43 protein-coding genes and 1 pseudogene are annotated in these 49,499 nt (G+C 71.2%); 14 read left to right on the forward strand and 30 right to left on the reverse strand.

Features of this window, described 5'->3' with window-relative positions; genetic code table 11:
• The 13 genes from ACFWBB_RS13095 to ACFWBB_RS13155 form a co-directional block, all read right to left on the reverse strand.
• A partial coding sequence (locus tag ACFWBB_RS13095; protein WP_385270179.1) for a glycoside hydrolase family 64 protein occupies positions 1-1,252 on the reverse strand: 1,252 nt, incomplete at its 3' end.
• A 136-nt stretch (positions 1,253-1,388) separates the two neighbouring features.
• On the reverse strand, positions 1,389-2,144 hold the full coding sequence (locus ACFWBB_RS13100; RefSeq protein WP_385270181.1) for a dienelactone hydrolase family protein: 756 nt from the start codon (positions 2,142-2,144) through the stop codon (positions 1,389-1,391).
• A 153-nt stretch (positions 2,145-2,297) separates the two neighbouring features.
• A complete protein-coding gene (locus ACFWBB_RS13105) occupies positions 2,298-2,918 on the reverse strand; it encodes an L-threonylcarbamoyladenylate synthase (RefSeq protein WP_385270183.1) in 621 nt (206 codons plus the stop codon).
• A 140-nt stretch (positions 2,919-3,058) separates the two neighbouring features.
• On the reverse strand, positions 3,059-4,282 hold the full coding sequence (locus ACFWBB_RS13110; protein WP_385270185.1) for a cytochrome P450: 1,224 nt from the start codon (positions 4,280-4,282) through the stop codon (positions 3,059-3,061).
• Positions 4,279-5,523, reverse strand: a complete 1,245-nt coding sequence (locus ACFWBB_RS13115) for a cytochrome P450 (protein ID WP_385270187.1) — start codon at positions 5,521-5,523, stop codon at positions 4,279-4,281. The genes ACFWBB_RS13110 and ACFWBB_RS13115 overlap by 4 nt, the downstream gene beginning before the upstream one ends.
• Positions 5,520-6,146: an ATP/GTP-binding protein gene (locus ACFWBB_RS13120; protein ID WP_385270189.1), complete on the reverse strand. Its 627-nt coding sequence runs from the start codon at positions 6,144-6,146 to the stop codon at positions 5,520-5,522. The genes ACFWBB_RS13115 and ACFWBB_RS13120 overlap by 4 nt, the downstream gene beginning before the upstream one ends.
• On the reverse strand, positions 6,115-6,480 hold the full coding sequence (locus tag ACFWBB_RS13125) for a DUF742 domain-containing protein (protein ID WP_385270191.1): 366 nt from the start codon (positions 6,478-6,480) through the stop codon (positions 6,115-6,117). The genes ACFWBB_RS13120 and ACFWBB_RS13125 overlap by 32 nt, the downstream gene beginning before the upstream one ends.
• A complete protein-coding gene (locus ACFWBB_RS13130) occupies positions 6,477-6,899 on the reverse strand; it encodes a roadblock/LC7 domain-containing protein (protein ID WP_359123387.1) in 423 nt (140 codons plus the stop codon). Before ACFWBB_RS13130 ends, ACFWBB_RS13125 begins: the two co-directional genes overlap by 4 nt.
• Positions 6,896-8,530: a sensor histidine kinase gene (locus ACFWBB_RS13135; RefSeq protein ID WP_385270194.1), complete on the reverse strand. Its 1,635-nt coding sequence runs from the start codon at positions 8,528-8,530 to the stop codon at positions 6,896-6,898. Before ACFWBB_RS13135 ends, ACFWBB_RS13130 begins: the two co-directional genes overlap by 4 nt.
• Before the next feature lie 449 nt (positions 8,531-8,979).
• Positions 8,980-9,447 (reverse strand): hypothetical protein, encoded by a 468-nt coding sequence (locus ACFWBB_RS13140; RefSeq protein ID WP_385270196.1) that lies wholly within the window; start codon positions 9,445-9,447, stop codon positions 8,980-8,982.
• Between the two features lie 240 nt (positions 9,448-9,687).
• Positions 9,688-10,998 carry a DUF3500 domain-containing protein gene (locus ACFWBB_RS13145; RefSeq protein WP_385270198.1) on the reverse strand — a complete coding sequence of 437 codons (1,311 nt, stop codon included), beginning with the start codon at positions 10,996-10,998 and terminating at the stop codon, positions 9,688-9,690.
• Between the two features lie 12 nt (positions 10,999-11,010).
• Complete coding sequence (locus tag ACFWBB_RS13150; RefSeq protein ID WP_385270199.1) at positions 11,011-11,424, reverse strand: ArsR/SmtB family transcription factor; 414 nt, start codon at positions 11,422-11,424, stop codon at positions 11,011-11,013.
• Between the two features lie 156 nt (positions 11,425-11,580).
• Entirely contained in the window at positions 11,581-11,955 is a 375-nt protein-coding gene (locus ACFWBB_RS13155) for a hypothetical protein (RefSeq protein WP_189918668.1), read from the reverse strand.
• A 337-nt stretch (positions 11,956-12,292) separates the two neighbouring features.
• On the opposite strand from ACFWBB_RS13155, the gene ACFWBB_RS13160 reads away from it, so the two are divergent.
• The gene (locus ACFWBB_RS13160; RefSeq protein ID WP_385270202.1) at positions 12,293-13,192 is read left to right on the forward strand and encodes an alpha/beta hydrolase; all 900 of its coding nucleotides are present in this window, start codon (positions 12,293-12,295) and stop codon (positions 13,190-13,192) included.
• 4 nt (positions 13,193-13,196) lie between these two features.
• On the opposite strand, the gene ACFWBB_RS13165 is transcribed toward ACFWBB_RS13160, so the two are convergent.
• From ACFWBB_RS13165 to ACFWBB_RS13195, 7 genes are all read right to left on the reverse strand, one after another.
• Complete coding sequence (locus tag ACFWBB_RS13165) at positions 13,197-15,002, reverse strand: RICIN domain-containing protein (RefSeq protein ID WP_385270204.1); 1,806 nt, start codon at positions 15,000-15,002, stop codon at positions 13,197-13,199.
• A 66-nt stretch (positions 15,003-15,068) separates the two neighbouring features.
• Positions 15,069-17,204: a beta-galactosidase gene (locus ACFWBB_RS13170; protein ID WP_385270206.1), complete on the reverse strand. Its 2,136-nt coding sequence runs from the start codon at positions 17,202-17,204 to the stop codon at positions 15,069-15,071.
• A 36-nt stretch (positions 17,205-17,240) separates the two neighbouring features.
• Positions 17,241-18,173, reverse strand: coding sequence for a carbohydrate ABC transporter permease (locus tag ACFWBB_RS13175; protein ID WP_385270208.1), 933 nt, complete (start codon positions 18,171-18,173; stop codon positions 17,241-17,243).
• Entirely contained in the window at positions 18,170-19,039 is an 870-nt protein-coding gene (locus ACFWBB_RS13180) for a carbohydrate ABC transporter permease (protein ID WP_385270210.1), read from the reverse strand. Before ACFWBB_RS13180 ends, ACFWBB_RS13175 begins: the two co-directional genes overlap by 4 nt.
• Position 19,040: 1 nt before the next feature.
• Positions 19,041-20,438, reverse strand: a complete 1,398-nt coding sequence (locus ACFWBB_RS13185) for an ABC transporter substrate-binding protein (protein WP_385270211.1) — start codon at positions 20,436-20,438, stop codon at positions 19,041-19,043.
• A 286-nt stretch (positions 20,439-20,724) separates the two neighbouring features.
• The gene (locus ACFWBB_RS13190; RefSeq protein WP_385270213.1) at positions 20,725-21,870 is read right to left on the reverse strand and encodes a LacI family DNA-binding transcriptional regulator; all 1,146 of its coding nucleotides are present in this window, start codon (positions 21,868-21,870) and stop codon (positions 20,725-20,727) included.
• 165 nt (positions 21,871-22,035) lie between these two features.
• A complete protein-coding gene (locus ACFWBB_RS13195; protein ID WP_385270215.1) occupies positions 22,036-22,599 on the reverse strand; it encodes a hypothetical protein in 564 nt (187 codons plus the stop codon).
• Positions 22,600-23,045: 446 nt separating this feature from the next.
• Between ACFWBB_RS13195 and ACFWBB_RS13200 the strand changes: the two genes are divergently transcribed.
• A complete protein-coding gene (locus ACFWBB_RS13200; RefSeq protein ID WP_385270217.1) occupies positions 23,046-23,498 on the forward strand; it encodes a flavodoxin family protein in 453 nt (150 codons plus the stop codon).
• Between the two features lie 505 nt (positions 23,499-24,003).
• Here the strand turns inward: ACFWBB_RS13200 and ACFWBB_RS13205 are convergent.
• Entirely contained in the window at positions 24,004-24,471 is a 468-nt protein-coding gene (locus ACFWBB_RS13205) for a hypothetical protein (protein WP_385270219.1), read from the reverse strand.
• Between the two features lie 510 nt (positions 24,472-24,981).
• Between ACFWBB_RS13205 and ACFWBB_RS13210 the strand changes: the two genes are divergently transcribed.
• Positions 24,982-27,252: a M4 family metallopeptidase gene (locus tag ACFWBB_RS13210; RefSeq protein WP_385270221.1), complete on the forward strand. Its 2,271-nt coding sequence runs from the start codon at positions 24,982-24,984 to the stop codon at positions 27,250-27,252.
• A gap of 290 nt (positions 27,253-27,542) precedes the next feature.
• Here the strand turns inward: ACFWBB_RS13210 and ACFWBB_RS13215 are convergent, their stop codons facing one another.
• Positions 27,543-28,247, reverse strand: coding sequence for a hypothetical protein (locus ACFWBB_RS13215; protein WP_385270223.1), 705 nt, complete (start codon positions 28,245-28,247; stop codon positions 27,543-27,545).
• A 154-nt stretch (positions 28,248-28,401) separates the two neighbouring features.
• On the opposite strand from ACFWBB_RS13215, the gene ACFWBB_RS13220 reads away from it, so the two are divergent.
• Both ACFWBB_RS13220 and ACFWBB_RS13225 read left to right on the forward strand, forming a co-directional pair.
• Entirely contained in the window at positions 28,402-28,674 is a 273-nt protein-coding gene (locus ACFWBB_RS13220; protein WP_385270225.1) for a hypothetical protein, read from the forward strand.
• A 212-nt stretch (positions 28,675-28,886) separates the two neighbouring features.
• Positions 28,887-29,219 (forward strand): hypothetical protein, encoded by a 333-nt coding sequence (locus ACFWBB_RS13225; protein WP_385270227.1) that lies wholly within the window; start codon positions 28,887-28,889, stop codon positions 29,217-29,219.
• Positions 29,220-29,381: 162 nt separating this feature from the next.
• On the opposite strand, the gene ACFWBB_RS13230 is transcribed toward ACFWBB_RS13225, so the two are convergent.
• Positions 29,382-30,347, reverse strand: coding sequence for a hypothetical protein (locus tag ACFWBB_RS13230; RefSeq protein ID WP_385270337.1), 966 nt, complete (start codon positions 30,345-30,347; stop codon positions 29,382-29,384).
• 20 nt (positions 30,348-30,367) lie between these two features.
• Positions 30,368-30,994, reverse strand: a complete 627-nt coding sequence (locus tag ACFWBB_RS13235; protein ID WP_385270229.1) for a PadR family transcriptional regulator — start codon at positions 30,992-30,994, stop codon at positions 30,368-30,370.
• 235 nt (positions 30,995-31,229) lie between these two features.
• Between ACFWBB_RS13235 and ACFWBB_RS13240 the strand changes: the two genes are divergently transcribed.
• Positions 31,230-32,057, forward strand: coding sequence for a chitosanase (locus tag ACFWBB_RS13240; RefSeq protein WP_385270231.1), 828 nt, complete (start codon positions 31,230-31,232; stop codon positions 32,055-32,057).
• On the opposite strand, the pseudogene ACFWBB_RS13245 reads toward ACFWBB_RS13240, so the two are convergent.
• A pseudogene (locus ACFWBB_RS13245) lies at positions 32,042-32,557 on the reverse strand (acyltransferase family protein); the annotation flags it as partial. The gene ACFWBB_RS13240 and the pseudogene ACFWBB_RS13245 overlap by 16 nt on opposite strands.
• Positions 32,558-32,657: 100 nt before the next feature.
• Between ACFWBB_RS13245 and ACFWBB_RS13250 the strand changes: the two are divergent.
• The gene (locus ACFWBB_RS13250; RefSeq protein ID WP_385270233.1) at positions 32,658-33,107 is read left to right on the forward strand and encodes an ATP-binding protein; all 450 of its coding nucleotides are present in this window, start codon (positions 32,658-32,660) and stop codon (positions 33,105-33,107) included.
• Positions 33,108-33,467: 360 nt separating this feature from the next.
• Here ACFWBB_RS13250 and ACFWBB_RS13255 read toward each other — a convergent pair whose 3' ends face one another.
• The gene (locus ACFWBB_RS13255) at positions 33,468-34,793 is read right to left on the reverse strand and encodes an alpha/beta fold hydrolase (RefSeq protein ID WP_385270235.1); all 1,326 of its coding nucleotides are present in this window, start codon (positions 34,791-34,793) and stop codon (positions 33,468-33,470) included.
• A 362-nt stretch (positions 34,794-35,155) separates the two neighbouring features.
• Between ACFWBB_RS13255 and ACFWBB_RS13260 the strand changes: the two genes are divergently transcribed.
• The 3 genes from ACFWBB_RS13260 (at position 35,156) to ACFWBB_RS13270 (ending at position 38,722) form a co-directional block, all read left to right on the forward strand.
• Complete coding sequence (locus ACFWBB_RS13260) at positions 35,156-35,848, forward strand: hypothetical protein (RefSeq protein ID WP_385270237.1); 693 nt, start codon at positions 35,156-35,158, stop codon at positions 35,846-35,848.
• Between the two features lie 49 nt (positions 35,849-35,897).
• Positions 35,898-36,959 (forward strand): AraC family transcriptional regulator, encoded by a 1,062-nt coding sequence (locus tag ACFWBB_RS13265; RefSeq protein ID WP_385270239.1) that lies wholly within the window; start codon positions 35,898-35,900, stop codon positions 36,957-36,959.
• Between the two features lie 278 nt (positions 36,960-37,237).
• Complete coding sequence (locus ACFWBB_RS13270) at positions 37,238-38,722, forward strand: MFS transporter (protein WP_385270241.1); 1,485 nt, start codon at positions 37,238-37,240, stop codon at positions 38,720-38,722.
• Here ACFWBB_RS13270 and ACFWBB_RS13275 read toward each other — a convergent pair.
• Together ACFWBB_RS13275 and ACFWBB_RS13280 are read right to left on the reverse strand one after the other, a co-directional pair.
• Positions 38,688-39,446: a 2-phosphosulfolactate phosphatase gene (locus ACFWBB_RS13275; protein WP_385270243.1), complete on the reverse strand. Its 759-nt coding sequence runs from the start codon at positions 39,444-39,446 to the stop codon at positions 38,688-38,690. The two genes, ACFWBB_RS13270 and ACFWBB_RS13275, sit on opposite strands and share 35 nt — an antisense overlap.
• Before the next feature lie 72 nt (positions 39,447-39,518).
• On the reverse strand, positions 39,519-39,683 hold the full coding sequence (locus ACFWBB_RS13280) for a hypothetical protein (RefSeq protein ID WP_385270245.1): 165 nt from the start codon (positions 39,681-39,683) through the stop codon (positions 39,519-39,521).
• 251 nt (positions 39,684-39,934) lie between these two features.
• Here ACFWBB_RS13280 and ACFWBB_RS13285 point away from each other — a divergent pair, with 251 nt between their 5' ends.
• The 4 genes from ACFWBB_RS13285 to ACFWBB_RS13300 all read left to right on the forward strand — a co-directional run bounded on the left by ACFWBB_RS13285 (position 39,935) and on the right by ACFWBB_RS13300 (position 46,274).
• Complete coding sequence (locus tag ACFWBB_RS13285) at positions 39,935-40,375, forward strand: hypothetical protein (protein ID WP_385270247.1); 441 nt, start codon at positions 39,935-39,937, stop codon at positions 40,373-40,375.
• 303 nt (positions 40,376-40,678) lie between these two features.
• Positions 40,679-43,711 carry a glycosyl hydrolase gene (locus tag ACFWBB_RS13290; RefSeq protein ID WP_385270249.1) on the forward strand — a complete coding sequence of 1,011 codons (3,033 nt, stop codon included), beginning with the start codon at positions 40,679-40,681 and terminating at the stop codon, positions 43,709-43,711.
• A 274-nt stretch (positions 43,712-43,985) separates the two neighbouring features.
• Entirely contained in the window at positions 43,986-45,134 is a 1,149-nt protein-coding gene (locus tag ACFWBB_RS13295) for an abortive phage infection protein (RefSeq protein WP_385270251.1), read from the forward strand.
• Between the two features lie 99 nt (positions 45,135-45,233).
• Positions 45,234-46,274 (forward strand): YihY/virulence factor BrkB family protein, encoded by a 1,041-nt coding sequence (locus ACFWBB_RS13300; RefSeq protein WP_385270252.1) that lies wholly within the window; start codon positions 45,234-45,236, stop codon positions 46,272-46,274.
• Between the two features lie 8 nt (positions 46,275-46,282).
• On the opposite strand, the gene ACFWBB_RS13305 is transcribed toward ACFWBB_RS13300, so the two are convergent.
• On the reverse strand, positions 46,283-47,062 hold the full coding sequence (locus tag ACFWBB_RS13305) for a polysaccharide deacetylase family protein (protein ID WP_385270254.1): 780 nt from the start codon (positions 47,060-47,062) through the stop codon (positions 46,283-46,285).
• A 187-nt stretch (positions 47,063-47,249) separates the two neighbouring features.
• Positions 47,250-49,172 (reverse strand): glycoside hydrolase family 5 protein, encoded by a 1,923-nt coding sequence (locus tag ACFWBB_RS13310; protein ID WP_385270256.1) that lies wholly within the window; start codon positions 49,170-49,172, stop codon positions 47,250-47,252.
• Positions 49,173-49,499 lie beyond the last annotated feature (327 nt).

A 49,499-nucleotide genomic window follows, 5' to 3' on the forward strand; every position in this document is an offset into this window, starting at 1 on the left:
GGTTCATCGGATCGAGCGTCAGGTAGGCCTGGCGCGGCGAGCCGTCGTGGACGAGGGACTCCTGCTGTCCGACGTCGTCGAAGGCGAACGCGTACGCCTTGCCGTCGGCCATCTGCGCGTGGATCCTGCGGGCGTAGTGGTTGGTCACCGCGTCCTGGTAGAAGTCCGCCGTCGTCGTGTCGGGCTGGTTGGGGTCGACCAGGAGCGTGGAGCGGTTGAAACCCGCGCACAGGGTGCGGGAGATCGGCCCGCGCACGGCGTCGTTCGGGGCGTCCAGCAACCTGTGGCAGCCGAAGATGCTGGACGCGTCCGGCTTCTGGAAGCTGGTCACGACCGCTCCGGAGGCGTTGGTGAAGTTCAGCACCCCGCCCGAGACCCGGCCGTAGTACTTCGTGCCCGGCTGGTCGGCGAACGGGGTGACGGTCAGCGTGGTCGTCGCGTACTTCTGCCAGACGCGGTTGACGTAGTCGTCCATGACGTTCGCCGGGAGGGCTCCGGTCTCCACCCCGTAGAGCGGGGCGAGAGCCCGCAGGACGGTGCCGTCGGACCGGGTCTGGACGAGGTTCGCCCAGCCGCCGGGCTGGCCGCGCAGCGCGTTGAGGAACCCGTTGTAGCCGCCCGCTTTGAGATGCCCGGTGCTGACCGTGGACCCGTCGGCACGCTGCACGCCGACCGCGTACGGCGCGGAGAACATGTCGACCTGGGTGCTGTTCAGCCAGAGCCCGGAGTCGTTCAGGGTGTACTCCGACCAGTTGAACAGGATGTTCCGGTTCGGGTCGCCCGGATTCTGCACGGCCGGCTGCACCAGCCCGCCGGTGGTCAGTCTGAAGTCGAGCTTCTGTCCGTAGGAGAAGTAGATCCGGCCCGAGAACCTGGGGATCCGGATGGTGGCTGACCGACCGGCGGCCGGGCCCGCGATGGAGGCGTCGGGCGCCGGCGTGGGCGGGTTGCCGCCGCCGGGCCACGCGTGGAAGGCGCCGTTCGCGTCCGCCCAGCCCTGCTGTCCCGTGGTGAGGAGAGTGCCGAGGTCGTAGACGTACAGGGGTTCGCCGCGCCCCGAGTTGTTGGAGATCTTCAACGGGATGGTGTCGGCGACGGCCGCCTGGGCCGGCGGGCCGAGGGACAACAGCGCGCCGACGAGGGCGACGGCTCCGGCGAGTCCGAGTGCGCGTCTGCGGGCGAGTGTGAGCGTGATCCTGGAAAGCACTCTCCACCTCCGTGCGGGTAGGCCTGTGGGGTTGGTCCGTACCATGTTGAGAGCGCTCTCAAATTGGCACCGGGTTGTGCCCATGTCAACGATTTCGGCAAAAGGAGACGCCCGTGGCCCGTCCGGGCCCCGGGCGTTCACGGCATCGGCAGATGCTCAGAAGGTCCGTGTCGGCAGATGCTCAGAAGGTCCGCTTCAGCAGGTCCAGCAGTGCGGCCCAGTGCCGCTCCGAGCCCTTCTCGTCGTACGCGGCGGTGTCGGCCTGCGTGTAACCGTGCTCGGATCCGGCGTAGACCTCGCAGGTGTGCCGGACTCCCGCCGCGGTGAGGGCCTCCGCGAAGCGCTCGATCTGCTCGGGCGGCAGACCCGGGTCGTTGTCGGCGTGGCCGAAGTACACCTCGGCCGTGATGTGCGCGGCGGCCAGATGGGGGCTGTCCGGCGCGTCGGTCACGAGACGGCTGCCGTGGAAACCGGCCACGGCCGCGATCCGGTCCGGATGCGCACCGGCGGTCGGCAGGGTGAGCCGGGCGCCCATGCAGTATCCGGCCACCGCGACCGGGCCGTCCGCGACCAGCGCGCTCTCCTGCATCCACCGCAGGTAGGCGTCGGAGTCCCGGACGATCAGCTCGGGGGTGAGGGCCAGCACGAGCGGGTACAGCGTCTCGAAGATCTCCGGGCGCGCGGCGGGGTCGATGAACTCGGGCAACTCCATGATCGGAGCGCGCCCGTGACGGTAGAACAGGTTGGGCACCAGCACGCTGTAGCCGGCCCCGGCGAGCCGGTCGGCCATCGCCATCAGGTGCGGACGGAGCCCGAAGGCGTCCTGGTAGAGCAGCACGCCCGGCCGGGGTGTCCCGTCACCGGGATGCGCGAGATAGGCGTCGGCGACGCCGTCCTCGGTGGGTATGTCCACGGCTGTGCCCTGTACGGAGGTCATGGGGGCGCCTCTCTGCGCGGTGCGTTACGGCGAGCGAGCGATCGACCGGCCCCGGCGGGGGTCCGGGCAGCGCCCATCGTTGCATATACCATCCACCCGCCCGCCGGGACCTCCGGCGGGGGGCGTCCCGGTGCGGAACGTGTACGGAAGGCGCTACTCGAACCGGGTGGTGTCGCCCGCCCCGTGCCGCACGATCTCCGCCTCGCCGTCGGAGAAGTCGATGACCGTGGTCGGCTCGGTGCCGCAGTCCCCGGAGTCGAGCACGCCGTCCACCAAGTGGTCGAGCTGGTCCTTGATCTCCCAGCCCTGGGTCATCGGCTCGTCCTCGCCGGGCAGCAGCAGGGTGCTGGACAGCAACGGCTCACCGAGCTCGGCGAGCAGGGCCTGGGTGACGACGTGGTCGGGGATGCGCACACCCACCGTCTTCTTCTTCGGGTGCTGGAGCATGCGCGGCACCTCCTTCGTCGCCGGGAGGATGAAGGTGTAGCTGCCGGGCGTCGACGCCTTGATCGCGCGGAACACGTCCTTGTCCACTCGTACGAACTGGCCGAGTTGCGCGAAGTCCTGGCACACCAGGGTGAAGTGGTGCTTGTCGTCCAGGTTGCGGATGGCCCGGATCCGGTCGATGCCGTCCTTGCTGCCCAGCCGGCAGCCCAGCGCGTAGCAGGAATCCGTCGGGTACGCGATCAGCGCGTCCGCCCGGATGGCGGCCGCGACCTGGGAGATGGTGCGCGGCTGGGGGTTGTCGGGGTGCACGTCGTAGTACTTCGCCATTGGCTGAGCTTATGCCGTGCCGCCGGGCGGGGGCCGCGCAGGACCGCCGCGCGCGCACCGCCCGGCCCGGCGGCTCCGGGCGCAGGCGGACGCTCGACGCGACCGTGGCAAAGGCCCCGCGGGCCGGCATCCGCCACGTCTCAGCCGCGCAGCCGGACCGGGATCTCCTGCCAGCCGCTCGCGATGAACGAAGGCACCTGCCGCAGGTCTCCGGCCCCGGTGTCCAGCCGCAGCTCGGGGAACCGGTCGAACAGCGCGGGCAGCGCCGTCAGCGCCTCCATCCTGGCCAGGGGAGCCCCGATGCACCGGTGCACACCGATGCCGAACGCCAGATGATCGTCCGCAGCGCGCGCCGCGTCGAACACGTCGGCGTCCGCCCCGTAGTGCGCCGGGTCCACGTTCGCCGCCGCGTACGTCGTGATGACGGCGTCCCCGGCCGGGATCGTCACGTCACCCACCGTGATGTCGGCGACGGCGAACCGCAGCGGCAGGGTGGCGATCGGCGGGTGCACGCGCAGCGTCTCGTCGACGACCGCGTCCCAGCCGATCTCGCCCCGGCGGACGGCCGCCAGCTGCTCCGGCCGGCGCAGCAGCGCCACCGCCGCGTTCCCGATGAGATTCACCGTCGTCTCGAAACCGGCGCCGATGACCAGCAGCAGCGTGTACAGCAGCTCCTCGCCGCTGAGCCGGTCGCCCTCCTCGTCGCGCACGCGGATCAGCTCGGTCGTCATGTCGTCGCCCGGGTGCTCGCTCTTGTACGCGATGAGCGCGCCCAGCACCGTACCGATCCGCTCCTGCACGAACGCGGCGTGCTCAGGGGACGGGTCGGTGGTGTCCATGATCGCCGCGACGAGACGGACATGCGCCTCCCGCATGTCCTCCGGCACACCGAACAGTTCACAGACGATCCGCATCGGCAGCGGGTGGGCGAACGTGGCCTTGAGGTCGACCGCGTCGCCGCCCTTCTCCAGCGCGTCGAGCAGCTCCGTGGTGATCGTCTCCACCTGGGTGCGCATCGCCTCGGTACGCCGGTGGGTGAAGCTGGGCGCCACCAGTTTGCGCAGTCGCGCGTGGTCGGTGCCGTAGGTGGAGAGCATGTTGATCACACCGACCCAGCCCAGGATCCAGCCCCAGGAGGGGTGCTCGCCGACTTCCGGCCACTGCCGCCAGTGCTGCCGTGGGTCCTTGCTGACCCGGGGATCCAGGATCAGCGCCTTGAGCGCCTCGTACCCGGTGGGCGCCCAGGCCGGAATGCCGCCGGGCAGCTCCACGGGCACGATCGGGCCGAGGGCGCGCAGCCGGGCGCTCTCGGCGTGCACATCGGCGCCGAACGGGTCGAGGACGATGCGGTCGGTCACGGTCACGGACGGACTCCTGAGGGTTCGGAAGCGGGGGAGCGGGGGCTGAAACGTACGGGCAGCGCCGTCAGCGACCGGTGGAAGGGACCCGGCCGCCAGGTCAGCCGGTCGCGGGACACGACGGGTTCGAGGTCGGGCAGCCACTGGGTGAGCCGCTCGATCGCCTCGGTGACGAGCAGCAGCGTGTGCTGCTTCACCGGGCAGGCGTGCGCTCCCGCCCCCCACGACAGATGCGAGGCGTCGTTCGGATGCCGGCCGCCGGTCACCTCCCGCTCGGCGAAGATCCCGAGCGCCCCGTACGACACCACCACCGGCACCGCCTCGCGCAGCCACACCCCGTGGAACGCCACCGGCCTGCGGACGTAGTAGATGCCGTAGTTGGCCAGCGGCGTCTCGTGGTGCAGCACCTCCACCACGGCGTCCATGACGGGCCGGGCACCGTTGGTGAGGGTGGAGTAGTAGAGCGGGTTGCCCAGGATCCTCGACAGCGTGTTGGAGAGCAGGTTCGCCGTCGGCCCGTATCCGGCGCCGAGGGTGAGGAACACCTGCCAGGTGACCTCCTCCCGGGTCAGCCCGGCCGGATGGTCAAGCAGCCGGCTCGGCAGGTCGTCGCCCCGCCGCTCGGCCTTGGCGGCGATGAGGTCCAGCACGTACTGCGCGTACTCCGCCTCACCCACGGCCGCCCGGTCGCCGCCCTCCATCATCTTGCCCACGCCCGAGTGCAGCCGGTCGCCCTGGCTCTCCGGCAGGCCGAACAGGTCGTTGAGCACCAGCGCCATGAGCGGCTCGGCGAAGTCGCCGACCAGGTCGGCCTCGCCCTTCGGTCCGATCCGGCCGACCAGCAGCCGCACCGCCCGGTGCACACGCCCCCGCAGGTCGTGCGGTTCCACCAGGTCGAAGACGTCGATGAGGGTGGTGCGGTACCGGACGTGCGCGGCGCCGTCGGCGAACAGGGCGTTGGGCCGCCACCGCATCATGCCCAGCACCGGCGAGTCGTCCGGAACGGTCGCCTCCCACGCGCGCGGGTCGTGCGAGAACGTCTCCTCGTCGTGCAGCACGTCCAGCGCGGCGCGGCGGTCGGTGACCACGTACGCCGGCACCCCGGGCGCCAACTCGGCCCAGCCGACGGGACCTTGGGCACGCAGCGCCTGGTAGTACCGGTGCGGATCGGCGGCGAAGCCCTCGTCCCACAGCCGCACCGGTACCGAGCGTGTGAAGTCGTGCCGGTCCGGGGGATGGATGGTCACCGGGCCTCCATGGCGTCGGATCCGATCAGATGGTCGACGAGCGCGAGGAGCGCGTCGATCGAGGAGCCGGGGTCCCGCGCGTCGCACGTCACCATCGGCGTTCCGGGCTCCAGGTCCAGGGCCCGGCGCAACCGTTCCTCACCGTAGTGACGGGGCGCGTCGGGAAAGGCGTTGAAGGCCACCGCGTACGGCAGCCCGCTCTCCTCCACCAGGCCCAGGACGTCGAACGACGCGTCGAGGCGGCGGCTGTCGACGAGGACGAGCGCGCCCAGCGCCCCGTAGGCGATGTCGTCCCACAGCGCGCGGAAGCGCTCCTGCCCGGGCGTGCCGAACAGGTACAGCACGACATCCCCGGCCAGGCTGATCCGGCCGAAGTCGATGGCGACGGTCGTCGTGGACTTGTCCCGCACCCCGGCCAGGTCGTCCACCTCGGCGGACGCCTCGGAGAGGTGTTCCTCGGTGTGCAGCGGGCGGATCTCGGACACCGAGTCGATCAGGGTCGTCTTGCCCACCCCGAACGGTCCCGCGACCAGGATCTTCACCAGGTCGCGGGCGGTGTCGGGCCGGTGCACGGCGCCGGGCGCGCCGGCGTCAGGTGCGGTGTTTGAGGGCGCGGAGGCCATCGGCCACTCTCTTCAGCAGGTCGGGGTCGAACCGTTCGGCGGGCGGGATCGGCGCGCGGGCGAGAACCAGGTCCCGGTCGACGAGGTCGGCCGCCAGTACCCGCACCGCGGAGACCGGCAGTCTGAGCAGCGCGGCCGCCTCCACCACCGCCAGCGAGCCGCCCTCCAGGGTGTCGAGCAGGGCGAGTTCGGCGGCGGGCAGGCCGACCGGCAGCGGCTTCTCGCTACGGGCGAGCACCGACAGCCGTTCCAGGTGGGGACGGCTGGGCAGGGCCACCCCGCCGGTCGACAGATAGGCGGGAACGAGGGGCCGACCGGCCGGGCGGCGGGTCATTCCGGCGCGGTGTCGTCGGCTCCTCGGGACGCGGCCGCCATGGCCTTCTCGCCCAGTCGCGCCACCTGGGAGTGCACCCGGTGCGCCAGCAGGTCCAGCCGGGTCTCACCGTCGCCGTACGCGGCCACGCAGGTGCCGTGGTCGGTCGGCACGATCAGTACGTAACCGAGGTCGGACTCGATGACGATCTGGCGTACGTCGGCCCGCTCCCGGTCGGCGAACGCGGCCGCCGCCGTCCGGCAGGCCCCCTGCACGGTGCTGGTGATGGCGGCCACCCGCTCGGCGGACGGCTGCGAGAGGGCGTCGGTGTAGCCCGTCACGAGTCCGTCCCGGGTCAGCATGACGGCGGCCAGCACGTGCGGCACCTGCAGGATCGGTTCCAGCACCCATGCCGTGTCGCCCGTGTTGCGGCTGGTCATCTGGCCGCTCCCCCCTCGTTGTTGTCGGTGTCGGTGTACTCGGTCTGGCCGGTCCGGCCGGTCCCGTCGCTCCGGCGGGCGTGGCCGGTGTGCTCGGCCGGGTCGGTGCGGCTCGCCTCGCCGGTGTGTTCGACCGGGTTGGTCTGGCTCGCCTCGCCGGTGTCCTCGGCCGAGTCGGTCCGGTCGCTCCGGCCGGGGTGGTCCGTCCGGTCGGCCCGGTCGGTGTGATCCGTCCGGCCAGTGCGGTAGGCCGGGTCGATCGGGTCTGTCCTGGCAGCCGGGATGTTCCCCTGGCCGTCGGCTCTCGTGTTCCCGATGGCGGCGCGGGCCGCGGCCGTGCCGGACTGGAGCGCGCCGAGCGCGGCCGCGGCCTCCTCCGGGCGCCGTACCGCACGTTCCGCCGGGCTCTGTGCGGGTGCGGGTGCGCCGGCCCGGCCGCGGCGACGGCGCTGCGGCAGGCCCTCGGGGTCCCAGGGCTCCTGATGCCCCGGCGGTGCCTCGGGCGTGGCGGGCTCTGTCCCGTACGCGTGGGAGGGGGACGGCCGGTCGGCCGCGGCCCTGCGAGTCGTGCGCGGCGCGCTCGCGGCCGGCGGCCGGTCGGCCGGGTCCAGGTGACTGAGCAGATGGCTGTCGACCCGCAGCACCGCGCGTACCCCGCCGTACGGGGAGGCCGAGGACACGTCGACGCTCAGGTCGAACTGCCTGGTGAGCCGGCCGACGGCGGCCAGCCCCATGCGCGGCGGATCGCCCAGGTCGGTCAGCAGGATGAGGTCGTCGCCGGCCACCAGCCGCTGGGCACGGTCACGTTCGTCCTGGGTCATACCGAGGCCCGCGTCGTCGACGGTCACGCACACGCCGTGGTGGACGTGCTCCAGGCTCACCACGACGTCGGTGTCCGGGGCGGAGTGCCTGAGCGCGTTGTCGAGCAGCTCGGCGACGATGATGGCCACCGGCTCGACGGCGTGCGAGACCAGGGCCGTACCGGTCTCGAGGTGGTTGTGGACCCGGACCCGGTGGTAGCCCGCGAGCCGGGCCTGACCGCCGGTCACCGCGTCCACCAGGTGGGACTCCTCGCGCGCCAGCCCGACCCAGGCCCCGCACACCACGGCGGTGACCTGCGCGCGGCGCAGCGACTGCTCGTTCTCGTGGTCCAGCCGGAACAGCGTCTGCGCCAACTCAGGTTCGTCGTAACGCTGTTGAAGTCCGCGCAGCGCGTCCTGAAGCCGGTACAGGGCCGCCTGGATCTCCCGGGTAGCGCCCCGCATCCCGGCCTGCGCGGCCGCGTCGACCCGGGTGCGCTGGGCGGCCACCTCGGACTGGAGCGCCAGCACCACGTTCTCCAGGGCGGTGCCCAGGGGTGTGCCGGCGGTCAGCGGCTGGAGCGGGCCCGGTTCGGGCAGGTGCGCATGAGCCACCTGGCGGGCGGCGGCGGGCACGCGCCGGTCGGCCAGATGCTCGACCTCTGCCGTGAACGCCCGTATGGATCCGTCGAGTTGGGTACGCAGCGCGGCGATCTCGGCTCGCTGCCGGGTCTGTTGCCGCCGTAGCCGCAGCAGGCCGCCGCCGAGGGCGAGCGCGGACAGTGTGCCGACGGTCAGGCCGCCGACCACGAGGTCCGGTAATTCGATCATCGATTCGGTTCCAGGGAGGGTCGGGCGTCGTCTCGGTGCTCGTAGCAGGGGTGGCCCGGTGTGTTCGGACCGGGCACTCGTTGCACAGTACACACCGTCATTGATCGATCCCGCACGGTTGAGCGAGACTTGCCTCCCGAACTGACCGGTATCTGTTCGCTTCTGCGTCGACTGTCTGAATTGCCGTACGCGGAAGTTGAGTCGGACCGCCGGTAGCCGCTGCCCGACGGGCTCCTCCACGCCGCCCGATGGGCCGTGAGCCCCCGTGCCACGTGCCGATCCGACCCCGGCTCGTCGCGGAACGGGGTGCCGACGGGCGTGCCGTGCCCACCCGTTCGGACGTGCAGGGGGTGTCCGCGGCCCCGCCCGCCGCCTCGGCCACGACGAGGACGGCACGTCCCGCCGATGACGTCCCATCGCCCGCACCTCGGGGTCCTGTCGATGACGCGCTATCGGCCGCACATCGGGGTCAGTACCGCCAGGGTGCCGTTGGCCTGACGCAGGGCCAGCTCCAGAGTGACGGGCCCGTGCAGCGCCCCGGTCCCGTCCGGCGGTACCAGCCACTCCAGGGACCGCGCGGCCCGGTACGGCGGCGGCACCGCCACCCAGGAGCCCCGGCCCGCGCGTCGCAGTCCCGCGCCGATCCACCGGCTGCCGGGATCGGGCGGGAGGAAGAATCCGACCCGGTGGGCCACGGTGTCCACGAGCGTGGGCCCCGGGAAGAGGCGTGGCGCCTGCCAGAGCAGATCCAGCGTGAGCAGGCCCAGCCGGTCGGGCACGCTGAGCACGTCCCAGTAACGGCCCGCCTCCAGCAGGGCGATCCCGTCGCCCTGGTCCCATTCCCGCTTGCACAGTCGCGGGTCCGTCGCGGCGGCGGCGAGCCACTCCACGCCCCGCGTCCACATCGCATCGCTCATGTCGGCTCCGTGTGACGTCCGCCCCCGGCCGCATGCCGATCGGGTATATGCATGCTGGTAGATATTTCTACGTGGCGGAAGGGGTGGCGAACCCTGGCGTTCCGGTGTGTTTCGTTCGATCCCCGAGCCGGTGTTCGACACCGGCCCCGTGCACGCTACGGGGGCCGACACCGGCCGCTCAGGGGCCGGGCGACACGGGACGGTCACGTCGCCCGGGCCCGTCGCATGTCTGCCCGACGCTCAGTGGTCGTTCTCCAGGTGCAGCTTGAGCAGGTCCACGCCGTAGTCGCCGCCGTTGGGGGTGCGGATGACGGTGTGGATGTGCTGCTGGGTCGGGGTTCCGCCCGGCCCGCCCATACCGCCGCCCCCGCTGTCCTTGTTGCCGTAGGCGAGCGGCGACTGGGCGTCGTACTCGATGAGCACGACCGGGCTGTGCACGCGGTAGTAGAAGGCCGAGGAGTCCTTGGTCTCGCCGATCCAGTAGAAGTACGTCCTGTCGATGTGCTCCTCGATCTCCTTCATCCTCACCTCGGCGTGCCCGTCGGCCATGTTGCCGACGTAGACCCGCACCAGGTCCAGGAGTTTGTCCTGCTGGGCGGCGGTGAATCCGGAGGCGGCGAGGCCCTGGTGGGCGAGCTGGAGGTTGTCCTTGCCGGCGCCGGCCTTGAGGTTGTCCCCGGCCTTGGTCTCCGAGGAGATCACCTTCCCGCGCTGCGCGTCGGTGAGAGACCGCAGCAGGGTGAGTCCGGCCGTCGTCTCCTTCTTGAAGAGGGTGATCTTCTCGCCGTCGTAGGTGGCCGAGGTCGGCTCGGAGCCCATGAAGGTGGGCGTCATGACCACCTGGTCGCCGAGCACGAAGTAGTTGATGGCCACGTGGTGACCCTCGTACTGGAAGCCCCACGGCTGGGTGGTCGACGGCGTGCCCATGAAGGTGAAGAAGTAGGCGCCCTCGGTGAGGGTGTCCCGGTTGCCGCCGCTGTAGTCGCCGAGGAAGGCGTTGAGCTTCATGATGTTGCGGGTCTGGGTGAGTCCCTCGGCGGACAGGGCGACTCCGAGCAGCGCGTAGCCGAGGTCGCGCTGCTTCTCGGTCAGGTCGCCCATCCGGGCGCCCTCGCGCTGGTAGCCGTCGACATTGCTCCAGGCCAGCCACTCGTCGTCGTCCACCTCGAAGACGGAGGCCTTGCGTTCCTTGGTGGTCAGCCCGTCCAGGAAGGCCTGGGCCGCCTTGACGACCTTGTCGGTGGAGACGTCCGTGGCGTGGATCGAGTACAGGTCGTCCGCGACCTTGCCGTCGGTGGTGACACCGACGAAGTCCGCGTACTCGACCTCGCTCGCGCCGGGGCCCATTCCGCCGGCGCCGCCGCCGGGCCCTCCGGAGGGCATCCCGCCCGGGCCGCCGTAGGAGGAGGCGGCGCCCGCTGTGTCGGAGGAGCCGGAGGAGCAGCCGGTCATGGTCGCCATCGCGGCGACACCGCCGGCGAGCAGCGCCTTGTTCATGAACCAGCGACGGCTGCGCTCGGCAGCGGGGGTACGTGGTCGGTGTCCGTGCATGCGTCCCAAACTTCAGGACGTACCTGAAGGAAACCTGAAAGCGCTCACACCGGTCCCGTCATGTCCGTGAGGTGCCGCCCGCGGTACCGGAAGCGGCGGATCGGCCTGGCGCAGTTCCGCCAGCAACTCGTTCTGTCCCGCGAGTAGTTCGGTGAGGATGCGGCGGGCGGCCCGCAGCAGCTCGGCCACGTCGCCGCCCGCGAGCGCGTAACTGACCGTCGCGCCCTCCCGGATCGACACCACGATCCCGGAGCGGCGCAACACCGCCAGCTGCTGGGACAGGCTGGACGGTTCGATCTCGATCTCGGCGAGCAGGTCCCGTACGGGGACGGGGCCGCCCTGGAGCAGTTCGAGGACCCTGATGCGTACCGGGTGCCCGAGCATGCGGAAGAACTCGGCCTTGGCCTGGTAGAGGGGAACCTGCATGGTCGATCGCTCGCTCCCTGCCGCGTACGGTGCGTGCTGCGTCACGATCCTGGTGGCTGCGGGCTCCGCACACCCGTGTGATGCGCTGATCTGGATGTGTCGAGATGAAGAAATCTTCAATTCGAGGGTGTGCGAAGCCGCGCGCCGTCCGGTTGTCTATACCTCGAGCTCGGCCTCGATCCGCTTGAGCTGGTGGCGGGCCATGGCCAGGTTGGACCGGCCGCGGTCCAGGACGAGATAGATGAACAGCCCGCTGCCGCCACGGCCCTTGAGCAGCCGGATCAGGTGGTACTGGCTCGCGAGCGTGATCAGGATGTCCTCGATCTCGCCCTTCAGGCCCAGGTGCTCCATGGTGCGGACCTTGGCGCGGATCACGTCGGTGTTGCCGGCCGCGGCCACGTTCAGATCGAGGTCCTTGCCCCCGCCGAGTGTGCCGAGTGCCATGCCGCTGGTGTAGTCCACGACGGCGACCCCCACCGCCCCCTCGATCGCGGTCATCGTCTCCTTCATCGAGATCTCCAGATTCGCCACGGCACTTCTCCTGCCGGTCGCGCGGGCCCGGGCTCCTCCGGCCCCGCTGGTTCCCCGAACGTACGGAGCCCGTCCCCCCACAGGGTGACGCGCTTCGGGACTGGCCCGAGAAAGTTCGGAACAGCAAGATCTCTGAGCCCTTTTGAGCGTGCGCGTAAGGGAGTTGGGCGGATCGGCTCCGCCGACGGGAACGTGTGCTCCCGTCTCCTCGTCCCGGGGTCGAATTTCCGCGGGGTGAGGTGCCGCACAGGGAGTGGCGCGTTCGGCCCTGGCGGTGCAGGATGACCTCCACTATCAGGAATCCTGTTGATTCCGCGTCGCGAGGACGGACCGGACCATGCCTCTCAGCCCCAGATTCCAGGCCAGGGCCATCCAGCTGCTGCTCGGCGCGACCATGGCCCGGGTGCACAAGGACCTCCGGTTCGCCGAGGTCCCCAAACACACCGAGACCCTCCAGGTGGAGACCGGTGCCGGGCCGGTGACCTGCACCGTCTACCGTCCGTCCGGCACTGCCCCCGTCGGCCCGCCCGCCCCCGTCTACGTCAACTTCCACGGCGGAGGGTTCATCGTCGGGCGCCCCGAACAGGACGACCACCTGTGCCGCCGTATAGCCGCCACGGCCGGCTGTGTCGTGATCAACGTCGACTACGCCGTCGCCCCTCAGCGGCCGTTCCCCGCCGCCGTCACCCAGGCCTACGACGTCACCGCGTGGGTCGCCGCGAACGGAGACAAGGGCGGCTGGGACGGCTCCCGGCTCGCCGTGGGCGGACACAGCGCGGGAGCCAACCTGGCTGCCACGGTGTGCCGCACGGCCCGGGACCGCGGCACCTTCTCGCCGCGCCTGCAGATCCTCGACTCCGGCCCCCTCGACATGGTCACCGATCCCGCGGCCAAGCTGTCCCGCACCGAGAAACCGCTGCTCACCCCGCGCCTCATGCGGATCTTCACCGACGCCTATGCGCCGGATCGGGCCGGGCGTGCCGATCCGCTCGTCTCGCCCGGGCTGGCCGACGACCTCGCCGGACTGGCGCCGGCCCTCGTCATCACCGCGGAGAACGACCGCCTGCGCGACGAGGGTGACGCCTACGCCAAGGCCCTGGACGCCGCGGGTGTGCCGGTCACGCACCGCGTCTTCGAGGGCGTCGACCACTACTTCACCCACACGGGCCCGGTGCCGGCCGGAAAGGAGGCCATCACACTGATGGCCTCCACCCTGCGCACGGCACTCGGCGCCTGACCTCCTACTGGACGAGTTCCCAGTCCTGCGAGCCGTCCGTGAGCGGGGTCCGCAGGGCCGGCGGCGCCCCGGCGGACGCACCGGTCAGGTACAGGCCGGTGTTCTTGACGGACTGGAGCCGGTAGAACCCGTCGGCGGTCTTGACGAGGTTCCAGCTGCCGGTGGCGCTGTTGTCGACCCACTGGCCGATCTTCTGGCCGGCCGTGGCGTTGCCGGTCCAGATGGCCGCCGCGCGGCCGCCCGACTTGTTCAGCAGGTTCACGCCGCCGTTCGGCTCGGTCGTCACGTGCCAGTACTGGGTGTCCGTGATCGCTGCCGCGCCCCGGTCCTCCATGACCACGTCGGGCACGTCCGCGTTGCCGAGGTTCGCGTCGTTGGTCTTGTTGCCGGTGCCGATCACCTGGCCGGTCCTGCGGTTCACCAGCTGGTAGTAGGCACCGTCCGAGTCGCCGAGGTCGACCTCGGCGTGGGCGATCGTGGACGTGCCCTGGTTGTTGAGGATCGCGACCCGTCCGGTCCCGTCGACATACTGCAGGTTGCGGCTGTAGCCGGCCGGCGAGGTGGTCTGGTACTCCGTCCACACGCCGTCGCTGCGTCCGCTGTCGTCGACCCAGACGTCGCCGCTGCCGGCCGCGTTGTAGACCAGGCGTCCGTCGGGAAGCGCGATGATCACCGGACTGCCACCGGTCGCGAGAGGCCGGGAACCGGCGACGACCGGCAGCGAGGTGACTCCCATGCCGGTGGCGGAGCCGCGGAAGAACTTCAGCGGGTCGTCCGCGAGCACGTACCTGGTGTTGGCGCCCCCGCCCCAGTACTCGAAGGTCAGCAGCCACCGTCCGTCCGTCGTCCGCACGACGTTCGTCATGCCCGGCCGGCCGCCGCCGATCTCCTTCTTCCCGCCGCCCGTGTCCTGGTCCGACCCGGCGATGTCGACGACGGGATCGCTCCAGTTCTTGCTCTTCCCGTTCCAGGTCCTGTGCACGAGGATCTGACCGTGCGAGTCCGCGGCGGTGTCGTTGGCGGGGTCGAGGGCCGGCACACCGGTGACCGGGTCGAAGCCCGTGTAGTCGTTCTCGTCGGAGTAGTAGGCGACGAGCTTGTTCTTGTAGACCATCAGGTACGGCTCCCAGAGGGGGTCTACCTGCTTGTCCGTGTTGGCCTTGGCGATGTTCTGGCCGACCGCGCCGGCGCTGCCGCCCTGCCAGCCGCCGGTGGCGATGATATTGACGACCTGCCAGGTCCTGCCCTCGTCACCGCTGGAGTACAGGGCGATCGCCAGGTCCTCGCGATCCCCGTCGTTGTCCGGCGTCCAGCCGGGGTCGGCCGCCTTGTGCTCCTTGTAGTAGTGGTCGTCCCCCGACACGACACTGGCCAGGAGCAGCGTGCCCTTCCTGAGGTCGCCGACCCTGTCCGGCAGGACGTAGAGGTACGGGTTGGTCCAGTTGCTCGTGTACTTCGCGTAGCGGGGGTCCTTGGAGAGGTACGCCGGAGCCTTGACCTCCGACAGCGGCTGCCAGGACGTGCCGTCGTCGTCGCTCCTGTAGACCGGCAGGGTCTGCCCGTCGGCGCTGCCCGACGCGGACACGACGGTGGACTTCTCGAACGACGCCACCAGACGTCCGCTCGGCAGCTCCGCCGACTTCGGGTAGACCGCGCAGTTGCCCCGGCCCTTGAGGCACGGCTCGCTGCCGAGCTGGTAGAGGGTTCCGCCCGTCGGGTTGTACGCCTGCGCGCCGGTCATGGGGATCGTCAGCAACGCGGACGCCGCGACGGCGGTTCCCAGCGTCCGGCTCAGTCTTCTGCTCTGCACAGCTTCTCCTCGGGGGACGGTCACGTCGATGTCTGTAGGGGTGAGGGGTGAAGGCGGAGGCCGGGGTCAGGAGACGAGGACGCGTACGTCCCAGGGGCCCAGGTCCAGTGCGGCGCTCGCGGGGACGGCGGCGCCGGTCAGGACGTCGGAGAGGTCCGTGGGGGCGACGACGCTCACCGGCTCCCAGCTCCAGTTGTGGACGATGTGCACGCGGCGCCCGTCGGGTGCGGTTGCGGTCGTCGCGGTGACGGAGGCGGGCAGGTCCCGCCAGGCGTGCCGCGCGGCCGGCGCCAGCCACTCGGCCAGCACCCGGGCGAGGTCGCGCCCGGGCGCGGTGCCGACGTACGTGACCCGGCCCGCGCCGTGCGGGCGACTGGTGACCGCGGGCCAGCGCCCGAAGTGCGGGTGGTCGTACGTGACGAGCACCTCGGCGTCGATGACGGTCAGGCCGTCGGCCCAGCGGGTCGCCGTCGCACCCTCGGGGAGGTCGAGCGGGCCCCCAGACGCCGACCGCACGGGAACTTCCCCGACGAGGTTGCTGAACTCGTCGTACCGGACGCCCGCGACGTCGGTCAGACGGCCGGGAGCCGCCTCGTGCCGGGCCCGCGCCTCGTGGTCGGCGTAACCGGTGCGCGGGCCGAGGACGAGATGGCCGCCGGCCTCGGCGTAGGCCGCGAACCAGTCGAGCGTCGAGTCTGCCGCGAGGTACAACGCCGGTACCACGAGCACGGGATGACGGCGGACGGCCTCCTCGGGCGACAGCCCCTCCCGCTCACCGCGCGGGTCGTGCAGCCGGCGGGCGTGCACGATGCGCACCTGGCGGCCCGCCTCGAACGCGCCCCGGTAGAAGGGGTCGAAGAAGCGGTGGTAGGCGGCCGGGTCCGGTTCGCCGTCCGGCTTGGCCAGCGGTGGGTACTTCTGCATCAGCCACTTGCTCGGCGTCGAGTACACCATCGTGATGTCCGCGTCCGGTTCGAGTCCGGCGACGAGTTCCCCTGCCGTCTCGAACTCCGCGCCCAGACGCGCGAGTTCGGCGTAGGTACGGCCCGGCTGTCCGGTGTGGGGGAGGACACCGCCCCAGTAGGTCTCGGCGCCGAAGTGCAGGGTGTTCCAGTGCCAGTACTCGATCATGCGGGCGCCGCGCGCGACGAGCGCCCAGGCGGCCTGCCGCCACTGACCGTCGTAGGCGGGGCGGTTGTCCCACGGGAAGCCGATGGAGCCGGCGTTGGTCTCGGTGACGAGGAACGGCTCCTGGCGGGAGGAGAACATCCAGTCGGCGGTCTGGTACAGCGCCCAGACACCGGTGGTCTTCCAGATCTGCTCATGGCCGTCGGGCGTCGGGTCCGGCAGCAGCAGACCGTCCTGCATGCCGTAGTACGGGTTACCGGAGGCGATGTCGAGACGATCGGTCAGCTCGTCGTCCTCCACCGCGGGGCGGGTGTAGGAGATGCAGGTCGTGACGAACTGCCCGGGGTCGGCGTACTCGCGCACGACGTCGGCCTGCCAGCCGATGAACTCGGTGACCTGCCGGGCCTGGAACGCCCGCCAGGCCACGTCGTACTGGGGCTGCGCGTTGCCGTCCGGCGTCCACAGATCGGCCCACGTCGACAGGCGGTGCGACCAGTAGACGAGGCCCCACTCGCGGTTGAGGGTCTCGACGTCGCCGTAGGTCTCGCGCAGATGGTCCACGAAGCGCTGGAAGACGCCGTGGTTGTGGAAGAGCTCCAGGCCCGGCTCGTTGTCGACCTGGAAGCCGATGACCGCGGGGTGCTCGGCGTACCGGGCGACGACTGCGCGGATCACCCGCTCGGCGTGGAACCGGAATGCGGGGTGGGTGAAGTCGACCTCCTGACGGGCGCCCCAGCCGATGCGCTCACCGGTCCGCCGCTCGCCCGTGATCTCCGGGTACTGCCGGGCAAGCCACGGCGGGACGGCGTACGTCGGGGTGCCGAGGACCACGGAGATACCACGTTCATGGGCACCGTCGAGCACCGGCTGAAGCCAGTCGAGGTCGAACCGCCCGTTCTCCGGCTCCCAGGTCGACCACACCGACTCGCCGACCCGGATGACGGTGACATGCGCGTCGGCCATCAGGTCGAGGTCGGTCTTGAGGCGCTCCTCGGGCCGTTCGGTGCCGTACGGGGGCCGGTACTCGTGGTAGTACGCGGCGCCGAAGAGGACGCGGGCAGGCAGAGCCGCCATGAAGGAAACCTCCGGGGAAACAAAGGGGGGAAGGGATCACTGCTTGACGCCGCCGGCGGCCAGGCCGCTCTGCCAGTACCGCTGGAGCAGCAGGAACGCCACGACGAGCGGCACGATCGAGAGGAGGGAGCCGGTCACCACCAGGGCGAGCATGTCGCTGCTGGAGCCCGCCCCGCCGTTCTGCGCCTGCGCGGCCCAGGAGGAGAGCCCGACCGTGACGGGGTACAGATCCGGGTCGTTCAGCATGATCAGCGGCAGGAAGTAGTTGTTCCAGGTCGCCACCAGGGTGAACAGCAGGACCGTCACCAGGCCGGGAGCCAGCAGCCGCAGCGCGATCCGGAAGAAGATCCGGGCTTCGCCGGCCCCGTCGATGCGGGCGGCCTCCAGCACGCTGTCCGGGACGGCGTCCTGCGCGTAGACACGCATGAGGTAGAGGCCGAAGGGGTTGACCAGGGAGGGCAGGATGACCGCCCAGGGGGTGTTGACCAGGCCCGCCTTGGCGAAGAGCAGATAGGTCGGGATCGCCAGCGCGGTGGTCGGGACCATGACGGCGCCGAGCACCAGGTTGAAGGCGGTCCGGTCGCCGCGGAAGCGGAACTTCGCGAACCCGTACCCGCCGGCGGCCGCGAGCAGCGCGGCCCCGACCGCGCTGACACCCGCGTACATGACCGTGTTGAGCAGCCAGTGCACGAACACGCCGTCGTCCTGGGTGAAGGTCTCCTTGATGTTCGTCAGCAGCTGCGGGGCGTGCGAGAACCACAGGCCGAAGCTGTTGAACAGGTCCTGGGTGCTCTTGGTCGAGGCGATCAGCAGCCAGAGCAGCGGCAGGAGGAAGTACGCCAGGGCGGCCAGCATGACGATCGTCAGCGGGGTGCTGCGGCGGGCCCCGCGTGGACGGCGACCCGGCGGAGTGGCGGGGGCCGGCCGCACCGGCTCGGCGGTCGTGGCCGTGGGGGTCGTGGTCGTCACGCTGTCCTCCTGCGGTTCGCGGTGAGCAGGACGGCGTAGGAGGCGATCACGATGACGAGGCCGAGGAGGAAGGACACCGTGGCCGCGTAGTTGACCTGCTGTCCGGTGAAGGCGAGCGTGTAGGCGTAGAGGTTGGCGGTGTAGGAGCTGCTGATCACGTCCGGGGCGATGGTCATCAGCAGCTTCGGCTCGTTGAACAGCTGGAAGCTGCCGATCACCGAGAACAGCAGGGTGAGCATCAGCGCCGGGCGCAGGGCCGGCAGTTTGATCGACCAGGCGATCCGCCAGGCGCCGGCTCCGTCCACCGCGGCCGCCTCGTACAGCTCCTCGGGGACGGTGCGCAGGGCGGCGTACAGGATGATCATGTTGTAGCCGACGAACTCCCAGGTCACGATGTTCGCCAGGCTGCCGAGCATCCAGCCGCCGCTGAGGAAGTCCGGGACGGGCAGGCCGAGGCCGCGGCCGAGCTGGGCGAAGGGGCCGAAGTCCGGCCCGTACAGATAGCCCCACATGAGTGCGGCGACCACGCTCGGGACGGCGTACGGGACGAAGATGCCCAGCCGGATGACACGGGCGAGCCGGAGCAGCCCGCTGTCGAGGGCCAGGGCGAACACCAGCGCCAGCAGCAGCATCAGGGGCACCTGGATCACGAAGAACAGTGCGACGCGTCCGATGCCGTGCAGGAACTGCGGATCACTCAGGGCCTGGACGTAGTTGTCGAGCCCGACGAAGGCCGTACCGCCGATGAGCCGTTCCTGGAACAGGCTGAGATAGGCGGCGTAGCCGAGCGGGGCGAGGAGGAGGAGCAGGAACAGCACCATGAACGGTGCGACGAACAGCGGCCCCGCCGCCCGTTGACGGCTCATCTCAACTCCCCTTGACGGTGAAGCCCTGGTTCTTGGCGTACGAGGTGAGCCGTGACTCCCAGGTGCCGAGCGCGCGGAGGGTGTCGGACTTGTCGGCGAGGGACTTGCCGACCGTCTCGGTCCAGTCGGTCGCCGCCTGGTCGAGGAACGGGGGCCACTGGAAAGTGGAGTTGACCGTGGAGCTGATGTCGGCGAAGACCTGGTTGACCTTCTGGCCGCCGTAGAACGAGGGCGCGTCCGAGACGAACTCGGCGTCGGAGAGCAGGGCCTTGGTCGCCGGGAAGAAGAACTGCTCGGTGGCGAACATCTTCGCGCTGGCGGGGTCGGTGTTGAGGAACTGCGCGAACATCGCCGCCGCTATGGGGTTCTTGGTGGAGCGGATGACGGCGGTGGTGGAGCCGCCCCAGTTGCCCGAGCTGGGCCTGGCGGCGTCCCATTGCGGCAGTGGGGCCGCCCGCCACTTGCCCGCGGTGGCCTTGGCGGAGCCGGAGAGGAAGACGGGTCCCCAGGCGGCGGTGATCCAGGTGGCGTACTTGCCCTTGTTGAGGGCCGCGTACCAGGAGTCGGTGAAGTCGGGCTCGACGCCGATGACCCCCTCCTTGGCGAGCCCGCCCCAGTACTCGCCGAGCTTCCTGGAGGTGGCGTCGTCGACGCTGATGGTGATGTCGCTCTTGCCGGAGGTGACGTACGGCTTGGCGCCCGCCTGCCACAACAGGCCGTGCCAGGCGGCGACCTGATTGGCCGCCAAATTTGTCAGATAGACGTCGGGGTCGGCCTTGTGGAGCTTGCGCGCCGCCGCGGCGAACTCGTCCCAGGTCTTGGGTACGTCGATGCCGTGCTCGTCGAAGATGTCCTGGCGGTACAGCATGCCCATCGGGCCGGTGTCCTGGGGGATCGCCCAGACCTCGCCGTCGCCGCCGCCGACCTGGCCCCAGGTCCAGTCCACGAAGGTGGACTTGAGCGCGGAGGCGCCGTACGGCCGCAGGTCGAGCAGGCTGTCGGTGATGGTGAAGGTCGGGATGGCCTGGTACTCGATCTGCACCATGTCCGGGGCGCCGCTGCCGGCCTTCAGCGCCGTACGCAGCTTGGTGTACTGCGGGGTGCCCTGACCCGCGTTGACGACCTTGACCTTGATGGCCGGGTACTTCGCCTCGAACAGTGCGACCTCCTTGTCGATGTTCGGGACCCACGTCCAGAACGTCAGCTCGGTCGGGGTCTTCATCGCCTTGTCGATGTCGGCCTGGCCGACCGGCTCGGAGGACGCGGACGAGCCGCCGGAGTCGCTGCCGCCGCAGGCGGTGAGGGCGGCGCCGAGCGACAGGGCGCCCGTCGTGGTGAGGAACAGCCGGCGGTTCATCGAGGAGCGGCCGGACATGGACGTGAAGGTGTTCTGAGGCATGGCGAACTCCCGCCGGAGGCGATGGTCACGGCACGCCGGACGAGGGCGTGCTCAGGCATGGTGAAGGAGGGTGTGAACGCGACGACCGGGGCTGACTCGCCGATGCGGTCGAGGCGGGGGAGGGGACTGCGACGGTCGGAGACCCGGCTCGGGGCCTGCCGCGATCAGCGGCGGCCCGGTGCGGCTCCGGCAACGGGACGATGGCGAGTGGCACGGACGGTGCAGCGGCTCGTCTTCGGGTCACGCGCGCGGCCAGGAGTGCGGTCGGCCGGCCCGGTCATGCTGTTCAGTGCGGTGTCGAGCGGCCTCCGTTCGCGTGCGGCGGAGTGTGCGCGGCGCCGCGGGACCGGGCGGCGGCGGTGCGCTGCCCACGAGCCGGGGTCGTCCGGTTCTGTGGGGGCGCGGTCGAGGAACGGACGACGAGGTCGACCGGTGGGTCGTTCGCCGGCAAGGGGTCGGCGTCCGGCTTCTCGATGGCGTGCACCAGACGTTTGAGGCCCTCCTGCGCCACGGCGTCGAACGGTTGCGGCACCGTGGTCAGCGGAGGAGTCACATGGGCGGCGACCGGGATGTCGTCGAAGCCGACGACGCTCACGTCCTGAGGCACCCGCCGGCCCGCCTCCGTCAGCGCGTGGATCAGACCGATCGCCATGTCGTCGTTGGCGGCGAACACGGCCGTGACGGCGCCGTCCGCGGCGAGTTCCTGTCCGGCGGCATATCCGGACGCGGCCGACCAGTCGCCCTCGACGACCGGCGGCACGTCCTTGCCGTGGGCGGCCAGCGTCGACCGCCAGCCTTCCAGCCGGTCCCGGGCGGCGTACCAGCGCTGCGGTCCGGCGAGGTGATGAACCGTCATATGACCGAGCTGCAGAAGGTGTTCGGTGGCGATGCGGGCCATCAGGTCGGCTCCGTCGCCCGCGGTCAGCACCGTGGGCGCGGCGACGGGGGACGGCGCGCCGAGGACGAGGACCGGCACGTCGACGCGCAGGCCGACCTCACCGTCGGCTCCCTCTTCGTCGATCGGCTCGGAGATGACGATGCCGTCCACGCCCTGGTCGAGGAGCGAGTCCACCGCGCCTGCGATGCCCGCCGGGTCACCTTCCACCGTGTTGACCACGCGGAGGGCGTATCCCGTGTCCCGCAGGGCGCGCTCGACCCCCATGAGCAGGGAGGCGGGGCCGTACAGGGCCGTGCCCAGCGTCACCACACCGATGGAGCGGGTCCGTCCGGAGGCCAGCGCCCGGGCGGCGTTGTTGCGCCGGTAGCCGAGCTCTTCGGCGGCTTCGAGGACTCGTCGGCGTACATCGGCGGAGACGTACTGCTCGTCGTTGAAGACCCGCGAGACCGTCTTCTGCGAGACACCGGCCAGGCGGGCCACGTCCACGCTGCGTGGCGCGGCGGAGTTCCCGCCCCGCCCTGTTCCTCGCGTCATGGTCTCTCCCGGTGGCCGCACGTCCGAACGATATTGCCAGACGTTCTCCGCATGACTGCGCAGTCATGTCTGCGCTGACATGTCTACGCAGTCATAAGAGGGCCGTCAAGAGGTGGGACCGCATCTGTCACATACGGCGGGCGGGGCGCCGGCCGCTTCGCGAGGTCAGTTCGCCGGCAGCCACTTCTCCAGGGCGCCGATGAGACGGTCGAGCGCGGGCTCGTGGGTGGAACGGTCCGTCGTCACCGTGCGGCCGTCGAACTGAAGCGTGTACTGGAACCGGTCGGCCGCCCCGCCATCCAGGGAGAACGCGGGGACATCGGCCAGCGCCGGATCTCCGAGCAGTGTTCGCAGCGTCGTGAACTGGGCCGTGGTCGTGCGGCGCACTGCGGACCCGCCGCCGTCGGTGGTCCGGACCGTGCCGTCGCCCCGCAGGACCACCTGCCGGTTCACCCCGGCGAAGCCGCCGCTGACCGTCATGGCCACCAGCCTCTGGTCCGGCCCGGTGACGGGCACCGGCGACGGACTCGCCGTGGCCGGAACCGACGCGGAGGGGGAGGCGGAGGGAGCGGACGGGGCGGGCGATGTCGGGGGGTCGGACACGGTCACCGTGACGACGGTCTCGTCCGTCGGTTCCGCCGCCTTCCCGTCGTCCCCGCCCCCGGAGGAGCAGCCGGCCAGCGCCAGCGCCGCGGCCGCGCACACCATCACCGAGCTCCGAGTGAGCACCTCGTCCTCCCTGAGTGTCGTGTGCTTCCGGGTACCCGGCATGTCGGTTCGCCATGCCGCGAGTTCCGGTCACCGGGCTTCGCCCGTTCTGTCACCCTGGCACCCGATCCGGTCTGAAGGCCGTGAAGGCCGTGAAGGCCGTGAAGGCCGTGCGGAACAGGCGTGAACCCGGGTCGCGAACCCGCGGCGCGGCGGCACGCCGTCCGGTGGCGGCGTACGGCGGTCGGCCGAGGCGTGTGGCGACGGGCGGCGACGTGTGGCGGTCGGCGGCGGTGCGTGGTGACAGGTGGCGGCGGATGGCGGTCGGCGGCGGTGCGTGGCAGCGGATGGCGGTCGGCCGAGGCTTGTGGCGACCGATGGCGGCGCGTGGCGACCGGCGGCAGCATGGGCGACCGGCCGCGTCGCCGCTTGCGGCCGGGCCGGGGGAGCGGGCAGTGTTTCGTGCCGTGGCCACTCTGCTGATCGTCCATCACACTCCCTCGCCCCACTGCCAGGCGCTGTTCGAAGCGGTCGTCTCGGGCGCGACGGCGCCGGACATCGAGGGCGTCCGTGTCGAGCGGCGGGCCGCCCTCGCGGCGACCGCCTCCGACGTGCTGGCCGCCGACGCCTACCTGCTGGGCACCCCGGCCAATCTCGGCTACATGTCCGGCGCGCTCAAGCACTTCTTCGACCAGATCTACTACCCCTGCCTCGACACCACCCGAGGCCGGCCCTTCGGCTACTACGTGCACGGCGGCAACGACGTCACCGGCGCGGTACGCGGCATCGAGACCGTCACCACGGGCCTGGACTGGCGGCGGGCGGCAGAGCCGGTCACGGTCACCGGGGAACCCGGCAAGGCGGACCTGGCGGCCTGCTGGGAGCTGGGGGCGACGGTCGCGGCCGGCCTGATGGACTGATCGGGGCCGCGACCGCCTACGTCAGGGCCCGCCCAGCCCGGTGGGCGTGGTTCTCGGCGACCCGCTGGCCCCGGCCGTGGGTGGTGCACGGCGACGGCAACGCCCGGGTGTCCTCGGACGGCGGGCAGAAGCCCCCCGCCGAGCCGGAGGCCGTCGCCGCGCCGGCCGTCCTGGGGCCGCTCGACGGGTCGGCGCACCAGGCCGCGAGGACGAGCAGGGCACCAGGGGGAGCAGGGGGAGCAGGGGGAGCAGGGGGACCAGAACCCGGGCGCCGAGCCGCCACCGTAGCCGTAGCCGTAGCCGTAGCCGTGTCCGTAGCAGTGTCCGTAGCCGTGTCATGCCTCGATCATGTCGGGCGGGTGGGACACGGCGGCGATGTCAGGTGGTCGGGGTGGACGGGGTGGACGGTCCGGGAACCGAGCGGCCGGGAACGAGCGGCTGGGAACGAGCGGTACGAAACAGGAGGCCGGGACCGGGTCGCCGGGGCCCCGCGCCTGGAATCGGCTCAGTTCCAGAGCGGATACGTCACCGCACGCCCGAACTGGTCCGGCCGGTCCCCGAGATACGTAAGGGTGATCCGGCTGTAGTGCTGCACCTGCGGGTGCTTCTTCCACGGCTGCGGCCGGTCCAGCTTCACGACGACGGCGTACGGGTGGAAGTGGCCCGCCGCGCAGTAGGGATCGCAGTCGTTGACGACGTTGACTCCCGTGGCCCGTGCCGAGCCGGCGCCCCAGCTGTCCCAGTGCAGCGAGACCAGCCGGCTGTTGCCGTCGCCGCAGGCCAGGATGAAGTCACCGGGCCGCACCTGAGCGTGCCAGAGGCAGTCGACCAGCACGGGTTTCGTGGTCTGCCGCACCGCGGCCGCGCGCGCCGTGGCCGGTGACGCGGCCGGCACGGCCGAGGCCGAGCCGACGGCCGCCGTGAGGCCCAGCGCCGCACAGAGCATGACCGCTGTTCTCGTCGTGTGTCGCATGTCCGCTCCCGCCCGACCGAACCGGGAGCCGTCTGGGTGCCGCGCCCCGGTGGGATTCTCTAACGACGCTACGACGACAACCGGCAGGAGACCACTCGAACGGCTCATGCCGTGCTGCGCGGCCGTGACCAAGGCGGAGGCGCTGTGCCGTGTCCCGGGAAACTCCGCCCGCGCCATGGGGTTCGCGCCCGGATCCCCGCATTCCCCCTTTCGGGCAGGCGGGCCGCCCTCGCGGCTGAAAACGTGCGCCGAGCAGGCCGGATACCCGACCGGGCATGGTCATTTCAAGCCGTTGTTTTGGCATTCCCATGACAAAACTGTGCACGCAGTGCCACGCTGCTGCCGAAGTTCACCATTCCTTCACACCCGCATCATGCGGGGCATCCCCCACTCACCCCCCACCTCCTTCCACCCGCCTCCCGTGCAGCGCTCCGGACCGGCCCCATCCCGTCGGTCCGCCCCCACTTCGGCCCGCACCCCGGGCCGACCGTCGCACAGAAGGAGAACACGTTGCCCCGGCGACACCGCCCCACCCTCCGGCGCAGACGCGCCACCGCCCTCGCGCTGACGACCATCGGAACCCTGCTCGCCCTGGGAGCCCCCGCCGGCACCGCCGGTGCGGCCCCGGCCGACCCCGGTCCGTCCAGGATCACCGCCACGCCCCGCGAGGGAGCCGCCAATACGCCCCTGTCGCCGGCCCGCCGCACCGCACTGATCAAGAGCGCGCAGGCCGCGGCCGGCACCACCGCCAGGCAACTCGCCCTCGGCGGCCAGGAGAAGCTCGTCGTGAAGGACGTCGTCCAGGACGCCGACGGCACCACCCACACCCGCTACGAGCGCACCTACGCCGGGCTGCCCGTCCTCGGCGGCGACATGGTCGTCCACCTCAAGGGCAACCGCACCACCGTCTCCAGGGCGAGCGGGGCGACCCTCACGCTGCCGTCCCTCAGCCCGAAGCTCTCCGCGGCCAACGCCGCCGGCAGGGCTCTCGCGTCCGCGAAGAGCGCCGAAGTGGCCGGCACCGGGACCGTACGAGCGCCCCGCCTCGTCGTCTGGGCCGGCACCGCCAAGCCCGTCCTGGCCTGGGAGACGGTCGTCGAGGGCGTCCAGCGGGACGGCACGCCCAGCGAACTCCAGGTGGTCACCGACGCGGCCACGGGCAAGCAACTCCTCGCCGCCGAGAAGGTCCACACCGGCACCGGCACCGGCCAGTACGTCGGCACGGTTCCCGTCGGCAGCACCCAGTCGGGATCGACGTACCAGCTCACCGACGGCGGCCGCGCCGGGCACAAGACGTACGACCTCAACCAGGGCACGTCCGGCACCGGCACCCTCTTCACGGACGACAACGATGTCTGGGGCGACGGACTGCCGTCCAACCGCCAGACCGCCGGTGTCGACGTGGCCTTCGGCGCCGCCGCCACCTGGGACTACTACAAGGACGTGTACGGCCGCAACGGCATCCGCAACGACGGCGTCGCCGCGTACAGCCGGGCGCACTACGGCAGCGGCTACGTCAACGCCTTCTGGCAGGACAGCTGCTTCTGCATGACCTACGGCGACGGCTCGGGCAACACGCACCCGCTGACCGCCCTCGACGTGGCCGCCCACGAGATGAGCCACGGCGTCACCGCCGCCACCGCCAACCTGACCTACTCGGGCGAGTCTGGCGGTCTCAACGAGGCGACCTCCGACATCTTCGCCGCCGCCGTCGAGTTCCACTCGAACCTCGCCGCCGACCCCGGCGACTACCTCGTCGGCGAGAAGATCGACATCAACGGCAACGGCACCCCGCTGCGATACATGGACAAGCCCTCCAGGGACGGCTCCTCCCGCGACAGCTGGAGCTCCACCCTGGGCAGCGTCGACGTCCACTACTCCTCGGGCCCCGCGAACCACTTCTTCTACCTGCTCTCCGAGGGCAGTGGCGCCAAGACCGTCAACGGCGTCGCCTACGACAGCCCGACCTACGACGGTCAGGCCGTCACCGGCATCGGCATCGAGAACGCCGCCGCCGTCTGGTACCGGGCGCTGACGACTTACATGACCTCGTCGACCGACTACGCCGCCGCCCGCACCGCCACGCTGTCGGCCGCGACCGACCTGTTCGGCGCCTACAGCCCCACCTACCTCGCCGTCGCCGACGCCTGGGCCGCCATCAACGTCGGCAGCCGGATAGCCCTCGGCGTCAACGTCGCCCCGATCGCCGACCAGACCAGCGGCGTCGGCCAGGCGGTCAACCTTCAGGTGGACGCGTACACCACCAACTCCGGCGCGGGCCTGACCTACGAGGCGACCGGGCTGCCCGACGGGCTGACCCTCAGTGCGAGCGGTCTGATCTCCGGGACGCCGACCGCCCTCGGCACCAGTGACGTCGCCGTCAAGGTCACCGACAGCACGGGCGCGTCCGTCACGGACACCTTCACCTGGCGGATCGCGTACGTCTACGCCACCGCCACCCGCGTCGACATCCCCGACAACGGCGTCGCCGTGGAGTCCCCGATCACCATCGCGGGACGCGACGGCAACGCCTCCGCCACCACCTCGGTCTACGTCAACATCGTCCACACCTACCGCGGTGACCTGACGGTCGACCTGGTAGGCCCCGACGGCACCGTCTACTCGCTCCTCAACCGCAGCGGCGGCTCCGCCGACAACGTCGACCAGACCTTCACCGTCGACGCCTCGGCCCAGCCCCTCACCGGCACCTGGAAGCTGCGCGTCCAGGACCGCGCGTCGATCGACGTGGGATACATCCAGCGCTGGCAGCTCACGCCGTGACCGCACCAGACACCGACCGCCCCACCGCCTGACCGCCCCACCGCGTGACCGCACCACCGTGTGACGGCACAACTGCCTGACGGCAGACCGCTCGACACCGCCGCCCGGGTCGCTCCAGACCCGGGCGGCGGCCTGTCCGGGAGGGGATGGCCGAGGGGTCCCCTCGGGAACCGCCGGATGACGGTTCCCGACTACGTGGACCGGGTGGAGAGCCCCCGCCACCCGGCGGCAGTCCCCGTCTCGGCGCCCGACTGCGAAGGGTGGGACAGGACGCCTGAGCCCGGCGGGCCTCAGCCACGTCCGGGCGGGGCGACGATCCCGCCCGCGAGCTGGGTCAAGGACGTGCCGCGCGCCCACAGCAGCAGCCGGGGACCGTCGATCAGATACGTGTGGCCCTCGCGCGAGGCCCACACCTCGTCCCGGTGCGTGAACGTCCCCCGGTGCACGACGAGCCGCAGCGGGGGACCGGCATGCGCCCGTGGACGCGTCCGAGCACGGCAGGAACAGGCCGACTCCTCGTCGGGCAGCGGCTCGGCCACGGGACGGAAGGCCACGTCGAGGAGCTGCCCGCGGCCGTCACGGGCGGCGAGATGGAGGGTGTCGTGGCGCGGTGGCGGCAGCACCCGCCAGCCGTCCCGCCGCAGCATCCGGGCCACGGCGACGACCAGCTCGGGCATGTCCAGCTCCGCCAGCTCCCGGGCGGTGTAGTACCCGCCCCGCCGCCGGGCGGGACGCCGGGACCGACGGCGCAGGACGGCGGCGGCCACCACGGGCGGCACGAGGAACAGCGCACAGACCGGCCCGCCGAACGCGCGGTAGAGCAGCGCGAGTCCCCCGAGTGCGGCGCACACGAGGACGATCGAGGCGGCGAGGGCCGGCAGGACCTCGCGTAACCGGGGGCCGTCGCGGCCCGAGGCACGCAGCTCACGAACGGCCCGGCGTCTGCGGGCACGCGCCGACTCACCGCCCGGCCCCCGTTCCCGCCTGCGTGCCATCAGGGTCGGCCCCCCCCACCCCATACACAACGATGCGTAAGGGGTGGATACCCGTCGGGTCGGCCATCGCCCCCGGATGACGCTTTTTCGCCGGCGTCTTGGCCGAAGACCGCCCAACGGGCCGTTGTCAGTGGTGGGTGACAGGCTGCTGGTCATGGACGAGGCTGAGTTCTTGCGGGGCCGGGTCTACGGCGCCGACCACGACGACGCGGGCCCCCGCCCTGAGCGCGCTTACGCGCAACTGGTGGGGGGCCCGCTGGACGGACTGCTGCTCGACGTCACGGACCGGTCCGATCACGAACTGCGCGAGGTGGCACTGATCACGGAGATAGGCCGGTACGGACCCGGCGGCCGTGCCCTGTACGGGCCACGCGGCGCCGACGGCCGCCGGTTCGACTGGCGGGGCGACGCCCCGGGCGCTCCCTGAACCAGCCGCGGTCCGTACGCGGTGCTGCTTCAGATACGGCCCGTCGACGCCGACCTTTCCGGGCCGGCTTCCTGAGCGAACCTGCGCACGGAAGAGCCAGGGACATGACATCTCCGCACAAGGGATCGGCGGAGGGGCGGAGGTGTGCGATCACCCGCGCCCCAGCGACCGGAACGATGGCTTCCATCCCGGGAGGGTGATCAAATGTGCGAATGTCCACAGGATCCACACCCGCCGCTCGGATGGCGACGGCCGCGCCGACGGTCCGTCATGGCTGGCACAAGCTGCTGTTCGGCCTCTTTCTGCTGGGCCGCGCGACCCGCATCCCGGCCGCGTTCGACGGCACGACGGGGGCGACCCCGTCGGGCTGGTGGAACGTGCTCTGGGAGGTGCTTCTCCTGGTGCTGGCCGCCTTCGCCGTCAGTGAGTGGGAGATCCTCAACGCGGCCTCCTGGCGCATGCCCGTGTCGCAGTGGATCTACATGGTCATCTTCCATATCGGCCTCATCGGATTCCTGACGACCCTCATGCTCCGGCTGCTCTAGCGTCTCGCCGTTCGCGCGGCGGCGGAGCACGGTGTGCAGCATGTCGTCGGTGAGGACCGGGGGCCGACCTCCGTGGGGTGCCGGGATGCTCCGGGAGAGGGCCGTTCGCGAGAGTGCGGGGTTGGCAGCCCGGGGACAGCCTGCCCCCACTCATCGTTCCCTTCAGACACTGAAGCGTTCGACGAGCATCCTCATGGTGTCGAAGGAGGGCTTGGGGGAGTAGTCATCGGTGGTGAGCCCGAATCGATGGAACAGTCCCGTTCGGGCGCTGTCGGCATCTCGCAGCGCGAAATGCGTGTAGCCGCTCAGATGGAGTTCCTCCGATTGGGCGGCGATCACATTTACCACCGTCTCGACGACGTCGGCCTGCCGGTGCGGGTGGCGTTCGGGTCCGGTGGGCCAACCGTGCTCGGTGATGTGCAGCGGTAGGTGTCCCAGGCCGGCGGGTGCCAGCACCGAGTCACGGTGATGCCGTAGCAGTCCCTCGACAGCGTGCGCGAGGTCGGACGCGTCGACGGGTTGGAAGACGTCGGGGAAGAAGTCCAGGCCCACGTAGTCCAGATCGGCGATGAAGTCTCCTCCCCCGAGGCTGGTCAGGTCGGTGACGAAGGAGGTTGCCGGCCCGAAGAGAGGAGTGGTGTTGAATCCGACCCGTAGGGCTGTGTACCCGAGTTCACGTGCTCGCGCTTTGACGACGGAAACCCCACGGACGAGCGCCTCGCGCACCGCCGGGTAGTAGCCGTCCAGCGTCGGGTTCGACGTGACGTTGGGCTCTTCCGTCACTTGCAACGTGCTCGTGACCGCGCCGTACTGCTCGACCAGCTCACACAGGAAGGCGCAGTAGCCGTCGACGTCCGCGGCCGCGGACCGGTACTGCGCCACCAGGTCCAAGCGGCGCCCCCGGACGGCGTATTGGGCTGCGGCGGCCGGCGCCGCGGTCGCGTGTGGCTCGCCGAGACGGGTGGCGTCGTCGAAGCCTATGTAGGCGCGTACCAGGAACGGACGGCCTGACCGGCCCTGGAGGCGGTCGAGTGCACTCGACACGAGGGCCGGGTCATCGGGCACACCGCCGGCCAGGCCCCCGGTGTCATCACCGGCGACTCCGCCCGGGTAGATCCCGAAGAGCATGCCGTCGTGCGCTGTCGGTGTCACGCGTTCGATTCCCTTCGGTTCGGAGTTACCGGGGAGGTGGGGGTTGTCGCCGAATCGGTCGGCCACGTCAGTGCGCCGGCGCGGAGGTCGCCGATGACCGAGTCGATCCATGCCATCTCGGCGCGAGCGAGGCACAACGCGTATTCGGCTTCGATGACGTGCAGGCGGGGTACGCCGGCCGCCAGGGCCTCCGCGAGGCGTTCTTCGTCGGCGGCCGTGCGTTGCCGGAGGCGTTGGGCGCGCTCGACCAGGGCCTCCACGGCGCCGCTCACCCCGAGGGCGCCGAGATAGGTGACCGCGCCCAGGAACTGCGAGAACTCGCGCTCCGGGTTGCGGATCTGGAAGTCCAGCCGTCGTACGAGTTCGTCGCGCCCCTCTTCCGCGAGGGCGTAGACGGTCCTCTCCGGACGGTTTCCCAAGCGCTGCCGGCCTTGTGAGGCAATCCATCCCGCTTCGGTCAGGGCGGCAACGGTGTTGTAGAGCGTGCCCCGCGTGATCGCGGCCGCGTGGTTGTCGCTGCGTTTCCGCAGCTCGGCAAGCATCTGGTGCGGGTGTGAGGGCTGTTCGAGCAAGAGACCCAGCACTGCCAGAACGAACGGGTTGTCGAGAGCGCGACGGGGCATAGTCGAACTCTATCAGTCTAAATAAACTATAGGGACTCCTGCAGGAACTGGATTCGCGTCGGAGGGCTCACAGGCCTGTAGGCCGCCGCCCTTGCCGCGTCCGTTTGTTCGATCGTACGAACATGGCTCCGATGGGGTTACTTCTGGCGTTCGAGCTTGATAGGAAACTTTCCTGTCAGTTGCAGTGCAGAGCCATTCCACCCCCCACTCCCCATCTGGAGCCACTGTGGTGCACATGTCCCGGCCGGTCGACGGCCCCGCCCCCACCTCCCGTCGCCTCTTCCTCGCCCTCACCGGCGCCCTGGCGGTCGCGCCGCTCCTCGACGCCCACCGGGCGGCCGCGGCCACCGCCGCGACGGGTCTCGACGACCCGGCGAAGAAGGAGATCGCCATGAAGCTGGTGTCGAGCGCGGAGAACTCCTCGCTCGACTGGAAGGCCCAGTACCAGTACATCGAGGACATCGGCGACGGCCGCGGCTACACCGCCGGCATCATCGGATTCTGCTCCGGCACCCACGACATGCTCGACCTCGTACAGCTCTACAGCGACCGCAAGCCCGGCAACGTCCTCGCCAGGTACCTGCCCGCCCTGCGCGCGGTCGACGGCTCCGACTCGCATGCCGGTCTCGACCCGAACTACCCGAAGGACTGGCGCAAGGCCGCCCAGGACACGGCGTTCCAGCAGGCCCAGAACGACGAGCGCGACCGCGTCTACTTCGACCCCGCCGTCAAACAGGGCAAGACGGACGGCCTGCGCGCCCTCGGGCAGTTCGCCTACTACGACGCCATCGTCATGCACGGCGACGGAACCGACCCCACCAGCTTCCGCAACATCCGCAAGCGTGCGCTGACCAAGGCGAAGCCGCCGGCCCAGGGCGGCGACGAGACGACGTATCTGAACGCCTTCCTCGACGCCCGGGTCTGGGCCATGAAGCAGGAGGAGGCACACAGCGACACCAGCCGGGTCGACACCGCCCAGCGGGTGTTCCTGCGCAAGGGAAACCTCGACCTCGAGCCGCCCCTGAACTGGAAGGTGTACGGCGACAGTTACCACATCGGCTGAGTGCCCCTCGGCGATCCCTGCCGGACGCGGCGCGCCGGCCTGCGGCCCCATGCCCGACCCGGTACCTCGACGTACCGATGGGTCAGCGCGCACAGCGGCAGCAGCACGGCGAAGAACGCCACTTCCAGCGCGGGATCGTCGCGTAGCCCCCGGCCGACCGTGCCGTCGGTCACCGCCAGCAGCACCGGATGGACCAGGTAGACCGAGTAGCTGATCGTTCCCAGCGCGGTCAGCGCGCGCGGTACGCGCCGGTGGTGGCGCGACGCAAGCCCGGCGCCGAAGGTGAGCACGGCCATCAGGAAGGCCAGGATCCAGCCGCGCCGGGTGAAGTGGGAGCCGTCGCCGTGCCCGTACGCGCTGCCCAGCCCGCAGACGAGCACGACGGCGGCCACACCGGCCACGCGGCACCAGCTGCTCCGGCCGTTCTCGGCCCGGTGGACGGCGGTGCCGAGGAACATCACGGCGAGGATCACCAGGCCCTCCCACGCCCTTGCCGCGCCGGCCGGTGCCGTGCTGAAGGGTGAGTGGTACGGCTGGGGCGTACGGGGTCGGTTCGTGGGTAGTCGCGCCGATATGAACGGGGTAGCGAAGGCGGTCCGGATGACACCTGTCCCGCCCGGTGAGGGTTCCTCCGTCCCCGGCGGGGACCCTGCCGGGACGATGGTGGCGCTGGATGGGAAAGACGGCTGTATCGCCCGGGCGCGCCGGCTCACCGGCGACTTCCTGGGCCGTGTGCGGAGCCGGGACGGTCTGGCCGTGTCGGCGCGGGCGATGGATCTGTCCCAGCTCGTGGTGAGCGAGCTGGTCACCAACGCGCTCAGATACGCTCCCGGGCCGGTCCTGCTTCAGCTGCGCATCGTCGGGGCCGCGGTGGAGATCATCGTCTGGGACAGCGATCCGGTGCTGCCGGTGCCACGCGCACCGGATCCGACGCGGGTGGGCCAGCACGGCCTGGAGATCGTGCGGGCCGTCGCGGACGACCTCGAAGTGGCACGGGAACCGGTCGGCAAACGGATCGTCGCCCGCCTGAGGCTGTCCGAAGGACCGTGAACCGGCCCGGGTGTCCGGTGACCGCTCACCGTTCCTGGCCCCCGACGGGAAACCCGTCGACGACGTGAGAAGGTCCTGGTGGGCCGGGGGGCCGTAGTGGCGGTCGCCGACCGGCCCGAGGCCGGGGTGCGCCCCGACCTGCGGTACGAGTGCGTGTCCGGCCGCCCGACGGCCCGGCCGCGGGCCGCCCGGCGGGCCGGTGCGACGCCGGCACCGGCAGGCCCGGCACCTCGACGTGGCCCGCACCGTGAACTGCGAGCCGAACACTGCGTCATGCGCCTGGTCCGGGCCCCAGGCCGGGGCACGGCGGTGGCCGGTACGCCGGGACTGCGCGTACCGGCCACCGCCTGTTGACTCGTGTCAGGGCCGCAGCGGAAGAGTGGCGCAGTTGGACGTGGCAGGCCTGCCGTCGAGCCGGTCGGTCAGCCAGGAGATCGCGTCGCCCTGGTCGACGAGCAAGGGTGTGACGTGGTTGAGCAGGGACCGGCCGAGGCCCGGCAGGATCACCGGCTTGTAGGTGACGTCGACGCCCTTGGCGCACCACGCGACGGCGAGGGCACGTGCCTGAGCGTGCGGCACCAGGTCGTCGGCGGTGCCGGTCGCCACCCGCACCGGGGACGTCGGTTCGAGGGTGCCGATGCGCTGGTCGGCCAGGAACGCCTTGAGAGCCGGTTCGGACTGGATGATGTCGCTGAGGGAACGCCCGTCCGTGGTCCAGGCGGTGCTGTTCGCCGAGTTGTAGGAGAGCAGGGCGTCGCCCACGCACATCGTCGAGAGGTCCTTGAGCGCGGCGCGGCCGACCGCGTTCAGGTGGGCTTCGGCGATCGGCGCGAGGGCGGGATCGGACTCCAGGAAGCCGTTGACCGACCAGCCGAGCGCGCCGGCCAGGTCGCTGCCGTCGATGGCCTTGGTGACGGCGACCAGGTCGGCCGGCGGGGCCCCGGCGTAGGTCCCGGCGAGGGCGACGTCGGGGGCGTACGAGGGCTGGAGTTCGGCGGCGGCCGCCGTGGCCCCGCCGCCCTGGCTGTAGCCGTACAGCGCCACCCGGGACCCGGCCGTCAGCGACGCGGTGTCGAGGGAACGGGCGGCGCGTACGGCGTCCAGGACGGCGTGCGCCTCGTCGATCCGGTTGACGTAGGTGTGCAGCCGGTCGGTCGCGCCCAGTCCGGTGTAGTCGGTGACCACGACGGCGATGCCCCGGGCGAGGAGCCGGTAGATCGCCAGGTCCTCGTAACCCACGGACAGCGTCTGGCTGTTGACGGAGAGCGGGTGTTCGAGGCCGAGGGAGGCGGCGCACTGGTCGCCCTGGCCCATCGTGCCGGGGGCCACGGCGACCAGCGGACGCGGTCCGCTGCCCGTCCAGCGGGCCGTCGGTTCGATGTACGCGCCGGTGACCGCCATGGGGCGGTCGGCCGAGTCCGTGGACTTGTACATCAGGCGGGTCGCCGTGCCGGGCAGCGGTCCCTGGAGGCCCGGCAGGCTCAGCGCCAGAGGCAGCGGTTCGGAGCGGATCAGGGCGCCGTCGGCCGCGGGAAGGGGGGCGGGCGGGTTGTAGAACGTGGGTATGGTGACGCCGCGCGAGACGACGGCGTCGGACTGCACGGTCGCGTCGGCGGGTACCGCGGTGACGCCGAGACAGGCGGCAGCGGTGACGGCTGCGGCCAGCAGGCGGGTGGGGGCGGGCATGGCGGACCTCCGGAAAGGTGGGAGGCCGAGCCTTCGTCTGCGGCTCGGGTGGCGGACGGCCCGGTGGGGTTGCGGACCGTGACGACCGAGCGGCGCGGGGCCTCGGTCGTCCACCGCTGCCCCGCACCGCTCTTAGACGAACTGTCAGGACCGTAGCGAGGGTTGGGTTACCTCGGGTAGCGGCCGGTAGGTTACGTTTCAGTAATATGACTGCCCAGTAGTAAGGCGGTAGCAATCCGAAGTCTTCACTTCGTTCACACCGGTGATCAGACGCACCACAGCGAACGCCCGTAAGTGATCCTTTGGCGGCAATCTCTGACAAAACAAGACCGCGGAGTTGCCTGTCGCTAGCGTCCCGAGCCATGAACACCGACCGCACGCGCGGAGCCCGACTCGGCGACCAAGGCTCCCGCGACCAAGGCTCCCGCGACGACGACTCCCGCGACCACGGCTCCCGCGACGACGCCTCCGTGCCGCCCCCGCCCGGCACCCACCACTCCTCGAACCAGACGGCGACCGCGAGCGGCAGCGCCAGGATCACCCAGAAGAACACCCAGTTGAAGTTCTCGATCCCGGTGATCGGGCCCCTGATCAGCATGGCGTACGCCCATCCGCTGATCGCCGCGGTCACCGCCGTGGCGGTGGTCGGGGGAGGCGGCGCGGCGGTCAGTGCGGCTCTGCCCGACTCGACGTCCTCGCCCTCGACCACCCTGCTGCGCGGCTTCGTCATGGAGCGGTCGGAGGGTCAGAAAGCCCCCAAGGGCTACGACTTCACCCCCACACCGCCCGTGGTCGCCGATGCCGGCACCGACGCCCTCTACCTCCAGGGCGGCTTTCTGATGTCCACCAACGGCAAACTGGCCACCTGGGGTTCGTCCGGGGTGCCCACGGCGGAGGGCTGCCGGAAGGCAGTCGCCGAGAGCCCGGTACGGGAGGCGGCGGTCTCCGTCGGTTACGCCATGTGCTACCTCGACCGCAACGGCGATCCCGGCTACATCACCGTCACCGCCTCCGAGACCGACTCCGTCACCGTCGACACCGCCCACCTGGGCTGACCCGACCGCTGCCCACAGGGCTGTGGTACCGGTGTGGTTGACTACGTCCGTGTTGCACGAGTCGGTCTTCCGCACCACGGACCTGCCGGTGGGCGCCCGGTTCGAGGCGTGGGCGGAGCGCATGGGCCGCACCCACGCGCCCATGCAGCTGGCCAGCGACCACATCGCCGACTACCACGGCCACCAGCGGGTGATCGAACTCGGTGACGTCGTGATGTGGTCGGCGACCTTCGACCACCTGGTCTTCCGCCGCACACCGAAACTCATCCGCCAGTCCGACCCCGAGAGTTACCACCTGTCCCTCCTGCTGAAGGGCGAGGGAGCGGCCGACTGGGGCAGACACCGGGCGGCCTACCGGATCAACGACTTCCACACCAACTCCTCCTCCCGGTCCTACGAGATCGTCACCGGCCCCGACCCGGTCACCCTCGTCGCCGTCGAGCTCCCGCGATCCCTGGTGGCAGTGCCCGGACACCGCGCCGACCAGGTCATCGGGCGCCGCGTATCGGGCCGCGAGGGCGTCGGCGCACTGCTGGCGCAGTTCCTCCTCCAACTCGTCGCGGACACCGCCTCCTACCAGCCCTCGGACGGGCCCCGGCTGGGCACGGTCGCCACGGACCTGGTCACGGCCGTCTTCGGACACGCCGTGGACGCCGACCTCCGGCTCCCGCCCGAGACCCGCGACCGAACCCTCACCCTCCACATCAAGACGTTCGTCCGCCGTCACCTGGCCGACCCGGACCTGACGCCCGCCGCGATCGCCGCCGCGCACCACGTCTCCCGCAGCTACCTGTACCGCCTCTTCCAGGCCGAAGGCCTCACCGTCGCCTCCTACATCCGCGAACAGCGACTGACGAACGCCCATCGCGACCTCGCCGACCCCCGGCTGCGCGACCTGCCCATCCACGCCGTCGGCGCCCGCTGGGGCTTCCCCCGCGCCGCCGAGTTCACCCGGGCGTTCCGCACCGCCTACGGCCATCCGCCCAGCGCACTGCGCGAACAGGCGCTGGCGCGGAACGTCTCCTCCCCGGCCGCGTCGGTGGACGCATCGCCAAGCAGATGTGGACCGTCCGCCAACGACACGCCGTCCTCCGCTCCCGCATCCTGGTGATCACCGCGGCGCACAGCCGCGACGCCCGGGGCCGTGCCAGGACGACGGGGGAGTCCTGGCACGGCACGGTCATCCGCCGCCGCGCACCGGCCCGCACTGCTCGAGTGGTGACGGTCCGGCCACGGGCGTAGCGTCTAACGGTGGACCCGACAGTGGACGCCTCGTCCACTGACCTCTCCCAGGGCCCGCTCCCGAGCGGGCGACACGTCATGAGCAGCCTTCCGCAGCCGACCTCAGCGCCCCGAACCACCGCCCGACAGGATGGTGGGAACAAGGCCATGGCGCTGTTGGTCATCGCGTCGTGCCAACTGATGGTGGTCCTGGACATCACCATCGTGAACATCGCGCTGCCGGACATCCAGCGCTCCCTGGACTTCTCCACCACCAGCCTGGCGTGGGTGGTCAACGCCTACACCCTCACCTTCGGCGGCCTTCTGCTGCTCGGCGGCCGGGTCGGCGACATCCTCGGCAGACGGCGGGTGTTCGTCTTCGGAGTGCTGCTCTTCGTGCTCGCCTCCCTGCTCGGCGGACTCGCCCAGAACGAGGCCCAACTCCTCGCCGCACGCGCCCTGCAGGGCGTCGGCGGCGCCATCGCGTCCCCGACCGCCCTCTCCCTGGTCAGCACCACGTTCCGGGAAGGGCCCGAGCGCAACCGGGCGTTCGGCGTCTTCGCCGCCGTCTCGGCGGGCGGCGGGGCCATCGGTCTGCTCGCGGGCGGCATCCTCGTCGAGTACCTGAACTGGCGATGGGTGCTGTTCGTCAACGTTCCCATCGGACTGCTCATCGCCCTCGCCACGCCCCGCTTCATCCAGGAATCCGAACGCCACCCCGGCCACTTCGACATCGCCGGCGCGCTGACCTCGACCGTGGGCATGGTGCTGCTGGTGTACGGGTTCATCAGAGCCGCGCAGGAAGGGTGGCGGGACACGCTCACCATCGCCTCGTTCGTCGCGGCCGTCGTCGTCCTCGCGGTGTTCATCATGGTCGAGCGGCGCTCCCGGCAACCGATCACGCCGCTGCACATGTTCGCCGACCGCAACCGGGCGGGCACGTACGGCATCATGCTGTGTCTGGCCGCGGCGATCTTCGGCATGTTCTTCTTCCTCACGCTCTTCGTGCAGAACGTGCTCGGCTTCAGCCCGCTCGCGGCCGGCTTCGCCTTTCTGCCGGTCAGCGCGGTCATCGCGGTCGGCGCCGGACTGGCCTCACGGTTCCTTCCCACGTTCGGCCCCAAGCCCTTCATGGTGGTGGGCGCGCTCCTCGCGGCGGGCGGGCTGTCCTGGCTGACCCTGACCGACGTGGACTCCACCTACGCGGGCAGTGTCCTCGGCCCGATGCTCGTCTTCAGCCTGGGTATGGGCATGGAGTTCGTCTCCCTCACGCTGATGGCGCTCTCCAACGTGTCCCCGCTGGAGACCGGCGCGGCCTCCGGACTCCTCAACGCCACCCAGCAGGTGGGTGGTTCGCTCGGGCTGTCCATCCTGGTCACGATGTACGGCACGGCCAGCCGCAACGAGGCGGCCAAGCAGGTCCCCGACTTCCTGGCCCAGGCGACCCCCGTCGAACGCCTGCGCTTCCAGCGAACCGGCCAACTTCCCGCCCCGTGGTCCGACGAGGTGCTCACCGCCGGTGTCTCGGCATCCTTCGTCATGGCGGCGATCTTCACCGTCCTGGCTGCCCTGATCGCGATCGTGGTGATCCAGGTCCGCCCCTCGGACCTGGAACGCCTCAAGGGCGGCTCGGTCCCGGGTGGCGGCGTCTGACACACGCCCGAGCGATGGTCACACATGATGCGGCCGGAGGAGCATGTGCTCCGGTTTCTCCGGCTCCTCCTCCGGCTCCTCCTCCGGCTCCTCCTCCGGCTCCTCCTCCGGCTCCTCCTCCGGCTCCTCCGGGGCTGGCCGGAGTGGCTCTCATGGCGAACGGGAATCGGTCGGCTTCCAGGCAGAGCGGGACGTCGTCCGGGTGGAGGCCCGGGTACCCGTGCCGCAGGCCCTCGGTCATCTCGGCGGCACGGGCCGGACGGGCCGCGCGCCGGAGGCAGCGCTCGGCGTCGGGAGCCGAACCGGCGGCCAGACCGGCGATGTACTGGGCACAGGCCAGGTCCTCCTCGGCCAGCCCTTCGTCACCGGTGATCACGAAGGTCACCCGCCGCACTCGGTGTGCCGCGAGCGCGCGGGCGGTCGCCGCGGCCACGGTGAAGCCGGCGCACAGCACCAGCGGGGCGTTCCGGGCGGCCAGGGCCCCGGCCGTGCCGTTCGTGGTCTTCAGCAGCAGGGTGCGGCCGGAGGTCGAGTGAGCGCAGGCGGCCGGGGGAGCTGACCGTGTCGAAGCCGGGCGCGGGCGGGCCGTCTTCACCGACACCCAGTCGGGGTGACGGGCCTTCAGAGCGAGGGCGCCCGCCAACGACCTGGCCGGCACGACCTGTTGGGCGCCCCGGGCGAAAGCCCAGGCAGTCGTGGTGAAAGCCCGCACCACATCGATCACGACGACGGCGGAGGGACCTTCCGGCAGCCCGGTCGGTCCGCCCGGTCCGCCCGGTCCGCCCGGTCCGCCCGGTCAGCCCGGTTCGCCCGGATCGGCCGGATCGGCCAGTGCGGCCAGTGCGGCCAGTTCGGCGATGCCGAGGAAGGAGGTCTCCACCCCGCCGTGATCGCGCTTCCGCCGCCCGGGCAGCCGGGCCGCCCGCTGTCGCACCCGTCCGGGCCGACCGGTTGACGGCACGGGCAGAGGCCGGCCGCCGGCATGGCGCTGGGAGCGGGAGATGCCTGAGTCGCCCGGGCCTGCCAAGGAGTGGGCGTACCTCCCGTGTTCGCCGAGGCGGCCGCGGAGACGTTCGGACGATGGGAGGCGCACAAGGACGACCCGACCGTGACCGGTGGGCAATTGATCGCCGATCTCGTTCAGAGGGCTCATTCGTCCACGTTGCCCGGCCGAACGGGTTTGCCGTCGCGGTGAGCGGCAACGCGTTGTCCATGAGTGAACCGAACAGGAAGACGAATGAAGAGTCCGCAGCCGAGCGGGTGACCGCGTCCAAGGCCCGGCACACCGCGGACAAGGCGACCGCTCCGGCGGCCCGGGCGGCGAAGAACGCCGCGACGAAGACGGACGGCGCCGCCTCGGCCACCAGGGCCGGCGTCCAGCGCTCGGCCGAGGTGACGACCGGTGCCGTGCAGAGTGCCGCGCAGAGCGCCTCGCGGGGCGTCGAGGCGAGCCGCCAGGCGATCGTCGCGACGTCGGGCCAGGTCGCCGCGACCGCCAAGACGGCTTGGACGGTCATCGCGAACCGGAAGCTGATCGCCGCCGGTGTGGGTGCCGGGGTGTCCGCGCTGACCGCCGCCTCGTACGCCGTGGGCCGTCGGTCCGCCCGGCAGGCGCACGGTCCTCTCACCCGGCTCACGGGCGGCCGGATCTGACCCTTCCAGGTCGCGGTCAGCAGGTCGGCCCCCGGTGTGTGAACGCACCGGGGGCCGGGCCGTTTCAGGACCGCTGATCGCTTCCGTGACCACCGCGATCCACCGTGATCCCCCGCCCGTCGTCGGACGCGGGGCCGAGAACCGCGGTTGCGCGGGATCGGCTTGACCCTGCCTCACCATCCATTTCCTTCACCCGACTTGATCCGTCCGACATCTTGACCTTGCTCCGGCCCGAGGCTTAGCGTTCCCGCGTCGAGTTGCATTGAAACGATTCAGACCGAGAACGATCACCTGGGAGCGCTCATGCGGGAACCGGTCGAGCAGGCCGACGGAATGTCACGACGGGCGGTCCTCGCCGCGGGGGCGACGGTGGGCATCACGGCCGGGATCGGTGTGGCCCTGGGGTCCGGGACGCCCGCCGCGGCGGCGCCGTCCGCCGCCGGCGTACTGGGAGCCACCGCCGACTGGTTCGCCGTTCCCGCCCGCCAGGTGCGACCCAGGTTCCGCTGGTGGTGGCCGGACGGTCTGGTGAACGCCGACGAGATCGCACGCGAGATCGACCAGATCGCGGACGCGGGATTCGGCGGAGCCGAGATCGCCGCCGTCCACCACAGCGTGAAGGACAAGTCGGTCCTGGACACCGCGCACCACGGCTGGGGCAGCAGACCGTGGCGCGACGGCGTCGAGGCCGCGCTGCGCCGCGCCGCGAGACGGGGTCTCACCATCGACCTCACCCTCGGCCCGAGCTGGCCCGTCGCGGTACCCGGCGTCACCCCCGACGACGAGGCGGCAGCCAAGGAACTCGTCCACGGCCGCGCCTCGTTGACCGGCGGAGCCACCTTCCGGGGACCGGTGCCACCGCCCGTGCACGCGCCCGCCGCAGGGGTGACCCGGCAGCGGCTCCTCGCCGTGCAGGCCGCCCGCGTCGAGCCCGCGTACGCCACGCGCAAGGAGACCGGCCTCGATCCGGCCAGCGTCCTCGACCTCACCTCCACCGTCACCGAGGACGGCACCCTGACCTGGACGGCGCCCGAGGCAGGGGAGTGGGTGTTGATCTCCTACTGGACGCGTGGCAGCGGTCAACAGCCCGAGTCGGGGCCGCACTCGGCGCCCGCCGCCTACGTGGTCGACCACCTCGACCCGGCGGGCACCGCGGCCGTCACCGAACTCTGGGAGCGGCAGCTGCTGACCCCCACCCTGCGCAGCCTCTTGAAGGCGGCGGGCGGCGCCTTCTTCGAGGACTCCGTGGAACTCGAGACGGACGGCCTGACCTGGACACCCACCCTGCCGGACGCCTTCGCCAAGCACACCGGCCGGCCCCTGCTGCCCTACCTGCCGGCCCTGATCCTGAGCGGCGGCAACCAGGTGTTCGCCTTCGAGGCGCAGCTGACCCGGCAGATCAGACACGACTTCTGGGAGACCTTCTCGGAACTGTTCAACCGTCACCACGTAAGCGCGCTGCGGGACTGGGCCCACTCCCTCGGCATGAGTCTGCGTGCCCAGCCCTACGGCCTCCAGACCGACGCGATCGAGTCCGCGGCGCTCCTCGACCTCCCCGAGGGCGAATCCCTGGGCTTCAAGAACCTCGACGACTTCCGCTGCCTCGCCGGCGGCCGTGACATGGCGGGCCACAGGGTGCTGTCCTGTGAGGCGGGCGCCTACAACGGCAGCGCGTACAGCACCACCTGGGACCGTTTCCTGCGCACCATGGGCGGCGCCTACGCGGCGGGCGTCAACCAGACCGTCGTCCACGGCTTCTCCTACGCCACCGCACCCGGCGTGAGCTGGCCCGGCTTCGCCGCCTTCAGCCCCTACAACGGCGGCCCGGGGTACGGCGAGTCGTGGGGACCCCGGCAGCCCAGCTGGCAGCACGTGGCGGACATCGCCACCTACCTCGGCCGTGTGCACGGCGTGCTGCAGGCCGGTACCGCCCGCGCCGACGTCGCCGTCTTCCGGCAGACCGGTTACGCCGCCACCGGGATCGGCGCGTCCTGGTTCACCGCGACCGGCGTGCCGCTCGGCTGGTCCCACCAGTTCCTCAGCGGTCCGCTGCTCGATCTGCCGAACGCCACCGTCTCGGGCGGCCGGCTCGCCCCGAACGGACCGGCCTACAAGGCCCTGTTCGTCGAGGGGGACTTCTTCTACTCCTCCACCCCCACTCTCGCCACGGCCGACGCCCGCCGGCTGCTGACCCTGGCCGAGGCGGGGCTGCCGGTCGTCCTGCTGGGCGCCTTCGACCAGCCGCTCACCCCGGGCGTCCCCGACGACGGCGAGACCGACCGGCTGCGCGAGCTCCTCACCCGTCTGCTCGCCCTGCCCCACGTCACCCGGATCACCGACAAGGCCGCCGTGGGCGACGCCCTCACCGGGCTGGGAATCACCCCGGACGTACGCCACGCCACCGCCTCCACCCTCCTGAACGCCCACCGCGTCACCCACGACGCCGACTTCTACTACCTCTGCAACGGCAAGCACGCGGAGACGGTCAAACCGGCCGTGGCCGCCATCGACCACGAGGTGACGCTGCGCCACACCCGCCGGAGCCGGGGCGGGACGACGATCCCCTATCTGCTGGACCCGTGGACGGGCGAGGCCACCCGGATCGCCCGGTACACCGAGGAGGACGGCGAGGTCACCCTGCGGGTCGCCCTTCGGCCCGGTCAGGTGATGATCGTCGCCCTGGGGCGTCCGGGCCTCTTCGGCGACCGGAACGGCGCGCGGCCGCACGTCGTCGCCACGGAAGCGTCCGAAGTGCTGTTCAGCGGACGGACTCTGACGGTCCGTTCGAACGAGGCGGGCACCTGTACGACACGACTGTCCTCGGGCCGTACGGTCACCACGGTCATCCCGTCCGTACCCGCCCCCATCACCCCGGGCCACTGGCAGCTGGACGTCGACGACTGGCGCCCCGGATCCTCCCCGACCCGGACCGAACACGTGCACCGCACGCTGACCCTCGACGCTCTGCTGCCCTGGTCGCGGATCCCCGAACTGGCGGACTCCGCGGGCATCGGCCGCTACCGGACGGCCGTCGACCTGCCGCCCGACTGGACCTCCTCCCACGGCGCCCACCTGGAACTCGGCCAGGTCTCCGACACCGCCCGCGTCACCGTCAACGGTATCGGCGCCCCGCCGCTCGACCGTCTCCGCCAGGTCGTCGACGTCGGTTCCCTGCTCCGGCGCGGCCGCAACGTGATCGAGGTGGAGGTGGCGATCCCCCTCGTCAACCGACTCCGGGTCGCCCAGCCGGCGGTCTTCGGCGCCGTCGCCCGGCAGGACTACGGTCTCGTGGGTCCGGTACGACTGGTGCCGTACGGGCAGGCCACGGTCGCCTGAATCTGTATCTGATCCTGCGGCTGCGGCTGCGGCTGCGGCTGAGGCTGAGGCTGCGGCTCGGCTGAGGCTGAGGTGGCGGCGGTGGCTGAGGTGGTGGCGGTGGCGGTGGCGACGGGGGCCTGGGCCGGGGCGGGACGTACGATGGGCGATGTCCTTCGGACGCGTGCCCGGCGCCGAAGCGACCGGAGTCACCGCCCCCTTCACCGACCTTCGTCGCGCGGATCCAGACCATCGGCCGACTGCGCCCGCCACCCCGCTCCAGCACGGTGGGGGCATGGAGCAGACGAATCGGATCAGTCGGGCCGGGTTCCTGGCCGGGACGGCGGCGCTCGGCGCCGCGGCCGCGCTCGGGCCGGCGGCACGGGCACACGCCACGGAGCGGCGACGCGGGCTGCGGCGCAGGGGTGTCGTCTACACCGTGGGGGAGGGCGAGAGCCCGGCCACCGGGTGGAACGCCGAGCGGATGCGGGCCGACCTCCGCGCCATCCGCCGCGACCTGCACGCCGACACGGTCGACGTCACGGGCGACGGCGTGGAACGCCTCGCGGCGACCGCGGCCGAGGCAGCCGAACACGGCCTGCACATCTGGCTGCAGCCCACGCTGGGCGACGTCCCGGCACGGGACATCCTCGAGCACCTCGCGGAGACCGGCCGGGTCGCGCAGCGGCTGCGCGGACAGGGCGCGAGCGTCGACTTCAGCGTGGGCTGCGAGTTCTGGCTGTTCGTGCCCGGCATCGTGCCGGGGGAGACGGTCCTGGAGCGGGTACGCAACCTCATGAACGGGACCTACGACCCCGTGGCCATGCAGCGGCGCCTGGACGCCTTCACGGCCCGGGCGGCCAAGACCGGCCGCTCGGTCTTCCACGGCCGGCTGTCCTACGCCGCCGCACAGGACGACCAGGTCGACTGGTCCCTGTTCGACGTCGTCGGCATCGACTACTACTCCTCCTTCCCGCGCCCGGCCGGCCACGTGCAGGAACTGCGCCGCCACCTGCGGTGGGGCAAGCCGCTGGCCATCACCGAGTTCGGCACGTGCGCGTACGTGGGGGCCCCGGACACCGGCGGCATGGGATGGGACGTCGTCGACCACGACAAGGACCCCGAGGAGATCAAGGGCCACCTGGTCCGCAGTGAACGCACCCAGGCCGACTACGTCACCGCGCTCCTCGACGCCTTCGAGACGATGGGACTGTACGCGGCGATGGCCTTCGAGTTCGTCACTCCGGATGCCCCGCACCGCGCCGACAACCCCCGCTACGACCTCGACATGGCCTCCTACGCCATCACCAGGACCGTCCAGAATCGCCCCGGTCATCCGGAGTACGGCTGGCACTGGGAACCGAAGGAGGCCTTCCACGCGCTGGCCCGCCGGTACGGCAACCGGCGCACGTGCACCTCACGCCGCGCCGACGCCGACCGCTGATCCGGGCCGTCCCACGTCCGGTGCGTCCGCGCACCACCCCAATTCCGTTTGCCGGCCCGGTCGATGAATGGAGTGGCCCGTCGCGGTTACTCCGGTGTCATGGCAGGAACATCGAAATCTGGCTCCGACGACGCCACGTCGCCGGAGTCCGGGCGTGAGCAGACCGTGGGGCCGGACGAGCGGGTGGAGCGGCGGGCGCCGGACGGGCCGGGGAAGTTGCCGAAGCGGTCCTGGTCGGCCGTGCTGAAGGGCACGCTGCGGGAGTTCAAGGACGACGAGCTGACGGACCGGGCAGCGGCACTGACGTATTACGGCGTGCTGTCGCTGTTCCCGGCTCTCCTGGTGCTGGTGTCGCTCCTGGGGCTGGCCGGGAAGTCGGCGACCGACGAGGTGCTGGACAACCTCCGGAAGGTGGCGCCGGGGTCGGCCCGGGACATCATCAGCGACGCGGTGCAGCAGTTGCAGGGCCGGGGCGGCGTCGGCTCGCTCATGGCGGTCGTCGGTCTCGTGCTGGCGGTGTGGTCGGCCTCCGGTTACACCGCCGCCTTCATCCGCAGTGCCAACGCGGTGTACGACATACCTGAGGGGCGGCCGGTGTGGAAGGTGCTGCCGCTGCGGGTGGGGGTGACGGTGGTGCTTCTGGTACTCGCGGTCGCCAGCGCGCTGATCGTCGTGTTCACCGGCGGTCTGGCCCGTCAGGCCGGCGCCGCGCTGGGTATCGGGGACACGGCGCTGAACGTGTGGTCCATCGCGAAGTGGCCCGTGCTGGTGGTGCTGGTCACGATCATGATCGCCCTGCTGTACTGGGCGACGCCGAACGTCCGGGGCCGCGGCTTGCGGTGGGTCACGCCCGGGAGCGTGCTGGCGCTGGTCATGTGGCTGGTCGCCTCAGCGGGCTTCGCCTTCTACGTGGCCAACTTCGGCTCGTACAACAAGACCTACGGCACGCTCGCGGGAGTGATCGTCTTCCTGGTGTGGCTGTGGATCAGCAACATCGCGATCCTGCTCGGCCTGGAGTTCGACGCCGAGCTGGCCCGGCAGCGCGCCGTCGCCGGCGGGCTGCCCCAGGACGAGGAACCCTACGTCCAGCCCCGGGACACCCGGGCCTGGAGCGACGAGGACAAGCGGCGAGTGGAGTGAACCCGTACTCAGCGCACCGGGAAGCCGAAGGAGTACCCCTGCTGCCGCAGCCACGGCAGCACCTCGCGCAGGGCCGCCACCGTCTGTGAGCGGTCCCCGCCCGCGTCGTGGAAGAGGATCGTCGGGCCGTTGGACACCTCGTTCTTGACGGCGGCGACGATGGCGGCGGTGCCCGGCCGCTCGAAGTCCTTGGTGTCGACGTTCCAGCCCAGCGGCCGCATCCCGTGGGAGGCGGCGAGGTCGCGGCTGTACGGGGTGAAGGCACCGCCCGGGGCCCGGTAGTACTGCGGCCGGACACCCCCGGAGGCCTCGGTGATCATCCGCTCGGCGTCCAGGATCTGCTGGGACTGGTAGGAGTCCGGCTTCTTGTCCATGGTGGTGTCGTGCGAAACCGTGTGGTCGCACAGCCGGTGCCCGTCCGCCACCACCGCCTTGACCAGATCCGGGTGGGCCTTGGCCTGTGTGCCCACCATGCAGAAGGTCGCCTTCACCCCGTTCTCCCGCAGCACCTGAAGGATCTGCGGCGTCCAGGAGGGGTCAGGGCCGTCGTCGATGGTGATGTTGACGCCGCGGGCGCCGTGGTCCGAGGCGTGGGCGATGTCCACCGACACCCGGGCGGGGGCCGAAGCCGCGGCGGAAGGGTGCGCAGGGGCACCCGCTCCCGCCTGCCCTGCGCCGACGGGACCGGCCTGCGCGGTCCATACCGAGGTGACGGCGGCCACCGCCGTCACGCCGACCGCCGCCGCGAGTACCCGGCCGTACCATCCCCGCCCGCCATGCCGCGCCATGTCTGCCCTGTTCTCGTCGTGTCCGTGGATCCCGTGCGTTCGCGGATCCCATGCGACTGTCAGGACGGGAAAAAGACACGATGGGATCCACCTGTTACCGATCACGGACACTTTCGCGCAGGTTCCGGGACGAAAGAGCGTCCGCGTCGGCAACGGAGGGGCGGGAGGGGCCGGTTGGGCGCGGTGTTCAGGGCCGCAGTGGGACGCACAGCAGGGCGGCCGGGCCCGGCGTGCTGCCGATCCGGGTCGTGAAGGCGACGCCGGCGGCGTACTCGTCGGCGGCGCACTGTCCCTTGTACTGGCCCTGGGCGAAGTCGCCGCCGTTGTCGTCGACGGGACGGTTGTCGGACCGGTCGAACCAGACGGTCCGTCCGGTCCGGCCCAGCGAGCTGCGGCCGGGCACGCACAGCGCCGCCGACACGCGCTCACCACGGCGGCCGTAACCGATGAGGAACTGCCCTGTGGGGCACTGGAGTTTGGTGTAGCCGTCGGCCCAGTCGCCGCCTGGCGGGACGTACCGTTCGTCCGTGACGACCGTCTGCGCGTCGCCCGGGGCCCGCGCATCACCGCCGGACGTATCGGTGCACAGCCCCCGGCCGCCGGCGTGGCTGAGGCCGATCAGCCGGAGGCCGTCGGGGCACGCGGCCTTGGAAGCCCCCGGATCCCAGTCCCCGCCGGCCCGTACCAGCCGGGACTGCACGGAGTCGCCGTGATCCGTGGTGAGCATGCGCCTGAGGGGCACCGGCGGGACGAGCCCGGTGCGGGTCTCGGAGGTCATGAGGTGGTTCCAGGCGGCGCCGCGCCAGTCGGCCTGGTCGAGGATGCCGTACCGCCGCCCCGCGGTGTCGTAACGCAGCAGCGCCCAGTCGTCGTGTCCCTCCCAGCCGACCAGGGGCCAGTAGGCGAAGTCGGCGTCGTGGTCGGCGAAGTAGTCGGTGAGGTTGCCGAACCAGGTGCGGGCGGCGGCGCCGGTCTCCTGGGCGCCGATGCCGAACTCGCTGATCCACACGGGCGCGGTGTAGTGCTGTCCTTCCGTGGTCACGAAGAAGGCCTGGTCGGTGAGAGCCTGGAACAGCTGGTCGCGGGTCAGGTCCTGGTAACGCGGGTCGTGGGTCTCGCCGATCCCGGTGGCACCGCTGTGCCTGGGGCCGGTGTAGCCGTAGAAGTGGGCGGAGTAGACCAGCTTGTGCGCGTCCAGGAGGGTGTGCGAAAGCGTGCGGACGGGAGCGAGGGTGGGGCGCTCGTGCGGCAGCCCGTCCACGGGCACACCGGTCCAGTTGATGCCTTCGACGACGATGAGCAGGTCGGGGTTGCCCTCGGTGAGGATGCGGTCCGCCGCGAGTTGGGCCGCGGCGTACCAGTCGTGTCCGTCGCCGAGTCCCCAGTTGGGGTCGTCCAGTACGTCACGGCGTACCTCGTTGTACAGATCCGCGCCCACGACACGGGCGTTGGCGGCGTAACGGCGGGACATGTGGACCCAGTCGTCCGTCCACTGCGTGATGGACTGGCTGCTGTTCCAGCGTTCGTTGCCGTCCACACCGCAGCACCACCGGGAGGTGTTGGTGTGGTTGTTGAGGATGACCGCGAACCCGTCCTGCGTGAGGGCGGCCACGACGGCGTCGTAGATCTGCAGCGGCGTCCTGCCGCGCAGCTGGGGGTTGGCCGCGACCGCGGCGTCCGGCACCTGGGCCGTCGTGTGGATCATCTCGTTGGAGAACGGCAGCCGGATGCTGTTGATGCCGAGCCGGTGGAAGTCGGCGAGCAGCGCGGACAGCGGGGCGCGGTCCAGGCCGAGTGGGATGCCGGAGGAGTTCTGGCCGGCGTGGTGGTTCGCGGGATCGGCGGTACTGCCGCTTCCTGACCAGGAGCCCTGGGCGCCGTCCCAGTTGGCCGACTTCAGGCGGAAGCGCTGCCCCTGGGCGTCGACGATGTAGCGGCCCCGGGTGGACAGGGGCGGCTGCCAGGTGTCGGCCGCCGGGGCAGTGGCCTCGGCGGGGACCTCGGAGACGACGGCGACCGGGGCGGCGGCGACCGCGGCCGGCGCCGGGGTCAGCAGCGTGAGAACCACGGCTGTCGGTGTCAGGTACTTGACAATTCCATGAGTCTGCATCCGGTCCTCTGCGGGGCGCGGTGGGGGTGGCGAACGGCGACCGACAGCCTACGAAATCGAGGCCTGGATGTCCCGGGCACTGCACGGATACGCGCCTGGGCAGTGGTCGACGGCTGTCGAAACCGGTAACCGGCAGTCAGGGAACAGCACTCGGTTACCGGTTCCCGGCAGTCGGCAGTCGGCAGTCGGCAGTCGGCGGACGACCGGCGGCGGCGACAGCCGACGAGCGATGAACGGCCACGAGAGCCGGCGGACGGCAGGCGGGCCGGAAGCCGCTCGCCGTACCGACCAGGGGCCCCGCGCGCGACACCCCGCACGGCTCGGCGC

The sequence above is a fragment of the Streptomyces sp. NPDC060000 genome, assembly GCF_042737375.1.
Lineage (GTDB): Bacteria > Actinomycetota > Actinomycetes > Streptomycetales > Streptomycetaceae > Streptomyces.

Bases quoted from the DNA above. Each gene is read 5' to 3' on its own strand.
- ACFWBB_RS13145 (WP_385270198.1), bottom strand. From the start codon at position 10,998: ATGCACGGACACCGACCACGTACCCCCGCTGCCGAGCGCAGCCGTCGC.
- ACFWBB_RS13230 (WP_385270337.1), bottom strand. From the start codon at position 30,347: ATGCTCTTCGGGATCTACCCGGGCGGAGTCGCCGGTGATGACACCGGG.
- ACFWBB_RS13235 (WP_385270229.1), bottom strand. From the start codon at position 30,994: ATGCCCCGTCGCGCTCTCGACAACCCGTTCGTTCTGGCAGTGCTGGGT.
- ACFWBB_RS13270 (WP_385270241.1), top strand. From the start codon at position 37,238: ATGGCGCTGTTGGTCATCGCGTCGTGCCAACTGATGGTGGTCCTGGAC.
- ACFWBB_RS13295 (WP_385270251.1), top strand. From the start codon at position 43,986: ATGGAGCAGACGAATCGGATCAGTCGGGCCGGGTTCCTGGCCGGGACG.
- ACFWBB_RS13250 (WP_385270233.1), top strand. From the start codon at position 32,658: ATGACACCTGTCCCGCCCGGTGAGGGTTCCTCCGTCCCCGGCGGGGAC.
- ACFWBB_RS13135 (WP_385270194.1), bottom strand. From the start codon at position 8,530: ATGATCGAATTACCGGACCTCGTGGTCGGCGGCCTGACCGTCGGCACA.
- ACFWBB_RS13125 (WP_385270191.1), bottom strand. From the start codon at position 6,480: ATGACCCGCCGCCCGGCCGGTCGGCCCCTCGTTCCCGCCTATCTGTCG.
- ACFWBB_RS13215 (WP_385270223.1), bottom strand. From the start codon at position 28,247: ATGGCACGCAGGCGGGAACGGGGGCCGGGCGGTGAGTCGGCGCGTGCC.
- ACFWBB_RS13290 (WP_385270249.1), top strand. From the start codon at position 40,679: ATGCGGGAACCGGTCGAGCAGGCCGACGGAATGTCACGACGGGCGGTC.
- ACFWBB_RS13160 (WP_385270202.1), top strand. From the start codon at position 12,293: ATGCCTCTCAGCCCCAGATTCCAGGCCAGGGCCATCCAGCTGCTGCTC.
- ACFWBB_RS13310 (WP_385270256.1), bottom strand. From the start codon at position 49,172: ATGCAGACTCATGGAATTGTCAAGTACCTGACACCGACAGCCGTGGTT.
- ACFWBB_RS13205 (WP_385270219.1), bottom strand. From the start codon at position 24,471: ATGCGACACACGACGAGAACAGCGGTCATGCTCTGTGCGGCGCTGGGC.
- ACFWBB_RS13190 (WP_385270213.1), bottom strand. From the start codon at position 21,870: ATGACGCGAGGAACAGGGCGGGGCGGGAACTCCGCCGCGCCACGCAGC.
- ACFWBB_RS13100 (WP_385270181.1), bottom strand. From the start codon at position 2,144: ATGACCTCCGTACAGGGCACAGCCGTGGACATACCCACCGAGGACGGC.
- ACFWBB_RS13220 (WP_385270225.1), top strand. From the start codon at position 28,402: ATGGACGAGGCTGAGTTCTTGCGGGGCCGGGTCTACGGCGCCGACCAC.
- ACFWBB_RS13285 (WP_385270247.1), top strand. From the start codon at position 39,935: ATGAGTGAACCGAACAGGAAGACGAATGAAGAGTCCGCAGCCGAGCGG.
- ACFWBB_RS13240 (WP_385270231.1), top strand. From the start codon at position 31,230: ATGTCCCGGCCGGTCGACGGCCCCGCCCCCACCTCCCGTCGCCTCTTC.
- ACFWBB_RS13260 (WP_385270237.1), top strand. From the start codon at position 35,156: ATGAACACCGACCGCACGCGCGGAGCCCGACTCGGCGACCAAGGCTCC.
- ACFWBB_RS13120 (WP_385270189.1), bottom strand. From the start codon at position 6,146: ATGGCCTCCGCGCCCTCAAACACCGCACCTGACGCCGGCGCGCCCGGC.
- ACFWBB_RS13225 (WP_385270227.1), top strand. From the start codon at position 28,887: ATGTCCACAGGATCCACACCCGCCGCTCGGATGGCGACGGCCGCGCCG.
- ACFWBB_RS13305 (WP_385270254.1), bottom strand. From the start codon at position 47,062: ATGGCGCGGCATGGCGGGCGGGGATGGTACGGCCGGGTACTCGCGGCG.
- ACFWBB_RS13180 (WP_385270210.1), bottom strand. From the start codon at position 19,039: ATGAGCCGTCAACGGGCGGCGGGGCCGCTGTTCGTCGCACCGTTCATG.
- ACFWBB_RS13300 (WP_385270252.1), top strand. From the start codon at position 45,234: ATGGCAGGAACATCGAAATCTGGCTCCGACGACGCCACGTCGCCGGAG.
- ACFWBB_RS13150 (WP_385270199.1), bottom strand. From the start codon at position 11,424: ATGCAGGTTCCCCTCTACCAGGCCAAGGCCGAGTTCTTCCGCATGCTC.
- ACFWBB_RS13255 (WP_385270235.1), bottom strand. From the start codon at position 34,793: ATGCCCGCCCCCACCCGCCTGCTGGCCGCAGCCGTCACCGCTGCCGCC.
- ACFWBB_RS13170 (WP_385270206.1), bottom strand. From the start codon at position 17,204: ATGGCGGCTCTGCCTGCCCGCGTCCTCTTCGGCGCCGCGTACTACCAC.
- ACFWBB_RS13140 (WP_385270196.1), bottom strand. From the start codon at position 9,447: ATGAGCGATGCGATGTGGACGCGGGGCGTGGAGTGGCTCGCCGCCGCC.
- ACFWBB_RS13105 (WP_385270183.1), bottom strand. From the start codon at position 2,918: ATGGCGAAGTACTACGACGTGCACCCCGACAACCCCCAGCCGCGCACC.
- ACFWBB_RS13130 (WP_359123387.1), bottom strand. From the start codon at position 6,899: ATGACCAGCCGCAACACGGGCGACACGGCATGGGTGCTGGAACCGATC.
- ACFWBB_RS13185 (WP_385270211.1), bottom strand. From the start codon at position 20,438: ATGCCTCAGAACACCTTCACGTCCATGTCCGGCCGCTCCTCGATGAAC.